Consider the following 57,671-nt stretch of genomic DNA (forward strand, 5'->3'; position numbering starts at 1 on the left):
CCCGCCATGCAGTAGGGCTCCGTACATTTCCCAAACGGAAAAATCAAAGCAGCAGGAATGAAAAAGTGTCCAAACATCTGTAGAGCTAAAGTCAAATAGATTCCTATCATTAAAAAAGAGGCGAATTACATTACGATGTTCGATCATAACCCCTTTAGGCTTGCCTGTGGACCCAGACGTATAAATGATGTAGGCCAGATCGGAAGAATGGTTCACATGCTCAGGATTGCTTATGCTTTCATGAATCAAATCGGGGTCGTTCATAGCAATCACATTTCCTTTAAAGCAGTCAGGTGCCGGAGAATGCTCGTCAAGCAACAAACTCGTTGCTCCGCTATCTTGTAGCATGTACTCAATGCGTTCTTGGGGGTAACTCGGATCAATTGGCATGTAGGCTCCGCCCGCCTTAAGTACAGCCAGAATGCCAGCGATCATGTCCATCGATTTATCAGCCAGTATACCGACGATATGTCCAGGCTGAATGTTATGCTTTCTCAATGAAGCTGCAAGTTGATTTGCCCGTTCATTCAACTGTCCATAAGTAATCTCTTCTCCCTCTGAAACAACAGCAATCTCGTTCCTTCTTTGCTGCACCTGCTGTTCGAAGGCTTTATGAATCGTTAGATCCTTAGGATAATCAGCATCGGTATCATTAAATATCTGCAGTATCTTTTCTCGTTCAGCCGAACTCATAAAATTCAAATCGGTCAAATTCAAAGATCTCACCTCTTCGTTTATTTAGGCTCTATGATAAATGATGCATATTTTGTTTGGTGTTCTGTAATTGTTGATTTATCAGGCGAATTACTTCTGTGGAATGCTCGTTAACAAAAAAATGATTACCCTCGAACTCATGAAATATCGCCTCTTTTGAAGTAAAGGTTGCCCAATCATTTAACTTTTCTCGATGTATGTATGGGTCATCCGCAGCACTAAGTATGACTAAATCGGTATTGATGGGCCTGTCTTTATGATTAAAGCGATAGTTTTCAATCATTGAAAAATCGGCTTTCAAGATCGGAATATATAAATCAAGAAATTCTTTGTTGTTCAGCAATTCCAAATCTATACCACCTAACGAGGTCAAACATTCCATAAACTCATCATCAGGCAGTTCACTCCATTTCTTACTTTTATTATGTATGGGAGGTTGCGTAGCGGAAACAAATACTTTCTCAGGCCTTTTCAAGCCGTTCTGCTCTATTTTCTTCGCCAGCTCATAAGCGATGATTCCACCCATACTGTGTCCAAAAATAGCATAGGAATCCAACTCATGATCTCTCGTCAAAATATTAAATACATCAGCTACTGACTCTTCCATATTTGCATACAATAAATCCCCGAAGCGCCTTCCCCTCCCTGACAATTCAATAGGCACACAGTGGATATGCGAATCAAGCTCACGATTCCAACTTGAAAATATAGTAGAAGAGCCTCCTGCATAAGGCAGACAGAATAGATCCACCAACTAACCTCCTTATACCATTTTTCATATTATTATCTATTAATACATTTAAATATGTATTTTTCAATCTTTTTCTATTATAGTCCAAATAATTGCAAAATCAATTTTAATTTTGTAAATTTTTCTTGGGCTTTTTGATAAATGTCAGTGTATTTTGTCTCCTCCCATGCCCTCAGCCTCCTATCAATCTCGCTTTACCGCATATCCAAAACAAAAAACCCCGCCGATGGCGAGGTAAAGTCGAGCAGCTTCCTGTTACTTTTCACCCATTCGCTATACGATATCAACGAAATAAGTCCTGCGGCTAGTCCCGATATGTCGAATTGTGCTTTGTTTCCTGCAAATTTCGACATCTATCGGCCGCGTTTTGCTTTTCTAGTAACTAGACTATAGGTTTTACCGTACGCTCTGCCGTACCTGACGATCCGTCTGATTATACTTTTATCCCGCAGCAGCGTATACGGGGACACTCCCGGCTTCGAATTCACCTCCAGAATCCACGGCTTCAGATTGCGATCAATCGCATAATCCAAACCGAGCTCTTTAATCCCAGGGGTCACGCGCCACAACTGTCTGACGGTTCGATGAGCCAGACTGTTCATACGACGATACAATTTTCTGCGCTTTGCCGGGCTGGCATACTTGCGCAATACGACATCCGTTGCATAAATCGAGCCGCCTTGGCTTCCATTCGTCACGATTTTACGGGGATGCGCCACTCTTGTGAATGTGCCAGTCGTTGCGAATCCGCCTCGAGGTGCTCTCTGAATCATAAGTCTAATATCGAAGGGACGCCCTTTATGCTTAAGCAGCCAGATTCCCTTTTGCACTATATATCGCTTGCCCTTCATCTCCCTTTGTAAGGAGGCGTAGGCCTGGTGATAGTTAGAAAACGTCCGCTTGCGCTTGCCATGCTGATACACATATTTTCGCTTCCAGCCTCTGCGCTTCTCCACTCTCATAACGCCTCGTCCCTGCGACCCGCGGGCTGGCTTCATATAAACCATCCCATAATGCAAGAGCATACGAAGCAATAGCCTTTTTGTAGCGATCCTTGTCGTCGGCAGATGCTTTCGCAACATCTTTTCTCTCCGCATGATCACGTACTTGCTCCATTTATCCAGCTTACGGTAACCCATTTAATCCCTCCATTTCGCTTTTACTCCTAGCATACGTATGAAATAAAAAAAGGATGTAGGCTGCTGTCGGCACGGGATGAAAGGTTCCGCCATATGCTTAATTGACTAACAGCTGGCAGAGCTGGGTCCATTACTATGTTTAGGAGGCTTAATAGGATATGGCCCTACCCCCATCGCTTCAACAGCATTTGTCCCACATTATTCAATTGCATCCCGCCTATGGCGATCTACTTGCAGAGCAAGGCATCCTGCCTCATGCTGCGGTCTTGTCCGAACTCCCGCTCCTGACCGAGGAACGTCTGAATAAGATCTATTACAAGCAAGAGCCGCGAACAAAGACAGGCCTTACCGTCTATCGCACATCTGGAACCTCAACCGGTATACGGAAATCGATCTATTATTCACCGGAAGATGAAGAGCATTACCGATTGGACAAAATAGCTTGCTACCGTGCGTGGCTTGCATCCAACTCAGAGCAGATACACAGAGCTTTTGCAGATGTTGGCACCGGTCATGCGGCAAGCACAGCTAACACGATTTTTGGCGAGTTGGGCATGCAGACGGAGTCCATCTCCTTCTCCATGCCAATTGAAGAGCATATCTCCCGGATTAATGCGTTCAAGCCCGATCTGCTATATACGATGCCATCTATTCTGGAGGCCATTGCCAGAGCCGCCGGGAATCCTGTGTCACTTGGAATTCGCAAAATCGTCCTCGTCGGAGAAATGGCTACATCCGCTTGGCAGGCCAATATGGCAGCACGATTCGGTATTGAAGCACACGATATTCTCGATACGTACGGCTCCATCGAGGTTGGCGCAATTGCCTCTTATTCTCATCCACATGGCGTCTATCTGTTCGCAGACGGGATTCATGCGGAAACCGTGCCCGCCGAGCAGCTTGATCCTCATTTTGAGCCACTGGAAGAAGGCGAGGGAGTACTCGTACTAACCTCTAGCAGACGCAGCTTATTTCCCGTCATCCGTTACGTCACCTACGATGTTGTGCGAGGCTTCCGTACCGTGGAAATTGATGGAGTCATGCGGCAGGCATTCACCTGCATTTCCAAGCGAATCGGCAGCGAGCTCAAGCATGGCGAGAAAATCAGCTTGTACGACATCGAAAACGTCGTGCATACCTTCGTCAAAGATGCTGAGCTCCGTGTTAGCGTGCGCGACAACAAGTTGACCGTCCACATTCGCAGCAAGTCGCTCAATAACGAGCTGCTCGCCTCCATCCGACATGCCATTGAGCACACGATTGAAGCTATCGGAAAAATGATCGAAGGCCGTATGCTGGATCGCATTGAGGTTATTCGCGTGAAAGAGGATGAGTCTTTTGACCTAGGACAAAGCTCTGTAAAATCCAAAAAACTGTATAACTAGGAGGCGGAATGTCATCCATGACCAAAGATTGGCTTTCTTACATCGGCAACACCCCGCTTGTCCTGCTCTCCCGCCTGTTCGCCAACGATCGTGGCATTAACGTCCATGCCAAGCTTGAATTGCTGAACCCGAACGGAAGCTCTAAGGACCGCCCAGCTGCGCGCATTATTTCGGCAGCACTGGAGCAAGGGTTAATCGGTCCCGGATCGGTCATTATCGAATCCAGCTCGGGTAACATGGCAATCAGCCTGGCTGCCATCTGCTCCCGGCTGGGTATGCGTTTCATTAGTGTTGTCGACCCCAAAACAACAGCCCAAAATATCCGTATCATGCGAGCTTATGGAGCCGATGTCGAGCTTGTGCAGCAGCCTGATCCCGAAACCGGTGAATTCCTTCCCGCCAGACTGAACCGGGTCAGACAGCTCGTTCAGCATATCCCGAACAGCTTCTGGCCCAACCAGTATGAGAATGAAAATAACTACTTATCCCATAAAGACGGGACGATGCGGGAAATTATTGCCGAGCTGGGTCAAGTCGATTATGTCATTGGCGGAGTTAGCACCTGCGGGACGATGCTAGGCTGCGCAACCTTCGTTAAAGAGCAGCAGCTTTCCACAAAAATCGTCGCTGTCGATGCCATCGGCAGCGTTATTCTTGGCGGAACGAAAGGCAAGCGATACTTCCCGGGCCTTGGGGCCGGTATCGCGCCCCCTTTTAGCGAAACGAAATTTATGGACTATGCCCTACAGGTGAACGAAGCGGATATGGTTGCGGGCTGCCGCATGCTTGCGCAGCATGAATCCATTCTCGCCGGACCTTCATCCGGTGCGGTCGTTTATGCTCTTAAAGAGGCTTTGCTCCACAAAATACCCGATGGTTCGGTATGTGCCATTATTCTCCATGATCGCGGCGAGCGTTATATGGATACGGTGTATAACGATGATTGGGTGGCCAGGCATCTAAATGCCGGTTCCGCGTAAAAGCTATGTAAAAAATAGAAAGGGGCAGGCTCATGCTTTATTTGAACAATAACCATCTGCAGACCATCGGGCTGCGCTGGGAGGAGTTGGAGAACTGCATCGTAGAGACGCTACGGCTCCTGGATTCAGGCGATTATGCACAGCCCATCAAGCCTTACCTCCGCTATGTCAATCCGGCTAACCGGATCATTGCAATGCCCGCCTATGTCGGAGGAACGGTACAAGCGGCAGGCCTGAAATGGATCGCCAGTTTTCCCGACAACACGCTAAGCGGACTGCCAAGAGCCCATAGCGTACTATTGCTGAACAAACCAAATACGGGCGTTCCTTACGCCATTATAAATTCGCCGCTGCCCAGCGTGGCCAGGACGGTTGCCGTAAGTGCGGTCATGCTGCGCCATTATTTGCAATTACACCCTGCGGCAAAGCGAATACGGATTGGCATCATTGGTTTTGGACCGATTGGACAACATCATTACGACATGTGCGGGAAGCTGTTCGGAGAATGTACTGACGAGGTACTTATCTACGATATTAGAGGCGCCAAACTGGAGACACCGGTTATCGAGGATGCAGATGCAAGCTATCGCAGCCGCACACGTATAGTAGATAGCTGGCAGGAGCTATATAACACCTGTAATGTCATCATCACATGCACCGTTAGCGATCACCGTTACATCGACCAGCCGCCGCTTGCCGGCAGCCTGCTGCTTCATGTATCGCTGCGCGATTACAAAGCATCCGCTCTGGAGCAAATCCAGACCACCGTAGTTGATGATTGGGATGAAGTGTGCCGTGAAAATACCGATATTGAGCTCCTGCATGTGGAACGGGGACTTACGAAGGAAAATACATGTTCGCTGACCGATGTCGTTTGCCAGGGTGCCCTGGGAAATCTTGCAGCGGATGAGTCCGTTCTATTTTGTCCGATGGGAATGGCCGTGTTCGATATTACTACAGCAGCCTACTGGGTAGAGAAAGCACAGTCGCTAGGGATTGGAATGGATTTAACGAATATATAGCCCCCCTCATATCAATAAATAACATGAAAGCCTAGAATAAAACAGAAAGCCGACTCTCCCCTCCTTCAGGGGGATCGGCTTTTACACATTGAACAACATCAGTTCTTATTATATTTATATAAACTTCCCCCGCATAAACCTGGCATGTAATCTGTTACTTGGATAGTTTCAGGAAGCCTTCCCCAAACACATCGCGTACATCCTGGATGGTAATAAATGCATTCATGTCCTCGGCTCGAATAATTTCTTTGAGTGTAGGTACCTCCTTCTTGCTGATAATGATATACAAAATTTCTTTAGTAGCTTTCGTATAATATCCGTACCCGGACAGCACGGTTACCCCGCGATCCATCCGGTCAACCACATGGCGCGCAATTTGATCCTGCTTGTTGGAAATGATGGTAACCGCCTTCTTGGGATTGAGTCCTTCAATGATAAAATCCATCACTTTGGTAGCGGTAAAGAGCAAAATAATCGTACTCATCAAACCTTTGGCCCCGATAATAAAAACCGACGAGCAAGCTACAATCAAGTCAAAGAACAACAGCCCGTAGCTGATGTTCCAATCAAGATATTTATTAGTGATCCGGGCCAGAATGACGCTCCCCGCCGTTGTGCCGCCGACACGGACAATCAGGCCGATCCCAGCTCCGGCAAATACTCCTCCGAAGATCGTGTTGACCCATAGCTCATTGGAATCAATGCGCCAACCCTCCGTCAAATGCAGAAACATCGAATTGAGCACCACGGCAATAATTGTGTAGCCAATGGTTTTCTTATCCAGAAACTTATAGCCAACAACGAGCAAAATCCCGTTCAGAATCAGATTCATCAACCCTGGCGACCAACCAAACAAATAGTAGAAAATAATGGTCAGCCCCGTAACCCCGCCTTCGCCCAGATCATTGGGGATGACAAATAAATTCACGGCTAGCGCAAAAAGGAAAGCCCCCACGGCTAGTGAGGACATGTCCGTAATTCTTTTTCTCATCAAAAAACACTCCGTCCAATCTCTCTAAGAATCAACCTATGCTGTCTTATCCTATCAACAGGTTGTGCATTTCCTGATTTTATCATGCGCCTCATGAATTGAGTATATGGTAAATCATATTCGCTCTATCCACTTTTGTCGGAAATTGAAATCGGATCGGCGAGCAATGTAAAAGCAACCTGTACACCGTCTCTCAGCCCCTGTATGTATAAGTGCTCATTTTCTACTCCCCGTTTATAGTAGTGCTTGTCCTCCCAATCCATATACCCCGGAATATTCGTTCGATCCATACCAGCAAACATAGTCTCAAAAGCCAAGCCCTCCTCGGAACGAAGCTTGCGCAATTCAGGACGATGTTCGATTCCACTCATAACACGTTCCAGCCTTTCTTGAAGCGCACTTTGAAGCCATAACGGCAAATCCATCGTTTATTCCCCCTCTGATCCTTTCTGAACCAAAACTCTTAGTTCCTATTATGAAGGAGTTTATAATTAACTTTAATGAGTTTTAAGGGTATTATTTCCGGTAGTTTTAAGGGTGTATTCTCTAATATTCCGAAATATTTGGAGGTATTATTTTGAAAAGACTATTTTATACTCTTCTCTTAACAATAGTTTTCTCTAATTTAATCCATCCTACTGCATTTGCAGCCGAAGTCAAATCATCAAGGTATGAACTTATTAATAAGTTTGGTGTTCGAGTATTGCACGATAAAGTAAATGATATGTACCAAATTCCAGATGGACCGAATCGGTTTACCATAATGTAGGGAATCCTGTAGATTGTAGATATTCTGCCCAATTTACATTCTCCAGATGTAACCAAAGCTGCAACTGGAAGGTCACCAATAAAAACTCTGACGGCGATGCTCAAGGAATTTGGACAGTTACGTTGTATTAAAGATTTTTACTAAATTGGAGTGTTGTTTTTGAAAATCTATAACCTTGGAATACTGTTGATAGCATTGGGAGGATTTGAGAAGATAATAATTTTTATATCGCTTGCTGAAACGGTTCACCATGATTATCAAGCTCTTAAAAATCTCACTCCTAGTATTATTTGGAGTATACCTAATTACACAATACTTACTGGAATTGTACTAATTTTAATAAATGTTATTTTGTTTTTGATAAGAAATATCAACAAAATCAATAGTAAATTCAATTCAGATAGAACTCCCCTTTGAATAGACATTAGATATCTAAAGAGTCGATGTCTTCAGGGGAGTTTTTTCAATTGAGCATTTTGCATTAACCTGAGTCCTAGCTAGACAAGGGTTTTTAAACACAAAAAAAGGACTTTACCCCAATACGAAGAAGTTTTCAAGTGTCCAAACCTAAAAAGTGAAGTCACTATGTATATACTCCAAGAAAGCCTATTTTCCTTTGAAAGACTTCAAAAAAACTGGCGGCCTGTTCCTCTTCCAACTATGGAATGGTACGTTAACATTGGTAAAGGAACTAGAACATAAGTTATAGCTACCGGGCGACTTGATACTGCGGATAAAACATCAAATGTCCTAGTTGACTTTGTTAATGCAGCAAACGAGACTGTATGTGTGAAAGCAGGAACATTACCATAAAAGTACTCGTTTTTTCTAGTTAATATAAATTAATATAACAGACTAATAAAATGTTATAAGGGGAAATTCCTTAAGCAATCAATCCATCATCAACGAATATCCCCCTCAGACTTTTCCAAACCAGTAAAGATTGAATCGTAATGATGCATTAAAAGTCGGGGAGGGGCAGTAAGAGCGGAAAAACAGTGCTTACTATAGCTTGTTTCCCGCTCAACAGCTTCTTCAGCTAATAAAGAGTTACCAAAAGGATGTAAACTCTTCCCATCCCCTCTACTCCCCACGCACCACGCGGAAGCCTTGATCCGGACCGAAGCCGCTAGCCTCGAACCTGCCACGGAAGGATATTTCATTGTTCTTGACGTCACCGATCCAACCGCCGCCCTTTACCACCCGAAAAGCACCGTTATCACTTTCCAAATTTTCTTCTCCATACCAGTTCCAGCACCATTCCCTTACATTACCTGACATATCATAAACCCCTAGCTCGTTAGGTTTCTTGCTGCCCACAGAGTGTGTTTTGTTTTTGTTGCTTTCTAAATTAGGCCAGTGCCAATCTCCGGATAGATATTCATCACCTGCATTTCTCCAATACCATGCCACCTCATCTGCATTATTGTTTCCACTATAGGTGTAGTTCTTACTCCTCTGACCTCCACTTGCTGCGTACTCCCACTCGATTTCTGTCGGCAAACGGTAACCATTGGCCCTCTCGTTAATCGTCACTGTCCATTTGATAGGATCGTGTTCGCTCTTATTATTTTGGTCTTTTTTATTCTTATTGATGTTGTAATAAGGTTGCAAGCCCTCTTTAATACTGCGTTGATTACAGTACTCAATAGCGTCATACCAGCTTACCATCTCCACCGGTAAATGATCGCCCTGGAATCCCGAAGGATTGCTTCCCATGACCTCCATCCATTCTTGCTGTGTTACTTCATATTTTCCAATATAAAAACTCGATAGTGTTGCATCTTTTCCATAGTAGTTGGAATTTTTATTTATAAAAGCCCCGCCCTGAATGAACACAAGGTTATCATTCTTTACTGGCATTGCCCTTTGTCCAAGCTTTTCCGGCGAACAAGCGCTGAGCACAAATATGATCACTGTTAAAAAGGTTATGAGTGGTTTTCTCATGGATAGCTCTCCTTTAAACGGACAAAAAAATGATAGCCGATACGGTTTAACAAATCGCTATGCTGAATTTTGTTGAAATATGTAAGGCCGCCGTCTAGAAGAACGACAGGCCTTCACAACATAAATAATCATTGGATTTTCCTAACATTCTAGAAACTGCCTGACGCCCGTAATTTTCCTACTTGATGTAGGCAGTCGCACATTTACCACACCGTTACGTTAGAGCTCCCGCTGCTTTGATATCCCTCTGTCGCTAATACCTGATAGGACCAGTTGCTTCCCAGATGCATTCCGTAATTTCTCCATGCATTCACGTGGTTGCTAAAGGTAATAGCGACGTTGTTTCCAGTTGGTCTTTTCGACTTCCTTACACTCCAGTACTGCTGAAAGGTTTGTGTGCCATCAATGGAAGGGGCATTGTATCGCATCGTCGTATATACATCATAAGTTCCTCCATCGCTAGTCACGGTGCCTTTATATGTTCCAGTTGGTCGATAAGTCCCCCAGTTGTCCACCACGTAGTATTCAATGAGGGCATTTCTCGTCCACCCATAGAGCGTCAAATACCCATTTCCTGACGGTGCCCAGACGCCAGCATTATAGTTAATTACCCTATTCGGCGAACCTGTATTCCAGCCTTTGCCGACAACAAAATTCCCCGTATTATACCATGTCACACTGTAATTTCCCCCGGATCCATTAACCGCATTTACGGTCCCTCCGCCATCCGTCCAGTTTTGCCAATAATCTGTCGCTGCATTTGAGATTGCTGCAAACATGCTGAAACTCATGGAAGCCGCAAGAACAGCTGTCAAGACTTTCCTTTTAAACTTAAACATAATAATACCTCCCAATTTTTAATGGTGATTACCTGCCCGCCCACACTGTTTGTCGCTTACTTCCCTTTGCCGCACCTAGCTTGTCCTAGGTTCAATTTATACCTCTTTTTTTACCTTTCACCTCCTTATTTAGAAAATTATAGGAGATAAATGAGTGCATAACTATTATAAAATTAAAGGTTTATTCTTGTTTTTTTTTACATATTTTAAATTCCTAATTACAGAAATCGAGATTGAAACTTTTAACTTCTGATTAACTCAACTTTCGCACCTAGAAAAATGACTTAAACCCTTGAGTGCGCAAGAAGAATTCAATAGATTTACTCGTATTGACAAAAAAACACCTTGCTTGTTTGGTATCATGGAAGTGTCTAATCAACCATACCAACAAGAAAGGTGTGTAACCCTATGTTACAACAACATTCCCTGTCTGAACAGTCTCACTTTCCCAAAATTTTTGCCAGTCTCCACATCGGAAAAACGTTACGACAAGCGGGTATTTCTAAATCTTTCGGTCTTTCAAGTCTAGCGATTTTCCAAATCGTGTTCTCTTTGGTCTTTGAGGGGAAAAACTGGTTTCGACTCCTGGAAAGTGATCGCGGAGCAGATCTTCCCGGCAAGGATGTTATCTACCGTTTTTTGAATCAGGCTTCTTTTGCTTGGCGGCGCTTTTTGCAGGCTTTGAGTCTTCGAATCGTGCACCATTTCGAATCGCTCATTTCGTCCCACCGGGTACGTGTGTTCATTATTGACGATTCCGTGCTCAGCCGAAATCGTAGCAGAAAAGCGGAACTCTTGGCACGTGTATTTGACCACTCCACAGGCAAATTCACCAAAGGTTACACTATGCTAACGCTAGGCTGGTCAGACGGATTTAGTTTTGCTCCGCTTGATTTTGTCATGCTGTCTTCCGCTAAATTAGCCAACCGTCTGTGCGAAATGGCTTCGAATCTTTCCAAACGCAGTAACGGCTACAAACGCCGGATGGAGGCCTTTTCTCGAAAGCCGGATGCTGTCGTAGCCTTGCTGGAACGAGCCTTACGTGGAGGATTCACCGCTGATTACGTGCTTATGGATAGCTGGTTTACGCAAGCTCCACTGCTTCGCGAGCTCACTGGCCAAGGTCTGCCCGTGATTGGCATGGTTAAAGAAATGAAACAACGCTATCTAGTTCAAGGCAAGCGAATGACACTGCGCGAGGTGTTTCAAAGCCTTCCTGCATCGAATGCCAAAGATATTAAAGGCTCGATCATCGTACACACCGCCTGCGGTCTACCCGTGAAGCTTGTGTTTGTCCGCAACCGGAATAAAAAACGGGAGTGGCTGGCGATTTTAAGTACAGATGTGACGCTTGATGCGACTGAAATCGTACGTATTTACGGTATGCGCTGGAGCATAGAGACCTTTTTCAAAGTCACCAAAAGCTACTTAAAACTGGGAACCGAATTCCAAGGCCGCTCCTTTGATCAGCTGATTAGCCACACCACGATTGTATTCAGCCGATATTTGGCGATGGAATACGAACGACGCCAATCGAGTGATGACCGAACATTGGGAGGACTCTTTTTCCTCTTTGCTGATGAGGTCCGCGATCTAGATTACCAGACTGCACTTCAGCAGCTCATGAGTTTATTTCTCGAAATGTCCCAGGCGAAAACAAAGAAGAACAAAACAGCTGTATTTTGTCAACTACAGGAATGGATCTCCGGTTTACCCAGCTATATTAAGGGTTTGTTTGGAGATTTGAGCTGCGAAAGTTGAGTGATTAAGTTCATAAAACAACCTTTTAAAGACCTTTATTCACTGTTGAAATCGCAAGAACGATACTATAATATTTTTACTTAAGCATTCGCGTTCCCAAGTAGGAAATTTTTTGGATTCCTGTAGAAAGAAGGAGAACTGGATATGGAGTTTGTCTTGTATTTCGTATTAATTTTGTTATTCACCAAAATAGCGGGAGATTTGTCGGTTCGACTCGGACAGCCTGCCGTGCTAGGAAAACTGGTGATCGGCATTGTTTTAGGACCCGCTGTTCTAGGTTGGATCCAGGGCGGAAGTTTTATTGAACAATTTGCAGAAATCGGTGTTCTCCTGCTGATGTTTATTGCAGGTCTTGAAACAGATTTAAATCAACTTAAACAAAACTGGAAGCCTGCCTTCGCAGTTGCTGTCGGCGGGGTTATATTACCGTTTGTAGGCGGTTATGGTGTAGGGGAGCTTTTCGGTCTGAATCACGGGCCAGCATTGTTTATGGGTGTTCTCTTTAGCGCTACTTCGGTTAGTATTTCAGTGCAGGTTCTAAAGGAAATGAACAAGCTAAATACACGTGAAGGCACGACAATACTAGGCGCTGCCGTTGTCGACGATGTCTTAGTTGTTATTCTTCTCGCTGTTCTGACCAGCTTTCTGGGCGCTGGAACTGGAGTTTCTCTAGGCGGATTAATCGGAAAAATGGCATTGTTTTTTGCCATTGTTCTTTTAGCGGGTTGGTCCATCGTTCCTAAAGCACTGCAGTGGCTATCCAAGCTGCGAGTTTCCGAGCCAGTCATAGCAATCGCACTAGTTCTCTGTTTTGCATTCGCTTATTTGGGGGAGCTGCTGGGGATGGCGGGAATTATCGGTTCTTTCGCAGCTGGTATTGCTATTTCTCAAACGCCATTTGGACATGAGGTGGAGAAAAAAGTCGAACCTATCGCTTACGCCGTTTTTGTACCGGTCTTTTTTGTGAGTATTGGTTTGAATGTTTCCTTTAAAGGGGTAGGGGAGCAAATCGGTTTTCTGATCGCCCTGACTTTAATGGCAGTACTAACAAAATTGCTGGGCGGTGCGCTAGGGGCAAAACTTACGGGGTTTAATAATAAGTCTTCACTCATTATCGGATCAGGCATGGTATCCAGGGGTGAAGTAGCCTTGATTATCGCCGCAACCGGCTTACAAACCGGCTTGCTCTTGCCTGAGTACTTTACATCAGTGATTATCGCAATCATTTTAACGACGTTAGTAGCACCACCGTTATTGAAAATTGTATTCAAAGAACCTGAAGCTGGAAAAAGCACATTATAGCTGTAATTTGGCGCTGACATTTCACAGCTGGAGTATTCCGGTACGTTGATCAATGAAAAAATAAGTGACAAGCGCTTGTTAACTGTTACAATGATTAGTATGTCTTTTATTAGCTTAAAATTTGAATTATTGGAGGCAACATCGTTGAACAAACATAATGCAGAATATTATATTTCTAAACTTGGACTGCTTCCTCATCCAGAGGGTGGGTATTATAAAAGAACATTTCAATCCGAAGAACAAACTTCAGATCAAGAATTATCCGTCGAATTTGAAGGGAAAAGAAGGCTTTATACAAGCATTTACTTTTTATTAGGTTCAGATGACGTCTCTCACTTCCATCGTTTGAAATCGGATGAATTATGGTATTACCACGCTGGAAGTCCTTTAACGGTCCATGTTATTGATGAACATGGAGTATATAAAGAATATAAATTAGGGATAGACTTGGAGAACGGAGAAGTCCCTCAAGTACTTGTTCCGAAAAACTCGATCTTTGGTTCATCAGTCAAGGATGAAGATACATTCTCTCTGGTAGGTTGTATGGTTTCACCTGGTTTTGAATTTCAGGATTTTGAATTATTTACACAGGATGAACTTCTGGCTAAATACCCGCAGCATCAAGATATTATCATGAAATTAGCCTACGATTTAATCCCAGTATAGTTGTAGGAGCTCGAGCGTATCCGAGCCCAATTGGAACACCTTCCGCTGAAGTACAGGTATGGTCTACCTGCTCGTTCGTTGGGAGGTGTTTTTTTGTGGGTATTCCTTTCCAAATTTCTAACGGTTGCCACAGTGGTTAATCGGTTGAAAAAGAGAACTTTGATGTTCTAACGGTTGTTATCCACGTTATTCGTGCCGAATTCATCGCAACATACTAATATTGTTGGATTAGCGGCATATACAACCGTTAGATTTCCAAATAGCAAATAATCCGCAAATTAACGATGATGGCAACCGTTAGAACTAAAGGTTTTTCCACTGCGGTCGGTCAACCGGATTAAATGACAGTATGTTGTCCGAAGGAAGTAATATTTGTTTTCTTTTCACAACATCACTACATGCCCCATCCACTAGAACAAAAAAGAAGCGGGATATATCCGCTCCAGAAAATCTAAATGCTAAATGCTGCTTGATCGTATTTCATCTTTGAAGTAAGCGGCAAACAGTCCTGACCCGTTTAGACCCTTAACGAGCCGCGGAACCCTCTTGCACCATAGTAGGATTCTGCTCCATTATGGTACATGAAGACAGTATCATAGCGACGATCGCAAAAAATAGCCCCGCCGAGTTTTCTAATGTGGTCGGGTGTTTTTACCCAGCTCGAAGTTTTCAAATCAAAGTTCCCCAGTTTTTGTAGCTCCCGGTATTGTTCTTCGGTTAAAAGCTCAATCCCCATGTCAGCCGCCATCTCCATCGCGCTATTTTCTGGTTTATGTTGTTTCCTGGACTCCAGCGCTTCACGGTCATAACAAACACTTCTGCGACCTTTGGGACTTTCCGCCGAACAATCGTAAAAAATGTATTCACCCGTATTGTTGTCATAAGCAACAACATCCGGTTCACCGCCAGTTCTCTCCATTTCGTGGAGCGACCACAGCTTTTTAGAATCAGCCTCGAGCTTTACTTGTACGTTGGCCCATTCAAGACCTTGATGACGGTTCACGTTTTTCTCAAAACGGGCTTTCAATATCTGTAGCAGCTCTTCACGCTGTTCCGGCGATAACTCATCGCTATTGCTAGCATTACTTTTCGCCATGTTTATTCCTCCCTTCAAATATACTATAAACAATTTGCATCAGATATACTCTTTAATATTCCCATTTAGAATTTTATCACCCATGACTACGCCCTCTACTGAGAACTTCGCCTTCCTTTCAGATCACGGAACAAGGACTTTCGATGATAATCATTGGATAGTATGCCTTTTAACAAAACTATCTCCAATCTGATCCGCTCATTAACCAATCTTTAATCCTTATCTCTCTATTATCGATAGTCCTATACAGCATTTGGGGTGTCCATTCCCAAAAGTAATTCCCATTAGCCAAAATTAAAGCTTACAGCCACTCCCCAAAACCAACGTCAAATAGCTTGGCTCCGCCTGGTAATTGAATTAATATTTCATTTTCACTATTAATTCTTTTCCTTAATCCCCGACAAATACCACTTCTCTATATCGTCTCTGTATTAAGTGTAAATCCTTCGATGACGGCATCTTCGTCAACCTCAATCAGGATACATCGTCTCCCTTGATAATTCACCTGTTTCACATACTTTAAATCCTGCGGGCTGATCGAAATCGTGGCGACCTTCGTATCGATCTTAATCGATTTTGACGTAAACTTGGGCATGACACTATTTGCCTTCAATTCATAATGCTTATCATCAACAATCGTTTCAAACGCCCGTTCTACTTTTTCCGTCGTTACGTTCTCCACACCACTTACCGTTAATACTTGCTCCACATCTTTATAATCCAGCTTCGCAGGTTCTTCCTGATCCTCATGGGTCTCAATCACCCGGTGGATTTCCTCATACACATGAGCAAGGGTGGTCGCGTCCACTTGTTCGCCAGCCACTTCCTTCACAATATCCTCGAAGATGGCTCTCTCCTCGCGTGCCGTCACAGATCTTTCAGCATTCAAAACCTGTTCGATAAAATGTGGATTCGGTTCATTCGCTTTTCCCGTACAATACAGAATGCGATTTACATCGGAATAACCGTCCGTCACACTGGGATAAAAAAAACCTTGCTCCGGCGTACTCAGCTTAATGATCGGGTCTACATTAACATTGTACTTAAATTCTCTCTCCACATAATCAAACAACAGAGTTTTCCTCTGTTGCTCCGTGGAATTCACACTGCATAAAATGAACGGATGCGCGAACACTTCATTCTTCTCGCTCTCCTCGGTTTCATAATTCCTGTCCTTGGACGGCTGGTAGTATTGTCCACGAACGAACGTGATTACCGTATCCCGTTCATATTTGGTATCCGCCAGCATTTTATCCACTAACAACAGCATAAAATCCTGCCATTCCTCCGGATCACCAGTCACCAGAGCCTGATGAAGCAGCACCCGCGTCGGCTCCTCCACTTCCTCCTCCTGAAACTTCAACTCGAACAACTTCTGATCCAACTCACCCGTCAGCAGTTTCTTAAAATTAGCCATATGCAGCTCCTGCTTCTCTCTGTCCAACAGAGCAAATGGCAGTCGCTCCCAATGATAAATTTCGTTACTTTCCTTCATAATATACACATTAAGAATATCGTAAATACTCAACAAATCGTGATCCAGCTTAAATTGCTTGCGTATATGCGCGATTTCTTTCTTCATCATGGCTCGTTATACCACTCCCTAAGAAGTAAATTGATCTTATCAGTATAAACGAAATAAAAATTCTTCGCTAAGGTCATGACTCCTTTTTGGAGTACTTCAGGGTTACTGGCTGTTTTCAACCTCAGTCCAACTGCCCCCACGGAAAACTCTGTAGTCCCCATATCGTTCCGTATCATATAGATCCTAGCACCATTCCCAAACATCACTAATCATATCATAGAGCCCCCATGGATTAGGAAGCAGTCTTCCAACCTGTTGAGCTGAGCCATTTGAGTTTCCCGATACCATGCAATCTTATCAATTCTTTCATACCGATATCCCTACCATAATCAAGTTTATACTCATTACCAACGCTATCCCTGCTCATATTCAATTTGTCTCTTGATACCAGTGTGCTCATCCCTCTAACTTTTTGTACTTGGAATTATTATAATATACACATCTAAAATTCAATGCATTAACGTTAAAAACACCTAGAAACGGCCTACTGTTCCAACTACCACAGTTGCCTTTTTCGAGGTGTTCTTGAATTTCGTGCCCTCTATATTTAATTCTGAGCACAGATTATTGTTTTCCTGCCATCCATTTATTTCCGCAATTCATACACCCATTTTCAATATCTCTTCTTCCAATAAACCCACATAGTAGAGAAATTGGCAATGAGAAAAAGGTGAATAAGAATATCACACCAGGCATACCGATACTTTCACTTCCAAATAATGAGAATACTATCCCTAAAACGATCCCTATGCCAATAATAGATAATAACACCTTAAACATTAACCCAAAGCTATAACCTCTCTCATTCGCTACAACTTGAGTTGATTTACACTTTCTACATACAACGCTATTTCCACCTTGTTTAAAATGACTGGTTTGATGTGATTGTTTCGCTGTCGTGCTCATGATGACCTCCAAAAGTAGTTTGAAAATTCATTTATAAGATTTGCTCTGATCAAAACCAGAATAACTAATTGGAGGTCAATTTTAACCATTTCGCTGTCCATGTTTCTGCATGCAGCATCTCTTCTGGTCTGCCTTCGAATACAATATGTCCTCCTTGTTTTCCTCCTCCTGGACCCAGTTCGATGACCCAGTCGCTCGCCGCTATAAAGTCTAGATTATGTTCGATGATGATCACGGAGTTGCCTCTGTTTACAAGCGTTTGAAATACGTCTAGCAGTTTTCCATTATCTTTCGTATGCAGTCCTAAGGATGGCTCGTCCAATAGGTAGATTTGGCCTTCTTTTTGCAAGTGGCTGGCGAGTTTTAGACGTTGGATTTCTCCTCCGCTTAACGAGCTTGTCGTCTGGCCTAGGGTTAGGTACCCTAATCCTACGTCTTTTAGCGTGCTCACTCTTTTGATGATCTTGGGCATTTGAAAATAGGTCATCGCCTCATCGATCGTTAAACCTAAAATTTCTACAATATTTTTATCCTGATACCGGTGTGACAGGGCCTCGTCTGAATATCTCGTACCAGCACATGCTTCACAAGGGATCGTCACCGGATCTGCAAATGCAACGTCTGGCGTGATTACTCCTTTTCCTACGCAGACAGAACATGCTCCTAAGGAATTAAAGCTGAACAAACCTGCGGGTTGTCCTGTTTCCTTCGAAAATATGGAGCGAATATCATCCATGATTCCCATATAGGTAGCTAGTGTCGAACGACTAGAAACTCCTATACTGCCTTGCCCTACCATGATCGTTTCTGGATAACTTTCCGCAAATGCTTCCAGCATTAAGGAGCTTTTACCTGATCCAGATACGCCACATATAGCGACCAGGACATTTTTAGGAATGTTTACGCTTATATTTTTTAAGTTATTGTGAGTTGCATTTTTTATAGTAAAATGATCTCTGATATCTCTCGGATTTTTGTTTATGTTGAGGCTGTAGTTGAGGTTGGTTGCAGCAGGAGAGTTGTGTAGTCCTTCTAATTTTCCTTGATAGACTACTTCTCCTCCATGTACTCCTGCTCCTGGCCCCATCTCAATGATTTCATCCGCGGCTTTAATGACGGACAGATCATGTTCAATAACGATGACCGTATTATGTTGTTCTTTTATACTTTGCAGCATCTGTATTAACATATCCACTTCTTCTGGATGAAGTCCTGCACTGGGTTCGTCGAATATGTATGTGATATTGTTCAGACTGCTCCCTAAATGACGAGCGATTTTTACTCTTTGCGCTTCGCCGCCGGACAGAGTCCCCATTTTTCTGGAAAGGCTCAAATAACCTAATCCCATGTCCACGAGTTGTTGGATCAATGGAATCGCTTGGATCGCAATCGATTCCCCCATAGGGCCCTTGATGCTCTTTAGTTCCTCAAGTAATTCTGTCAGCTCCATTTGGTCGTATTCTGCTATATTTACACCGTTTATTCTACATTCCAACACTTTGGGGTTCAGACCCGAACCTTGGCAGGTTGGGCACAATGCATGTGTGGATACAGCCAAGACATCGTCTTGGGATACTTCCTTAAGCTTAGTGACATCTCTATGGATATAGAGCCGCGTAAATCTGGGCAATAGCCCGTCCCATTCATGGGGTTGAGGCCCGTTCTTCGTGTGAAACGGCGCAAAGACTTTTTCACCTTCCGGGGGTCCATACAGCAGCAGGCGACGTTCTTCTTCGGAATAGTCCTTAATGGGTTTATCCGGATCGAATAATCCGCCGGTCATCATCCATCTGCCTTGCCAACCGGACGGTGATAATGGCCTAAATTTCACAGCATAATCTCGAAGCGACTTATCGTAATCGATCATCTTATTTAAGTCGGGTGTAATGACCTCCCCAAATCCACCACATTGCGGACATCTGCCAAAGGAGCTTTGACTTGAAAAATCACTAGCAGAACCTACGGCTGGCTTTCCTATTCTGGAGAACAAAAGTCTAATCAATGGATGAATATCCATAAAGGTGCCGACGGTTGAGCGGGAATTCCCCCCTATAGGCCTTTGTTCCACAACGACAACCGGGCTTAAATTTTGCATCAGATCGGCTTGGGGTCTTTCATACCGTGGCATTTGATTTCTGACATAGAGGGGATAGTTCAAGGTCATTTGTCTTCTGCTTTCCGTTGCTAATGTATCGAATACAACAGAACTTTTGCCCGAGCCTGAAAGACCCGTAAATACGATGATTTTTTCTTTGGGTATGTTTAAATCTATATTTTTCAGATTATTCTCTTTAAGCCCTCTTAAAATGATCTCATCTTTTATTTCTGACATTGTACCATCCCTTCTATGCCGTATATAATTCACAGATGGTCCTTCTGATCAGGATTCACTTCCATACTCTTTTCAAAGTTATCGAGCAGTGCCCGCACTTCATCCGTTGACTTGGTGCTCATCATTTGATGTCTTAATTCACTAGCCCCGCGGAAGCCTTTGACATATACTTTGAAGAAACGCTGAAGCCCTGACATGGCACGCGGTAGCTCTTCGATATATTGATCATGAAGATCAAGGTGCAGCTTTAGAAGGTCCAGATATTCTTTCGAGCTATGCTCTTTTGGGTCTTTTTCAAAAGCAAACGGATTGCTGAATATTCCCCGCCCAATCATAATGCCATCTACACCGTATTGCTCCGCAAGCTTTAGCCCTGTTTCACGATCAGGAATATCTCCGTTAATGGTTAGAAGGGTATTTGGCGCCACTTCATCACGTAATGCTTTAATTTCTGGAATCAGCTCCCAATGCGCATCCACTTGACTCATTTCCTTTCTTGTTCGCAAATGAATAGAAAGGTTCGCAATATCCTGTTTTAATACATGCGTTAGCCACCCCTGCCACTCGTCGATCTCCTCGTATCCAAGTCTTGTTTTTACACTTACAGGAAGTCCTCCCGCTTTTGCGGCTTGGATAATTTCTGCTGCGACATCGGGGCGCAGAATCAGTCCGCTCCCCTTCCCTCTCGATGCCACATTGGGAACAGGGCAGCCCATATTGATATCTATCCCTTTAAATCCGAGCTTTGCCATCCCGATACTCATTTGCCGGAAATATTCAGGTTTATCCCCCCAAATATGGGCAACCATAGGCTGTTCATCTTCTGTAAACATCAAACGTCCACGCACACTTTTGTGCCCATCGGGGTGACAATAACTCTCCGTGTTTGCGAACTCTGTAAAAAATACATCAGGTCTGCCCGCCTTGCTCACCACATGACGAAACACAACATCGGTCACATCTTCCATGGGAGCAAGCACGAAAAAGGGCCTGGGCAGATCACTCCAGAAATTTTTTATCAAATCAAACTCAAATCCTCTCTATATAAATACGAGATCAAACTCTCGTCCATTATTCTTAGTTCAATTGTTCCACATCCCTTACACTTATAACATGTCTCATCACTTATGAGCAACCAAATGTGCTCGGGGATATTAGCTTCATCATGAACCGTGCTACAGCTGGGAATTTGGCTTTTCATATGGTATGTATTTTTTAACATTGACTCGATCTCAACTTATCGTTTATAGTACCTACGTGCTTCAATGCGAAAAAGCCTAAAAGCATAAAAATAAAGGACGGATGGGGACACATATCTTCAACCGAAACCTCATATATAAGGAGCTCCAGCATGATGGAACGACGGCTTAGTTTTTTACAAAGTATGATTCTTATCGTTTTCATTCTTGCATTTCTGTTTGTTTCGATCTTTATATTCAAGGCAGAGCCTCATATCCCGCTTCTGGGTGCAACGATCGGCACTGCCGCCATATTACACTTATACGGAGTTTCCTGGAGGAAGCTTGAATCCTCTATCATTCAAGGCATACAATCCGCGATTATGCCGATCTTGATTCTTTCGCTTATTGGAATATTAATTGCCGTTTGGATGATGAGTGGAACCGTGCCGACCATCCTGTATTATGGACTGGATTATATTGAACCGCATTATTTTGCAGTGAGCGCGTTATATGTCACCATCATTGTATCGATATTCACCGGCAGCTCGTTCACCACAGTCAGCACGGTCGGTGTGGCCTTGATGGGCATTGCCATGACAACGGGAATTTCACTTCCTCTGGCAGCGGGGGCCATTGTCTCAGGCGCCTGTTTTGGGGATAAAATGTCTCCGCTGTCCGATACGACGAATTTTGCACCTGCAGTGGCTGGCATCTCATTATTTACCCATATTCGTAATATGATGTATACAACGGTGCCCGCGTTAATTATCACAACGATATTATTTCTTCTAATCCCGACAACCGGGTCTATTGATTTGAGCTCTATTCAGTCCATCAAGGAATCATTGCAAAATGGGTTTCATCTTCACTGGTTAACGCTGCTGTCACCCCTTGCGGTCATTGTATGTTCCGCAAAGCGTATACCGATCCTTCCCACATTAATTGTAGGCATTGTTACTGGACTTTTGATAACAGCATTTGTTCAACAGCAAGCCTCGATAGGCAGCTGGTTCAGTGTGATGCAGGGCGGTTACAAGAGTGCCATCGTGAATGAGACTGTAGCTGAGATCGTGAACCGGGGCGGCCTGCAATCGATGATGTGGTCGGTGTCCCTGATCCTGATTGCTTTATCATTAGGTGGATTGCTGCAGCACTGTGGAGTCATCGAAGCCTTGTTCCGTAAATGGATTGAGCCGCTAAAACGGCGCAGCAGCATTGTTCTTATGACGGGCGCATCATCGATCGCCGTTAACGGCATGACAGGGGAGCAGTATTTATCTATTCTGCTGCCGGGCCAAATGTTTAAGGATGAGTATACCCGTAGACAAATTCCGGCCAAAACCCTGTCACGAACCTTGGAGGATTGCGGAACACTCGTCAACCCTCTGATTCCATGGGGCGTCAGCGGAGCTTTTTTCGCTGCGACCCTTGGAGTTCCGGTTCTTGAATATGCCCCATTCGCTGCATTCCTATGGTTAAGTCCGATATTCACTTTCGGCTTTGCCTTGATTCCGCGATTACAGCAAAACTCGCTGGGAACAAGTAAGTGATGCCAACAAAACTCCCCCCCTGCTGGAACAGAATAACAAGAAAGAGGGTGCTTGATGACAAGCCCCTCTTTCTTGTTACTGATTTAATTGTCCTTCTGTTCAGGTATTCACTCCCATAATGCCTGATTTAAAGCTCCCTATAGGCTGGCTGCATGAACTCCGGGGTAGAAGATTGATCCACCACCGGGGGTTCAACATATGGCGACTGAACTGACGCTTGGGTTTGATCGTACAATGGCATTGTCGGCTGTGCTTTTTGATAGGGCTCATTTACAAACATGATTCTACGCTGAACTTGCATAAGCCCATTCACGACGCGAAGCGCGATCCAAAAAAGTACAACTCCCACGCCTACGTAAAACATATATTGCTGATTATAGGTCCAATCGATATGAAAATAACTGAACAAACTATGTTCCAAAATATCCAGCTGCATTTCATTCATCAAAATGATATGCACAACGGGAAGGGCAATCAATCCAAGTCCTAGTGAAATCGCAGTAACCATAATAACAAAGAACACGATGCCTGTTACAAATCTCAAGATGACGAGCAGCAGATTTCGGATAAATAGTTCGCCGTCAAAGCCTCTCACCATTCGCATAAACCAGTTCGGCCCAGCAGCGGACTGTTGATTGTTCGTATACGAAGCAGTCATAGCCGGCAAGCCTAAAATTTGTCTAATTATGCTTTGTTCAAATTTCACAATCCCATCCAAAAGCTTAGCTACTCCAAAAAACATGGGTATTCCGATAAATATGGGAGTTAACCCAATGGAAAGAGCGAGCCCCGTTATCGCTACAGTAAAATAAATAATTCCTAACGGGAGAGCTAGCAATAAATAGAGGATCGTTGCATAGGTTTTTGGATTAAAAAGCACCCAATTCACTTTCCCTGTCGGCATTTTGGCATTCACTTCAGTTGCCTTCATATCAAACACTTCCTTTAGATTCATAAGTTCACGTTCTAAATTATGAATCCTATTATAACCGCCTTATTCGCCTGTCATAACCGTCTTAGGGAGTGTCCGAACCTAGTCTTTAGGCTAGGATCTATATCTGATTATTAGAATCGATATCTTTTCATCTGTCTTTGCGAACCGTCAACGCCACTGACTCCACATATGTGGAGTGCTCCGTTAGAATAACCTAAAATGTGGCTGTATTCACCCTTTAAACAAGAACGAAGTAGTCAAAAATAAATATACTTAAACATTACATCGTTTCAACAAATAGGTATGTTATTATAATTTTATACATTTGTAACAGGGAGAGATTTAGAATTGAATAATAACTTGAGTATCGCAAAGGAAGCATTAAATAACTACTCAATAACATGTAGATCAATTGACTTTATTGGACAGAGTGCAAATATTATCTATAAAATAACTGACCTAGAAAACAACTGCTATAGTCTCCGCTTACATCTATCAAACAGCGAAACCATCGAAAGTTATTGGACTAAACAAGAAGTAATTCGCTCAGAAATGGTTTGGCTTCACTCCTTAACTTTGGATACAGATTTAACTCTACCTTCACCAATAAAGAATATTCACGGGGAATTCATTACTGATGTAAACAGCACAAAATGCACTTTACTAAAATGGGTGGAAGGTGAGCAGAAACCATTCATTACTACATTAGATGATGCTGGATACGTAGGCGAGATGATCGGTAAATTACATAGACAATCATCGGATTGGAACCCCCCCAATTTATTTGAACGTCCTACATTTGATGGCTCTCGAATATTGCAATCACTTGAAAAGCTTAAAGAGCAGTCTAATGCAGGATTGCTTAAAGTAGGTGATAATGAGCTACTTCAAAATGCAGGTCAACGTGTAATTAATATGATGAACTCTATCGAGAGAACATCCGGCAATTGGGGCATGATTCATGCGGATTTGATTCCAAGTAATTTTGTATTTCATGGTAAAGAAACGAGACCTATCGATTTTGGTGCTTGTGGCTTTGGCTTTTATTTATTTGATCTTGGCTGGACTTTTTCATATATTCATCCTTCATTCAGAAACCAGTTACTTAAATCATATTCTAAATATTATTTGTTACCAGAAAACCATATTGAACTATTAGAAGGATTTTTTATTGCAGGACAACTTGAAACAATGAATTTTTGGCTGGGGCTACCAGACTCTCATGAATGGTTACCAGACCATATTAGTAAATTAGCCAATAGAGAAATTAATTGCTATGTCAAGAATGAATCGTTTCTTTTCAATGGTATACCTTATTGGGAATAAAATTTTCTTACATTGTTAAACTGTGCTGAAGAATACCCTGATTTATACACTGGATTGCACACAAAAAAGCATCTTCAGCAGCAGTGGCTGTAGATGCAACAATGGCATGGCTATATGGTTCTGGCGGCGAGCGCTGTCGCCGCCTCTTGACGAGGCGCCAAATGAAAATTCATTTACGAAACATAATGAATCAATACAACAAACGATAGGATGGTTAAGAAAATAATCATGGCTGTATCCTTAAAGGAATCCTTAACTCGAATATGTGAAAGGGTGCCGCCTACACCTGTAATAGCAAATATAAGCGCACCTGCCGCTGCAAAAGTTGAAGCCCAATATCCAACAATTAAAAGTGCTGCTCCTGCTAATTCAACAATCCCAGTTACAAATCGAAACCATTGGGGCAATCTCAAATGATTAAATGCTTCCACATGTATTTTGATACCCGTAACTTTTCCAAATCCTGCAAATAGAAACATCATTACAAGGATTCCTTGAAAGATATAAGTTAATATTTCCACGACACGTCTCACTTCCTTCTTCAATTTCGTGTTACTATACGTTACTTAGATAAAGCCCTGCGTACCATTGGTGCTACTTTGTTCGCCAGTAGATCCATTGCTTTTTCCACCCGAGATAATGGCTTACCACCCAGATCGAATTGTCCCATGAAGCGTGAATGCCCGAATAGCTCATGCTGATGCAAGATTTTCTCAGCCAATTCCTCTGCACTACCGACTGCCAAGATTTGTCCTGCTGCTCTCTGAGGCATCAATTCCTCTTCCGTCGTTCGAAATTGTTGGCCACGCTCCTTTAAGAAGTATCCAAAGTATTGATTATAGTGTGAAACAAATTCGGTAATCGCTTGTTCTCCAGTTTCCGCGATATACGAATGCCCCGACACTGAAACTCTTAGCTTGCTTAGATCATGACCTGCTTCTCTTGCAGCTTGCCAATAAAGGTCTACTAATGGCTTGGTGGATTCTGGACGACCGCTTAGCAAGCCAAGTGCCATATTTACTCCAAGTCTTCCTGCGCGAACGGCACTTGCAGGTGTGCCTCCCACCCCAATCCAGAGAGGAAGTTTCTTCTGAACGGGTCGAGGTGCTATTTGTGCATTTTGAAGAGAAGAACGAAACTTTCCTTGCCAGCTAACAACTTCCCGCTCTTGCAATTTCATAAACAGATGCAGCTTTTCATCAAACAATTCATCATAGTCATCTAGACTTTCTCCAAAGAGTGAGAATGATTCTAAAAATGCCCCACGACCTACAATAATTTCAGTTCGTCCGTTAGATAATAAATCAAGCGTTGCAAAATCTTCATAGACACGTACCGGATCCGCTGTGCTAATTACGGATAAGGTACTGGTTAGTTTAATATTTTTCGTCTCGCGTGCAATCGCTGCCAGCAGCATACCATAAGATGATGTTACAAAATCCAGACGATGATGTTCGCCAACACCAAATATATCGAGGCCTGCTTCATCCGCCATTTTTGCCACTTGAATTATAGCCTCGACTCTGGATTGTGCGTTAGGGCTATTTCCACTGGCATCAGGTATTCGTTCTCCTAATGAATATACTCCGAATTCAAATTCGACCATCTTCTTACCTCCTAGTCAATTTAAAAATTGTGCTCCCGAATTAAGATTTTCTCAACCCAACAGCTTTCGCTTATGCAACACTTGTAGTAAAATCAATGTAACAATTTGGATAACTATAAGCAATCAACAGTATTTCAGATCTATCGCTTAACCAACATAATGGTAAAAATGTCAAATAAACAGGTGAGAATATTATGGATAAACAAATCGATCCCCGTATTCTTCGCACTCGTAAGCTCATTATGGACGCATTTATTGAGTTAACTAAGAAAAAAGATTTTAATGACATCACAATCGGGGATATTGCATCTGCTGCAACGGTTAATCGCGCAACATTCTATAATCATTTCATGGATAAATATGACTTGCTTGAAAAAGTGTTAAGTGAAAGCGTGATGAGAGAAGTCCTTCAAGAAGTAAGTATGCATGAGGTCATTAACGAAGAGACGATCATATCGATTTTCACCTCGATTATTAAGTTCCACACATCGGTTGGCAACCAGTGTCAGCGAAGTTATAAAGCTTTTACCCCCCAAATAGAAGCGATCTTTAAAAAGGAGCTTCAAGCCTTTTTTTCAGAGTGGGCGCAAAGACAATGGTCTAACCAAAATCGAATAGAAATCGAGACTTTTGCGGTAATGTTAAGCTGGTCACTTTATGGGGCTGCAATGTATTGGATGCAAAACCGCATGACAAAACCAGAGGATTACGTAAAGCAAGTATTGCATAACATAAAAAGCATCTACAGCAGCGGTGGCTGAAGATGCAATTAAGCTAATGATAATATGGTCTGGTTACAACCTGCAAACATTTAGGGCACTCTATGCCTGTAAATAGCTTGCTCCAAAAAACCATAATTTCCACCACCAATCTCCTCAAGAAAAATACATTCAGGCAAAATTGGCAAAATTTTTTTTAATTCTTTATCGCCTCACACGTTTTTACCTTCACACTAATTTTTGTAATATAATCTTTTTCCTCTTTAGATGCAATCGAGTGCAGTAAATACTCCTCATAAATATCACCATCTAACGCCAACTGCTCCTGTTCTAAATAAGTGAGTAGCGTATGATAGGTCTTTGTCTGTAAGATTTCATCATAAGGTCCTTGATGATAAATGACCGCATAGTGTCCAGCTGGTTTGATTCTCGCTGACGGGTCATCTAGTCGACAAAATAGGTAGCTTAGATCTCCAGACTCCTTATTTAGAAAATCTTCTTTTGAATACACAATACCGTATGCGGCTGTACTTTTAACCCCAAGCTTTTTTAAAAATGGCGTAGATTGCTCGTAAAGTTCCTCCATTGATAACGACCAATCTATTTTATCGTCGCTATACACAACAGGTTCGGCTGGTAACTGCTTTATCAATACTTCTCCAAATGGGACTTCCTCCAGCTCTTTGGTCAGGGCAATCGCTCGGTCCAGGAAAAATTGTATGTCCTGCAATTTGTGGATTTCCCTTGCCACTTTTTCTTGATGTTCCATTGCTAATTGTTGTAAAGCTTGGACGTTAGGCGCGTCAAAATACGTTTTGAGTTCTTTAATCGGTACCTCAACTGCACGAAGCGATTGAATCGCTACAAATTGGTCGAACTGCTCAAATGTGTAGTAGCGATAGCCATTATCAAAAGTACCTGCAGGCTTAAATAAATCGATTTTATCGTAATAAAGCAACGTATCTTTATTGATTTCAAGTAACTTGGCAAATTCGCCTGTCGAATATGTTTTTTTGAATATATTTTTCATTTCTATTCACTTCTTTCTTTACTCTAGAGTTACTCCATACCTTATACTAATCCTTGCGAACATAACACGAAAACATAAATGAGACAAGCAATTACTAAGGTGTTGAACGCACTTATGTGGATGAGGAAGAGTGCCATGGGGTACTTTAATCAGTTTAAGAGAAAGGTTTTTTAGAAATGACAAAACAAAATGAACAAATTACATTAGCCCCTGTACCGCAGGAAGAGCTAGCAATATTTAAGGAAGAATTACAAGAGGCATTTATGAAAGGGTTACAAGATAGTTTTCAAGAAGCAGAGGACCCAACAGAAATGGGACCAATCCCCTCTGATGAAGATTTCGAGCATTCGCTCACTGCAAAAGATTCGGTTGTGCGTCAAATTGTACTAAATGGCGAAAGAATCGGTGGCGTCGTATTAAAAATTAATCCTGACACACAGCGAAACGAAGTGGACTTCCTGTGTATTAAGGCTAGTGCACACGGCAAAGGTCTTGGCACTAAAGCATGGGAAGCGATAGAAGCAGCATTCCCAGAGACGGAGGTTTGGGAGCTGCACACACCGCATTTTGAAAAGCGTAATATTCATTTTTACGTTAATAAATGCGGCTTTAAAATTGTCGAGTTTTATCACCAAGGCAACCCGGAGCCGAATGTTGAAGGCGAAGAGCCGGATTCAGATGAAGAATATGAGTTTTTCCGTTTTGAAAAGGTCATGGCGAAAGTGAGCAGTGAATCATAATGCAAGGGAAAATCCCACAGCTTTGGATTTTGATGAATCGCAGTCGAATGGCGAAGGGGCAATTAGTCCTTTTATTTTTTATAAGTATCGTAGAGGTGGCAGCTGGACTAGCTGTGCCACTACTAACAATGAAGCTTATTAATCAAATTTCAGATACTGGTTTTGTATTCACGTCGCTCTTACCAGTCATTGGCGTTTTAATTGTACAGGCGATGCTGAGTGCCGTTACATTTTATATGATGCGTCGTTTAGGTGAAAAAGTTGTCGCGAATTTACGAACAGAAGTATGGGAGCATATGCTGCATTTACGTATATCATATTACGATGCACATGAATCAGGCGAAACGATGAGTCGCATTACGCAGGATACAAATGTCGTAAAAGAATTTGTGACTGAGCAGTTCGTAGCTTTTGTTTCAGGGATTTTTGCGATTCTCGGTGCCGTCGTTGTTTTACTGTGGATTGATTGGAAAATGACGCTACTACTACTTATTGCTGTCCCACTGACGATTTTTGTGACGTATCCGTTAGGGGAAAAAATGTATGCCATCTCGAAGGACAATCAAGATGAGCTAGCCGGGTTCGGTGGACGCTTAGGGCGTATTTTATCAAACATTCGCCTTGTGAAAGCCTCACAAACCGAGCAGCAAGAGCTAGCAGGCGGAAAAGAACAAATTCACCAACTGTACAAGTACGGGTTAAAAGAAGCGAAAATTGTTGCGATTCTTTCACCACTTATGACGTTGCTCGTGATGGTTGTTCTTATTGCAATTTTTGGCTACGGTGGTTCACAGGTGGCTTCAGGTGCAATTAGTTCTGGCGAGCTTGTGGCAATCATGATTTATTTAGTGCAGATTATAATGCCATTTACACAAATGGCGACGTTCTTCACCGATTTGCAAAAAACACTTGGTGCGACAGAGCGGATTGTTGAAGCACTCAATGAGAAGCGTGAAGTACAAGACGGGAAACCAGTATCGGCCACACCACTACCTATCCACTTCCAAAACGTATCGTTTAAATATAATGAAAAGTACGTACTAAATGACATGACATTTACGTTAGAACCGAATGAAACGACTGCCTTTGTTAGCCGAAGTGGTGGTGGGAAAACAACGATGTTCTCCCTTATTGAACGATTTTATGACGTGACAGCAGGTGCGATACTGTATGGTAACGAAAACATTGAGCAATTTAACTTAACAGAGTGGCGTGGGCTGTTTGGCTATGTAAGTCAAAATGCACCGTTATTAAATGGAACGATTCGTGACAACGTCATGTATGGGACGAATGGAGCAAGTGAACAAGAGGTACTTGCCGCATTAAAAGCAGCCTATTCCTACGATTTTGTCATGCAGCTGGACAAACGCCTCGATACAGAGGTTGGTGAAGGAGGTATTAAGCTTTCAGGGGGTCAAAAACAGCGTATTGCAATTGCTCGCGCGATTTTACGAAATCCGAGAATCTTATTACTTGATGAGGCGACAACGAACTTAGATAACGAATCAGAGCGTGAAGTGCAGCTTGCCCTTCAAGCGTTAACAAAAAACCGGATGACAATCATCATCGCCCATCGATTATCCACAATTACAAGTGCAGACCAAATCCTTGTCTTTGAAGAAGGACGCCTGTCAGGTCAAGGCACACATGAAGCATTACAAAAAACACATCCGTATTATCAACAGCTTTGGCATAATGGTCGTTTGACTGAAGATTAGACTAAAGGATGCAAAAAGGTTTCTAGTAAGTTACTTTCGTGTTCTCTTTGAAAATAAAGACATTAAAATAGCTAATGAACTGGAAGTGGGACAGAACAAAATCCCACTTCCTAAATCTTAATAAATTTACATATTCAATCAGCCTCTAAATGCAACATTCCATAAAAGAATGCTATTCAACAATATGGCTCGGAATCCGTTCTTCGTAATTTATTATACTAACTCCAACAAAGCGACCGCTTCACAATGCACCGTATGCGGGCAACAATCCCTTTATCACGCTTTCTGTTATAGTGACAAGAAACCGCAATAAATAAGGCTTTTTTTTAAACCCTTATGTTTTATTATCATAGATTATCGGCTTTTAACATCAAGTTTCACATCAATTTCACATCAATTAATAAACTTACACTTCGACTTCTTCCTCGTCCATTTCATAGTATGTGATCGTACCATCTTCATATTCAATAGCTCTAAGAATGTAACCTTCTTCACCAACTAGTGGACAAACCAGTTCCCATCCCTCCGATGAAAGTTCATTCAAGACCTCAACTAATGTCGCGTCTTCTCCATAGGTTCTGGTAAGATCAGAACATTCAAATTCCCAACACTTTTCGAATTTCACATCCACGTTATACGTTACAATTCGTATAAGTGTAGCATGCTGCCTATATCTAATTTCATCCACAATCTCTTTCATGCCCATAAATCAATCCCTCGTTTCTACTCATTCAATGTATTTACTCTTCAAAACTATATCCTCATTGCAATTTACGTATTCCCTAGGAAAAAGGGGATAAAGGGGAATTAAAACGAAATCCCTTGCTATATAAGGCTTTACAGGTATTTCTTTTTCCCGTATTTACTTCTGATTAAGTCGGGGATTAAGGATCGGATCTAATTTTGTTTTCGTATGATTATTTTTATTCGTGGCTATCATGTGTAATATCACACATCCAAGGGGCGGCGATGAGTATGAATAAAACACATGAGCCATATAATCCAGGCTTGAGTGAAGAGGCTTGGGAAAAACTACATGCCTTAATGGCTCGTCTCTCCATTAAATATTCAGACCGAGTAAATAAGGACGCTGCACTTGAAGCCTTACCGCGAAAAGAATCGGAAGTAAAGAAAAGCCCACAGACCATATAGGTTAGTGGGCTTTATACGAGCAGATTTACACGAATTAAAAAGAGGCCCGGGTAAGCCCAGTCCCCTTTATTTGTTACCTTAATTATATAACCAGATGGCGCTAAAGTCAATCAGTTTCTTTCTTGATTCGATAATAAGTTAGGTTTGGAAATGCCTTTAATCCATACCCCCAAAAGTCTCCATTTGATCGAGAATAGAACTTCGGTTTTATTTCTATGTAAGATTGATACCCCTTCGCTCTACTTATTATCTTACGAGCTATTGGATACACAATAAGATCAGTAAGTTGATTGCCGTTTTCGTTATTAACCTTTGGAATAAACTCCAAGTCTGTTATACAACTCTTAAACTCTGAACTCGATATATTTTCATTACCAAACTCCATTAATCTTTTGAATACTTTGTACAGTCTTTCGTTATCAGCATCTTCTCTTGATTCAGCTACAAGCAATGCCTTATTTCTACTTCCTTTAAAATAGAAGTAAAGTCGCTCCATAACAAATTCTAAAGTTAATACATAAGGATTTTCAGGAGCTGCATAAGTTCTTAGATGGTCTGATTTATTTATTCCGGCTGCAATTATTTTATAATCAAGACCACTTACGAATCCTGTTACATCATCCAAAAAGCGAATTCTAGTCTCGGGATCCCTTAGTATATTAAATAGCCCTCTCTGTTTTCTTATATCTACTGAATGAAGTATCACATTTCGATGTTTCCAATATTTATACTTAATACCGTCAATTGTAGGGTTAACTATATTGTAATAGTAATCCTTTTCAAAGATAACACCACCTAGAGCAAACACAGGAAACTGACGATCAATATGCTGCATGCTATGGTCTCCAGACTCATCTAAGAACACTAAGTGAGTATGCATCTTGTCACCCCGAAAAAAATGATAGTTCTATCCTACCATATTTTTCATTGTATTAATATAACAATTGGCTGATGCCCGGATCTTATAAAACAAAAAAAGCCCCACCATAAAGGTAAGACATATACTGATAGTCTCAGATTACGAAAGTACGCTAAACCCCAATTTGACGCCATTAATTGCCATGTATAAAATGGCGGGAGTTTGTCTATATTTATAACTTGGAAAAGTGGAGCCAGCTTGCTATTGATGTACCTAATAGTACTTAGGGAAATTTTGGAGCCGGGAGGCCGCGCTATGATTGGGCTCTTGGACAAGCATCTACACCGCTACCCCCCCATTTCTACACTGCTACCCCCCTTTTTTTTGTACCAGATTAAATTTGAGGACACCTCTACACTCTAAGTTTTTCTAAGTTTTGTAGTGATGAAAAGAATACTGTCCGCTTTGTGGACAGCATCGGGAGAGAACTAAGAATATCATGCCTGTTATCAGTCCGCTTACAGTCCGCTTTCGGTTTCAAAATCGTGATAAAGCCCGTAGTTACATACGGTTGTGGTGGTTCGTTTGCAGTCCGTTTCTTTGATAAAGTCAACAAATATGTTATAATATACATAGGAAATTTAGAGGTTTGGCCGCTGTAAACCGTAACGTTCTCCGTTTTGGAGAATTATCAGGAGCAGCGTCTAAACCTCTTTTTATTTCAACGAATCTGTATTTTCGGATGCGTTCCATAGGAAAGGTGCGCGGCATATTCTCACAGTCCAAAATTGGACTCATTTCATCAACCGGCGCAAAATTGCGCTCGTTGGCCAATAGGAGCGTTTCCACCAATCTGCCCCCTTATTGCTCGTGTCTTTGCCCATCACTCTGCCCCTATCCCGATAGACACTATAAGCCGCAATGGTTAGCGGCTTTCCCTTCATTGCCCCTCACATTTTTACTCAGCGCAAAATTGTGCTCAGTGGTGGTCAACTTGTTCATAAGTACGTTCCCTTTTTTCGGATTGTACTCGAACTGTCTTGAATATCCATCTGTAAACTCCACTAACATATCAAGCGATGAAACTCCTAAATCGAACATCGATGTTCGATCTGAAAAACGTTCATACACGCGAATGAATCTATTAACATGTTGAGGACGGTTCGCCACACAGCACCTTTTCCCCGGATTTGGGGAATACTACTAATGACGATAGAGACACGCCACCAGAGCGCCGAGAGCGGCTGTTTTAGCGACTTTGTAGCCGACTTGGTATAAATACATGGTAAGCGAGTGCGAGACCTTAAAACGCGATGTAGAACACCCTATAATAAGGTTGTCATCAAATTGAGGGGAACCTTTGGATCGGATACCCTAGCCTCGTTCGTTGGTATGGGTTGACTGCTCAAAATTGAGCCGTGAAAATTCTTCGCTGCATCAAACCCCAGATTTGGGGAATGATAATTGAGTTTGTTTTGTAAAGCAATGTAGCAACTTGCCAGGGACTTCTTTTCTAACATGGTGGATCGCCATATAAGAAATTATGAGAACGCATTTTTCCGTTTTCAGAATACTTGGCCACAAAGCATCTTTGACGACCTACTTTCAAAGTATATCGTCCTGGTGGTTATTCTGCTGGTTGCGAGCTCCATACGATCCGCATGGTAACTGGCCTTGTTGCTGGTTGTTCTGTTGGTTACCTCGCTGGTTATCACGTTGATAAATCCGTGAACTGGTAAATTTGCCCATACTCATTTTATGCGTACTTCGCCCCCTCTCTCAAACGTCAGTTTTGATCTTACTCAGTTTTGAGTAATAGCCGAGTAAAAAGCCAGTACTGGAGCTGTCGGTCTTTTTTGAACGATAGCGGAGTGTCTTCATGACGTTTATACGGATTTTCAGAGGATCAAGACTTTATTCCGCTTTTGGAAGAAAGACAGAGGGTAGCGCAAGCTGCGCCATCCCGATTAATGTATACATAAACCCTTATTTATTCCGCTGCATGGTGACATAAATGCTCATGTAGTATCCAACCCCCGTCAAGTTGACGGGTACTGAATCCATTTCTGGACTGAGTAAAGCGAATTTTCTGAGGCCTTAAAAAGAACAAAAGGACTGCTCAAAATTGAGTCGTCCAAACTATGGACTGCAACGGATAAGATGTTAGTCAAAAAAAGACTAACTTCAAAGTAGTTACCGACAAACCGTCGAGTACTGACGGATCGTGAATTTCAAGGTTCGTTGTAATTTGCGAGAAATGATTATTAGAACCCTCAAATATGAGTTTTCCGCATCCGCATTCCATACGCAAATTGCGGACGGTGTATGAATGTACTTCCGAAATTCTGAACCACAAAAAGGCATCCCCAACTTACGGATACCCTTATCCTTAATCGTAGCACGTTCCACGGTTCAAGTTATACGAGCTTTGCAACACCCAGCAACCTTTACCGACTTGGTAGGGGTTGCTGAACTTTCAGCGCCCCTTGACTTTACAAGCGTGTAAAAAAGTACAGTTGTAAGATCACAGCTATTAGCCAAAAAAAGACTAACAGCGTCGTTGCTTTCGTCGTTGCTTTCGTCGTTGCCTTCGTCAGCTGCTCGATCCTGGCGCTATGCGTTGTTGACGATGATTCAACCTTTCTTGCTGTTGCTCTCGTCATCGTGGCCATACTCTATTTAGGCGCCGGGCAAACCTCTAATAAAGAGTATTGCTTTACAAATAGAGGGCGCCCCTAAAATGTCCTACCCTCTGAACCGAAAATTCGGCTGAGTGGATCTCGCGTACTAAATTTTCAGTAAGCGCCATTTATATAACCGTAAAACGTTTTGCACTTGTAATACCAATATTTGTTAAACGGAAAATTCCGTTCAGTGTTGTTATACGGTGCTCACTTTATCGCATTAACGCAACCTACATATGTACAAAATTCATATTTTGACTACATATCTGTAATGTCCCTATAGGACAACGAACCCGCACCATTCTAAGGCTCTCCGCAAAATGCGGGGAAGCACCATCTTGTGCTCGCCTCGGTAAAAGCCTCAAAGTTGCACTATTTTGACGTTTCAAGGGCTTTTCCACCTTCAAAATCGACTTTATATTGGTTTCCGAAAAAAGAGAAACCATCCCAGGATCAGATTCACCAAAACGGTAAAACTACCCCGATTATTGGTCAGTCATTTTTGGACAACCAATATTTTGTATACTCACTCGCCCCAAACTTGGGGTTAGTTGCGGACATTTTTGTCTTCTTCTCCGTAAAGGGGTGGGTGCCTCTTTGTAACATTCCGATCCGGAAGGCTAGAGGTTCGGATATGGCGATTCGCCATGTCTGCTACTCGCAACAATTTTGTTGTTAGTGAGGACGTTCCCCCGTTTTGGTATATCTGTTTCTCTTTTTCCCGATTTCAAATCGGAAAATTCAATCTTGCCGAATTCAGCCAAGTCCAAGGAGAAGCCAATATAGACCATCTTTCTTTATATGCGTGTAAATGTTAGTTATTTGCCTATCATACGGTTTTCGTACGAAGCTGCCAAAAAAAGAAAGGAGCCAGGTTCACCGAATTAATCGGCATACCTAGCCCCATGTTCACCTTAACCCTTTCTTCCCTTCCAGTACATCCCCTTACGCTTCAGCGTGGCCATTAATCGGCGATTAAATAGCGAGGGTTGTTCTAGTACGTGATCGGGCAGATCAAACCATATAGCCTTAGCAGGGAGCTCGAGCTCGTCCTGGATGTTGGAAACCATATGCACTACCTTATGAAGCGGAAATGATTCTATTGTTGTCATTCCGCCACCGTGATCAAATCTAACATGGATGTTATAGAATCCATCGGCGTTAGCTTCAGCAACAACATATTTTCCAGCCGGGAACCGCTCAAAGGGGTTATGCTCCTTCAAGTCATATGTGTTAAATGTCGCCGTGCTCATTCGTATATTAACCTCGATCCGCCCGACGCTATTTCTTCTTCTAATCTACTGGCAAGCCTGGCGGCAATTTCATCAATATCAGACTCCTGTCTCACGTGCATGCCCCCCTCAACGGATACAGTAGGTGTTAGGGTTACATAGTTCTGGATCGACTTCATTTCTGCTAGCTCACGCATCGTTTTGAGGTCTTCGCTGCTGATATCCACTTTATCCTCAATCTTGCCTATTTTGTTCACTTTGTCGATGTTCTTTATACCCTCGCCTGGCAACATCCCCGCGCCTCCGAATGCTCCAAGACTATTGGCCATGTTAGCCTGCTTCGCTATCTGGTCTTGCGCTCTCTTGTTGGCACGATCGTTTAGGAATGCCGTTTCCTTCTGGGCTCTTTCCTGGGCTTTGATACCCGCCATTGCATAGGCCGCATCCTTCTGTGCGCCAGCAAATTCAGCGATTTTACCCGCTACATCTTCCATATTGAACTTGGCTTGAATTTCATAGCTAGAGCCAGTCACTTTATTAATAAGTTCTAGCACCGCATTAATCCCAGATATGATGCCATTTATCACAGCATCATAGATTTTTCCGATGCTACCAGCCCACCATTCAAAAGGCTTCATCATCCACTCGACCAACTGCCAGAAATAAGCTGGGATCGTATCAAAGAAATTTAGAATGCCGTTCCACGCTTTGTATAAAGCTACCGCAAACTTATCATTAGTATTCCATAGGTGTATAAGCCACGTTATAAGCCCTATTACAGCCGTTACAACCAGGAATATGACATTAGCCTTCATAACCGCATTCAAGCCAGCCCATGCCACCTTAAGCCCCTGTGTGACCGCTATTTGAGCAAACATAGCTAGCGTCTGTACCGTTGTCGCTGCCGCAGCTGCTCCTTGGGCAATTGCGTTCATCATCACAACGGATTTCATAACTACAAACGCCCCCACCACTCCATACACTATAGGAGCTATATATGGCCAGTTCGTTGAGAAGAAGTTATACACCGCTAGGGAGGCGTCAAACAGCCAAGTAAGCCCCTCTATAGCCTTCTGGATACCTACGGCCAACATATCAAAGTACGGTTGCATTTGTCCTGACTGAAATGCCTGGTTTATCCTTTCGATCGTCGGCACCAGGGATTGTAACGCGCTATTTCCCGCATTGGCCAAATTGAATTTAAAGGTGTTCATAATGGATTGCCATTTTGCGGCTGGTGAATCTAACATCTTCTCAAACGCTTCTTGCGTCATGTTTTGTTGGTCTAGCAACTTATTCATACCAGCAATGAATCCCGTAATATTGCCATCCATACCCGCTAGTCGCGCCTCGCTGTCTTTCAGTAAGGTTCGGGACATGTTGAACCTTTCGGCAATGGATGTGTAATCACCAGACATGAGTTCCTTCAGGGAAAAAGCCGCTCCTTCCAATCCTTCTGCTGGATTCAGCTTCGATAGACGCATTGTCAGCAAATTAAGCTCTCCTAACTGCTTCGGATCCATCGTATTAGACATGAAGGACATTGTCCCTTTTAGTGCTGCATTGACGTCTTGGCCGTATTTTAGCGCCATCTTGGTAGCTTCTCCATAAATTGCTTGGCCTAAATCTTGGTTTCCAGCTCTAGCCGCGAATGCATCGGTCATTTGTTGCTGATTCATTGCACCGCCGACAGTAGAACCAAATAATTGTTTTGCTCCTGATAAGGAGAGGTATGCTGCCGCCATGCCTTTTACACTCCGTAGGAGCCCATTACTCGAATCAACCCCGCGCCTCATAGATTGATTGAATCTTTCTTGTTCTCGAGTAGATTGTTCAATTGATTTTCTTATTTCCGCTTCTGCTGAAACAATCTTGCTTTTAGCTGCTGCTAACTGCTTGTCAATAGCAGTGTTTCTCTCTGTTACACTCTGCATCCTTTGCATAGTGGAAATCATCATATTCATGCTGCTAGTAATGTTTTTCAGCGGTCTACTCATTGCGTCAAACATTTTCAAAGTAGATGCTACAGTTGCCATAGCATTACCTCCTGATCCGTGAGGACGTGAACCTTCTGGACGTTAGCATTAGTTAGCAATTCGTTTTTGATCATATACATTTCCCCTTGTTCGTTTCTGATTTGCACCTTATCATTTACTAGCATTTACTAGCATTTTTTCACCCTTTTTATCCGAACATTTCCGAACATTCTCGCACCCTTTTTATCTGAGTATTTCTTATCATCCTATGACCAATTAGCCATGATCCATAGGCCTATCGGCAGCTCTCTCTCGGGCGGTTTCTCGCATTTCTTCGTTGCAACGTTTTTGCGTTGCGTTGCATCATTGCGTTGCCCCTTTTATGTGAGCATTTGCAAGCATTTCTGCAACGTTTTTATCTGAGTAATTCCGAGTAATTCCGAGTAATCTTTGCGTGCATCTCACAACCGTCAAGTTGACGGGCATGAACCACAGCACCCCTTTTTATGTTAGGGTTTGCTAGGTAGCTTGCACCCCTTTTGTGTGCACCCAGGCATGCCTATTTTCGCAATGGAAACCCGGATTTCCATTTAAACCGCCCCTTTTTATGCAAGCATTTGCAAGCATTGTTTTGTGTGCACTACCTACGCGCGCGAATGTCTAGTTTGATCAAAATCGGAACTTGAATTCCGTTTTCAACAGTGCACTACCTACACGCGCGCGAATGTCTAGTTTTGTTAGGTTCTCTTTTAAGAAAAGGCAGCAAGGTTTCCCCTGCCGCCATCCGTTTAAGCTTCTGGAACGCCGTCACGTTCACCCTCATATTTGTATGCCCAGTCAGGGACTTCGCCACGATAAAATGCTGAGTCGAACTCCGCATAGGTTGGAAGAATACCAATATTCCCTTCGCCATCATGAAGCACTTCGCGAATATCAAAGCTTAGGGATCGGTATGAATTTCTATTTCCGGTTCTCAATTCCGCTCGTTCCAATTCGTTATCAAGCGCCGTAAGCTCCGCATTCACCTCTGTGTGAGCCTTTTTAAGTTGCAACAACATATTAGCCCGGTTTCTACGCATTTCCTCTAGCACGTCATCAATGACGCCCTTAAGCTCGCGTGCTCTTGCCTCTGCGCCTTCTCTGGCCTTTCTCACTAGTGGCGCCAACTGCTCGTTTTTGGACTGTTCAATCCTGGTTACCCGCTCGCTAGTAAATTCAATACCCTTTTCTAGCTCCGCAAGTTCTGTATCAACCTTCTTAAAGTCCGAATAACTGTATTGTTTCGTGCCTTTCGTGTCTTGATCAACCATATCCATGCGTTTTTGTGATAGCTTGTAATGCTGCTCTTTTAGGCTGTGAAGTTCTTCCCTCGCTACTCTTAGCCTATCTTCAAATTCCTTTGCGGCTACTTCATATTCTCTCAGTTCTTTAATCGACATTAGTATCTTCCTTCCCCTAAATATCTACTTTCCTTACCAAAAAAAAGCTCTTGTTTTTGTATTGCTTCAGCTTCTTCTCTAGCTTGTTTGCGCATTTCCTCAAACATTTTTTCTAAATCCATTTTCTTATCTGTGTTGTTCTCCATTAATAAAAACTCCCTTCTTCCCTCGTCTGAAATCTCCTGTAATCGTTATTCCTGCATAGGAGCCTTTTCCATTAGCCCCTGCCAAAAGCTAAAGTCATCCAGCGGCTCCGGTTCATCTAGCTGTCTCCGCTCCTTTTTAGGCTTCCGATCCTCTAGGATGAACTCATACCGCAAATTGATACTTGCCATGAGACTATCTAATTCTTCTGGCTTCTTTCTCTCATATTCGTACATTATGAGTCTGATTAACTTGTCCAGCGTACGAACCCTTGTCCTGTCTGTTTTAATGGTTACTTTGCTGTCGTCCATGCAGATTTCAAAGGTTTTCAGCTTCTTCAAATCAGATCACCCCTAGGGCAAAGTAGATGCTCAAAAAGATCACGTACCTACAATTACTTATACATTTGATAATCATCCAGAATCACCTTATTGCAATGCAACTGCAATGCAAGTGCATACGTTTTGTTGTTCACTTTCCTATATGCCCGCGCGCTAACCATTGCCACACCTCCATTAATCCCCGCCCCTTGCTGTTCGCAGTGCCGTTCTTTATCCGTTCCAGGTTGACGATCCAATGGCTAAAGAATGCTTTTATGTCACGGGTTTACCTTCAATTAGGGGTGTTCTCGGTAGGGCTTATGTGGTGTTCTGAGTTAACACATCAGCCCGTTTAAAATACTGGGTTTTACTAGGATGCACGCACACAATGTGATGGTCGGTGTACGTCGTATGGGTCTCTTTAAGCTTGTGAACTGCTATCTTTCTTTTATATACATTTCAATTTCAACTTTCTTCAACAATTCATCAAAGGTACGGATTTCATACTTTTGGTTATAAAACTCAACTGTCGTCAAAATGGGGACAGCTCAAAGTTGAGCCGCGTGCCCTTCCCATATTCACCACCCCCTTTTCTTCGTAATAAATGCCATGTACTTATTAGCTTGCTGTACTGCAATATCAAAAGGAACTTTATTCACAATGGATCTGATTGAAATAGAATGTCCCTTCCCAGGCTGCCATGTTTCACGCCATGCGCTCCATTTACCACCTTTGATCATGATAAATACATGGCTGTTGCTGTTGTACTGCGCCTCGTACGCCTCACCTGAGATTAGAGGAAGGAACCCGGCCTTTTTTGCCTTCTTATCCATTCTCTCTATCTCGTTCAAACGAATGATTTCATTTGCTGTTGGCATGGTATCCTTCCTCTCGATCATTTATTTGTATTTATCCTCTGAAAAAGGGGATATAGGGGATTAATACCGAAATTCCTTGGCTTGACCAAGTTTATAGGTTTTACTTATTCCAGAAATAAGTTCGGAATAATTCGGGTATTAAATGCTCATGCAATCTCACTTGATTGATTCAGTTCAATTAATCGTTTTGGTCTCCCTCGGCCTGGTATTGTTTTCACAGTAATGAGGCCGTTATCTTGCATTTTCTTTACTGCACTTTGGAGCTCATCACTCTTAACCGTCCCCTTGAATAAATCGTTAATATCAGTAAGGCTTAGCCCCTCTGGTTGCCCCTTCAGCCTAGTCAATATTTTGCTAATTATAGGATCGTTGGTAAGCTCCTGTTCGCCAAAGATGAACACCACCGATTTATAGCAATAATCCCATAATGCTAACGCTGCCCTTAGATGTTCTATCCGGACAATGTTCGATAGGTCTAGTAGGGCGTAGATGCAAGCCAAACGCATCACGTAGGGAATAACCCGACTTGTGGAAGCTCCAATGATACCAGTCGCATCACGCTGTAAAGGTTCATAAATGCGTTCCCATAGCTGATTTGCGGCTTCGTCACGCTCCATAGGAAACGGATCGCCATTATCATCAAGCGGCATTCCATTCATGGCATAGTCACAGGCTTCTTTGATCCTGTTAACGATAGGCTCAACGTCTAACTTGTGGAATTCACCACCGCTGGGTAATGATTTGGATTGCTGAACATACAGCCACAAGAAGCGATTCACAAAGCCGTTATGAATCTCATTCCCTGTTAATAGCTTCCTTAGTTCCTCGGGCGTGATATGACCCAATATGGAGATATGTGACCTTGATGCTTGCATAGGATTTTTAGTTAGCGTCCTAAGCTCTCCGCTTCCGTCCCAGGCATTTCTAATAATCGCCGATAGAGTATTGCCCTCCCGGCGTAATACGTTAAGTACGGATCCAAATTCACTTTCTATGACTAGTAAACGCTTATCTTCAACCCCTGGATCAGTAATTACATCCTCATATTCCCCCGTGGGTCTCTTATCTTTCCCCTTGCCTTCCATAACTGGCCTGGATTCTATTACCTGATCCCTTACTGAATAAATAAGCCCTTCGCCGCTGGACAGCCCTGATTTCTTGCGTATATTGAATTCCACATCTACGGCATTCATAAGCTTTAGTACTGGATCAAGGGACGTTCCCTTTTTCCCCCGGAAAGTAGCCCCGACCAACACGGCAAAGAGTCTCATATGGTGTTTGCCGCCTGATACAACAAAGTGAGCACTGTCACCGATCATGTTTCCGTACATAGTAAGAAAATTAATAAGTACAGCTGCTGGATCAGCTTCTGTATGAGGATCAATGAACCTGACAATTTCACCAGCCAACCCATATAGTGCAGCTTCTCCCAATTTGCCATCAAATTCCGGTCTAGGATTGAAAATAAAGTCGAACTCAGTCTCGTCAAATTCCCCAGGCTGTGGTATATTATTATTAAGCTTTCTACTATTGGACGGATTATTATATTGCACCACAACACCCTCTAAAGCTTTACTTATAGTTCGTTCCCGGTAGTCATCACGGTTCCATTTATCACGCATTAACCCACTGTCCCTGAACAAACGGTCAATTTGTTCGGGATTTTTTGTGTAAAAAGCAAGCATGTTACATAGGGCTTGTTCGGCTTCGCTTTGACTGTTGTATGCACTCCACTTGCCGGAGTATAGTATTTCAAACCTTGCCCCGTTTTTTGCCTTCTTAGCGAGCCTAAGTACCGTTTCATCCTCTAGGTTCGGCTCTTTAACAGGTTCGACTTCATGAAGAGGTGTTTGTGCTGGAAACAGATGATTATATAAGTTAATAAGTTCTGGCTGCCTTTCCTCGATATGTGACGGTGTTCCGTTCACATGGTCTCCTGTAAATACAATGAACCTCAGTTCGTCGTATATTTCTATGTTGCGTGTCCTACTTCGTTCTCCCGGTTTACTACCCCGTATAACGATATGAATGCCTTCACCGCTCTGGCTACGTTCCGTATAGCTATCGAACCTTGAGATAATATCCCTCGCCTCATCATCTAGCCTTCCATTTTTGACACAACCGTCAATGTCAATCACCACAATTGAATGATCAGATTGATTTTTTGTAAGCACAAAACCTATCCCGGAATATGCCTTGTTGTCCCTAAATGCTGTTATTACTTCCTCGAAGGTTGACCAGGTTGACGGATCGTTTACAGAAGCGTGCTGACCTGTTGAAGAGTATGGAACTTTTGTTGGCTTCGCTCCCGGCCTGCGCTGTTCCAGTTTCCACAACACCCATTGGGGGATGTCTTTTAGCTCAGACGGTATCTTTTCAAATAGCATCAAATCACCGCCTAAGCTTGGCTTACTTGCGCATACTCTCCACGCAGCCAAGTCTCGATTACATCCCGATGGAATAGAATCCGCCCCCGAACCCTCGTATGTGGAATTTGCCCCTCTCTTGCCATCGCGTAAACCGTAGTTTGAGATACACCGATCAATTCTGCGGCTTCAGTTACTGTTAATGTGATACGTTTCATTTATTCCACCACCTCACTAATATTTTCAACATTGAACAATGTCTTTTCCTTTGAGCCAAAGTGTTTTATGAGAATTTTTGCTATGACCTTGTGCAAGTCTTCCCATGCTCTATCTGACATGCCAGGAGGCTTTATAGCTGTACGTCCAGCGTCCCTCATGCACTAGTCGCCTCACTTTCCTCTCTGACAGTTTTAAATAGCGTCTGAGTTAATTCACTCGCCTTTTCAGAAGAGCCTCTTAATTCATCTAATACGTGCCGCATTAAATGAGACAATAGCCTTACCTGTCTGTGGTGTTCCCTATAGTAAAATTGTTGTTCCCCCCTAAACACCGCAGTGTCCATGCCTTCGCGCAAGTGCCCAAATTCAATTTCTATATCTGATAAAGTCTCGACGGCCGCCTCAATAAAATTCGCAGTATTATCCAATTCAGAAGCAATTTCTTGCAAGTGATTTTTCATAATCTTTAACCTCCGAAATATTATTTTGTTCTCGAAAGAGATAGAGTTGTTCACTTACGGTCGACAAGCTACATGAAAAGCAAATTTGTCATTCCATAACCCAACAGAACCCCGACTAGGAATACAGCTGAAAACAACACAGCGTCTTTTTGTTCCTTTCTCACAGTGGCCTTCCCCTTCCGTTATTCCTTCTTGCCTAGCGCAACGATCCAAGAGCCAGTTTCGTCTAACCAATGATCCCGGAGAGGATAACCATCTTTGATATGTTTCAGAATCGTATCGAATTGAAGAACCAATTCCACACTGTCATTACATGGATCTAAATGAATCGTTATGCCTTCTTCCCGTTCCCGGATCGTATCAGCTGCCATTTTAATTTTTCCAAGAATATAATGAAACATTTCCATGTCATGGTTGAACAGGTTTGAAAGGATTGTTCCCACAACTGGAGTAAGCTCCTGTTCTACATCAAAATCAGTCATATTACCCTCTTCGGCCTTGTCCAATACTTCAAGACATTCATGGATCGGCAGAACACCTAGGTTCTCCTGTAAGTACTCCGCATAAGTCATTTTTTCCATTATTCATTCCATCCTCTCTTAAATTAATAAATTGAACCCCGGTAAGCATCGGCAGCTTCATTTAGTGTGACAAAATCAAACGATCGGTACATTGCCCTTACGAGCTCTTTGGTTAATGTCTCGTCCCACTTCATCTTCTCGGCTGCAAGGATCGCATAGCCTAAGCAGGATTGATTGTTCCACTCCTGTTCTGCTTGTCCTTCTTGCAGTCCCGCAAGGTATGCGTCTTTAATCATGGTGCCCACTGTGTCCAGAAGCTGGATCATATCCGAAGTCATACCATCGGGAAAGTGCTTCTTCTCTAGTCGGATACGGTTTTCAAGAATTGTGTAGTCTATATTGCTCATTCGTTTCACCTCACTCATATCATTTTGTTTTAAATTCCCACCAAATTGTTCAGTAGTCTGATCAATTTGATAAAACAAAGATACCAAATGATATTGTATATGTCAATACAAACTGTTGAATGTATAGAGCAAATTGTTTATACTTTAAAGCAAAATAACAATATAAGGTGGTAAATAATGATAAAGTGCAATTTGGCAGTTTTGTTAGCTGAAAGAGGAATGAACATTTCTGAATTGTCTGAAAGAACGGGGCTATCTAGAAATACGCTAAGCGCACTTCAAAACAATACGGGGAAAGGAATTCAATTCGATACAATGGATGCGATTTGTAAGCTACTCGATGTTCTCCCAGGTGAATTATTCACATACGCAGATGTGGGCTTTAAATATGTTTTTACCCACCCAAACAAACAACAAATTAAAACAGATGCTAAGGGAACAAGGGTATTATATGCGGTTAAATATTCTGGTTTTTACGAGGTAGAGATTTTTTATAACGAAAAGATAATTACAATGCTAGGTCTATTGAACACTGATGACTATCCTGAACGTACACAAGTTGTTTTTTCGGTTAAAGATAAATCCCGTCTTGAGAAGATTCCCTTGATTTTTAGACAAGAAATTTTTAACAATATCACTGATCTTGCGTTAAACGAAATAAACGTTTCATATGACCTACCGATCAAAATAGATAGAAGTTCTATAGAAATAAAGTTCTTGGATGATGAGTTCATAAGAAAAGAAATTAAAGATTTTATCAATTCTCAAGATGGTGAATTAGACGAATTCCTAGAAAAAATATAATGTCTATAATTAATCCCCGACTTAATCAGAAGTAAATACGGGAAAAAGAAATACCTGTAAAGCCTTATATAGCAAGGGATTTCGTTTTAATTCCCCTTTATCCCCTTTTTCCTAGGGAATACACATTTAAATGAAAAGGAGTGAATGAAATGGCCAATATCCAAAAACGTGGTGAAAACTCATGGTTCTTCACTGTATACACAGGTAAAGGGCCTAATGGAAAGTACGGACGTAAAACAAGGACGATCACGATTACTGATGAAGCATTACTAAAAACTACAAAGAAGCTTCAAAACTATTTAGAAGACGAATACTCCAAGTTTCGCCAAGAAGTTGAAGCCGGGGAATATATCGCACCACAGCGTATGACATTTGTTTCTTGCATAATAAAAGTGCCTAATATTGCAGCGTAAAAATGCCGAACTTTGATGCAAAAAAAGAGACACTTGTCAGCATCCCATTATCATCCTATCGTTATGTTTGCGACAACGTAGCGAGAGGAGAAATGAAAGGATGTTGAAAATGCCTCAACAAGACTATATCAGATTTCTACGCGAAGTAGAAGGCTGTTCTGTAAATGAAATAGCTGAACGTGTGGGGGTTCATTGGCGAACAGCAAAAAAATATGCCGATCAAACTAACTGGAATGTATCTGTGGCCAAACGAAAAAGTAGAAGTCCAGTCATGGGGGCATTTATGGAGATTGTCGATACGTGGTTGGAAGAGGACCGCTTGCTCCCCCGAAAGCAACGTCATACAGGTGTACGCATTTTTCAAAGGTTACGTGACGAACATCAATTTACAGGCGGACAACGTACAGTGCTAGCCTATGTGCAGAAACGAAAGAGTGAAATGGAACTGGAACGTGCCAAAACGTATGAACGACTAGAACATCCGCCTGGAGAGGCTCAAGTCGACTTTACGACCCTTGAGGTAAGCCAAGGGCACCATATGCTTACATATAAACTTCTGGTGATGTCTTTCCCGCATAGCAACGCTGCATTCGTTTATCCGACACCGGCGGAAAATCAGGAATGCTTCTTAGAAGCGATGAAGCAATGCTTCGAACAGATGGGCGGTGTTCCTCAGCGGATATGGTTCGACAACCTGTCTGCCGCCGTCGTGCATATCGAGAAAGGAGGCGAGCGGCAATTAACCGAAGGCTTTCTGCGATTCTGTGCCCATTACCGGTTTGAAGCTGTCTTCTGCAATCCGTATAGCGGTCATGAAAAGGGGCATGTGGAAAATAAATGCGGCTACTCTAAGAGGAACTGGGCCGTCCCCATTCCCATCTATGAAAACCATGAACAACTTGTCGCGTATTTCGCTGAGCAGGCAACTCAAGATCACCAGCGTAAGCATTATGCTCAAAACCGCCGAATCGCTGATCTGTGGGAGGATGACCGACGTAAGCTCCTTACATTGCCGGAGCATGGATTTGATGCTTTTCGCTTGGCTGCTGCGGTAGTCAATAAGTACGGGGAAATTCGGATTGAAGATACGACGATTCCGTTACTAGGAATGGTTGCGCCAGGTAGCGAGGTGCTGATCCAAACGTTCTGGGATCGTCTGGTTATCCTGAACGGTCACCACCAGAAGATTCGGGAGGTGCCTAGACCTTACACGGGACGAACGGCGGACGTTCCGTGGTCGAAAGTATTTAGCGGATGGTTGAGAAAACCGCGCAGTGTTACACATTCGCAGTTCCTTCGCATGCTGCCGGAGACACTGCACGTGTATGTGACGGTGAAGGATCTGGCTGAGCGAAAAGAGCGCCTTCAGGCGCTGTTGCACTGGAGCGATGTGTACACCATAGAACAGATCCAAGAGGCAATCGCTTTGCTAGGCCAGGATGCGGCAGTTTCCCGCGTCACGGGTATCCTTGGTATGAAATATGGAAGCCGAGACTTGCCCATTACGTGGGAGGAGAAGCTGTCGCCCCCGGGAACTCGTTTGGAGGGCTCTCTTGAGCGCTACGACCAGCTTGTGGGGGTGAGCTAACATGCCAACAGAATTAGCCAATTTATGTCGGCAGCTACGATTGGCCCATGTCATGGACTATGTATCGCTTCAACAAAATGAAGAGATTCGAAGCATTGTGGAACAGATTCTAAGTGCGGAACTGGACGGACGCCGCCGTGCCAAGCTGGGAAAGCTCGTCCAGCAGGCAGGATTTCCGCATATTAAGACCTTTGAGGGGTATGCCTATGACCATATCACTTTTCCGAACGGCAGCAGTCCAGAGAAAATTCAGGGATTGGAATGGTTAGAGCGCAAGGAGAATTTACTCTTAATGGGTGCCGTAGGCACAGGCAAGACGCATATGGCAACGGCATTGGGTGTGGAGGCTTGTCGCCGTGGCAATGCGGTGCAGTTCTACCGAGCCTCCGATTTAGTTGCCATGCTTCAGGAGAAATTTACGACGGGAACACTTAACCGATTTCGAGATAAGTTGAGAAAAGTTGACTTGCTCATTCTTGATGAGGTTGGTTACGTCCCATTCAACCAAACCGGTTCTGAACTATTATTTAACGTGATAGCGGATTGCTATGAACAAAAGAGTGTGATCGTTACATCTAACTTAGAGTTTGGTCAATGGACATCGATATTCGGCGATACCAAACTCACGTCAGCACTCGTCGATCGTCTGGTGCACCATGCTCATATTCTTTCCTTCACAGGTGAGAGCTTCCGCTTCAAGCAAGCAATGGAACGAATTCCTATGTAACTTTGATGCTGGCAAGTGGGTTTAGCACTTTTGGCTGCAAAACTAAGCATTTTCTACTTGCAAAACACAGACATTTAGTGCCTTCATTGAGGAATGGCGTACAAAATACGCTGTCAAGCACCTTGAACATAAAACACGTTATGCTTATGAATCACATTTAAAGAAACGAATCATTCCTACTTTTGGTCACATGAAGTTAGAGGACATAAAGCCGATTCATATTGTGGACTTCCTTGAATCACTATCCCAAGATGGAAGCCGTGGAGATAACAAGAGCGGCAGCTTATCTTCGGGAACCGTTCAGATGAACCACAGGGTTTTAAAGAACATCTTTACACGTGCTGTTGAGTGGAAGGTTATAAAGAACAACCCTGTCGCCTCTGTTCAAAAACCTAAGGTAACAAGCAAAGAAATTGTCCCCTACGATGAAAATGAAGTGGCTCAGCTGCTTCAAGCTCTTGAAAAGGAGCCTTTCCACTGGCGTATGATGATTACTTTAGCTCTCACAACTGGAATGAGGCGCGGTGAATTATTAGGCCTTGAATGGAAACACATCGACTGGAAAGCAGGCCATATTGACGTAATGCAAACGTTGGTTCATGCACTTAAAGGTGAAATCATCGTTAAAGAACCTAAAACCAAAAACTCTAGGCGTAAGGTTGCGCTACCTGCTTCTGTACTTGAAGAACTAAGGGAATATTACACCCATAGAGTTAAAGAGAGAGACAAGCTTGGCGATGCGTGGAATGGAAGGGATCGGGAAGGCCGGGAATGGAACTTTGTGTTCTCACACGCTGATGGAAAGCCATTTCACCATGAACGCCCGTATTTGTGGTTCAGACAATTCATAATAAAGAACGGCTTGCGTTACATCCGCTTCCACGATTTACGGCATACATCGGCAACGCTGCTAATTAACCAAGGTGTTCACGCAAAGATTATTTCAGAACGGCTAGGCCACGGAAACATTACAACAACCATGAATATATACGGTCATGCACTTCGATCCGCTGACCAGGCAGCAGCAGATAAGCTCGATTCACTGTTTTCTACACGTAAAGAAAAGCATGGCAAAAAGACACTCGGTTAATTATGCTGAGTGTCTTTGTTTATGTCGAATTATCACCATTTATTGTAGAATCACAGGAAGTTTCACATCAATTTCACATCAATTGTGGATTTTCACATCTGTTACATTGAAGATTAAACATCTGTGTTATCAATAGACCCCTTGATACATAAGGGTTATACAAGCTGTATCACTTCCTAACCAACAATGCTACGTTTTCGATATGTGTTGTATGCGGGAACATATCCACCGGCTGCACCTCCACCGTCCGGTACCCACCATCCTCCAGAATCCGCAGATCCCTTGCCAGCGTTGAAGGATTACAGCTTACATAGACGACTCGCTCTGGCTTCATTTCCAGGATTGTCTCCAGTAAGCGAGGATCGCAGCCTTTGCGCGGAGGATCGACCACAATTACATCTGCTTCGATGCCCTGCTCCTTCCAGCGGGGGATGACCTCCTCCGAAGCTCCCACCTCAAACGTCACATGCCTCATCCCGTTTAACTCGGCATTGCTGCGGGCGTCGTCGATCGCTTCCTTAACGATTTCTACCCCATATACGCGTTCAGCGTGCTGCGCCAGGAACAAGGAAATCGTCCCAATGCCGCAATAGGCGTCGATGACGGTCTCTCTTCCGGTCAACCCCGCATATTCCACCGTCTTGCTGTATAACACTTCCGTTTGCACTGGATTCACTTGATAAAAGGAACGCGCCGAGATCGCAAACTGCACGTCTCCGATATAATCATAAATGACATCACGCCCCCAGAGGACACGGGTTTCGTCACCAAAGATGACGTTGGTCTGCTTCGTGTTAATGTTCTGGCAAATGCTGACCACCTGTGGGAGCTGTTCCCGAATTAGGCCAATCCAGGCCTCAACATGTGGAATATCCTGCCCGTTGGTGACGAGGACAAGCATCACTTCGCCGGTACGGAACCCCACCTTGACGACGACATGGCGTAACAAGCCTTGTCCGCTCTCTTCGTTATAGGCGGTGATGCCGAGTTTGCGCCCGATTGCCTTCACACGCGCGACAACATCGTCGGTGCTCTCGTGCTGGATGAGGCACGTCTCCATATCAACGATGCGGTGGCTGCCACGGGCGTAAAAGCCGCCGACCAAAGCACCGTCGGTGACGCCGACAGGCACCTGGGCCTTGTTGCGATACCGCCAAGGCTCAGCCATGCCTAACGTCGGCAGTACAACGATGCCGTTGTGAGCAGACGGTTCTACCGCCGCAACTAAGCCTTCGCCTTCAAGCTCGTACCCACCAAAACCGACCGTTGTCACTCCAGAACTGTCGTTCGCTGCTACCTTAACCACACCCGTACCTGCGCTCACCTCTGCGGCTCTGTCACCGCTCACCCCATTGCCACCGCGCACTGCTTCCGACACTACAGCACCCGTGCCCGTGCCAGCGCCCGCTCCCTCGCTAGCCCCATCGCCGCCCAGCACCGCCCCAGCATCGCCTGTCTCCGCCACGCGCAGCTTGCCGATGCGCTCCAGCGCATCGATCACATGCTGGCGCTTCCAGGCCAGCTGGCCTGCGTAGCTTAAGTGCTGCAGCTGACAGCCGCCGCACTTATCGTAAATGCTGCAAGGCGCAGCTACGCGATCCGGGCTAACCTCCCGCAGCTCAAGCAGCTTGGCGTAGCCGTACTGCTTCTTGGTCTTCAGCACCTTCACCAGCGCCTTCTCGCCCGGAAGCGCTCCAGCTACAAACAGCGTGTAGCCATCTGCCCGTCCCACGCCCTCTCCGTCGTGATTCATGCCGATGATATCGATAACCACTTCATCGTTTTTGCTGACAGGCAATCCAGCGATTTCTCGCGCCTGCTGCTTCCTAGCGCCACGCAAATTACCAGTACTTCGATTCTTGCTTCGTTTACTAGAGCTGCGGATACCTGTCTCGCGCTCCGCCGACCCATGGGCACGACCAGCCGATTCCTTCCTGCCCACTGTCCCTTTATTTCGCTGCTTCTTCATTGCTGGTACTTCACTTCTTTCATATAAGGTTATTCCTCAAAATCAAGCTAACCTGCTGGCCTACTCGCCAAATTTCAACGCATGGCTGTTTTCCCTAAATACTGCATGACGGCGGTCGATCTACCGCAGCTTTCAGCCACCTTCATGAAGCCGGGGCTGCTCCCCGCATCCTATATGCTTGGGAAACAGCCCCTCTATATTCATCAAAATATTGACTCTCACTATCCTCTTACCCTACAATCCCGCTCAGGTCCGATGGTCCATCTCAGATTGATCGCGAACCCTCGCATCTACGCAAAAATCCGCAAATGCGATGGCAAAATCTCGAACACGCCGGGAAGCTCGCCGCCCAGCTCACCGTCCAGGTTCAGCTGAACCAGACCCGGCGAGGTCACCTCCATCCGCCTCGTCTTGAAGTAGACGACGCGCGGGTCGCTGAAATGATCGCCGCGCAGCGCCATCGTCAGCAGGCGGATGAATTCCGCCAGGTTGCATTTACGCACTGCAATGACATCCAACAGGCCGTCATCAATTCGCGCATCCGGTGCCAACTTCTCAAAACCGCCGACGGAGTTACTGTTCGCGATCAGGAAGAGCATGAACTCGCCCTCCAGAACGCCCAGCCCCTCAGCACGAATAATCAGCTCTGTCGGCGATAGGCTGGCAACCTTCTCAATGCCCTTCATATAATATGCCAGCTGCCCAAGCATCGTTTTAAGCTTGCTGGGCACTTCGTACGTCAATTCCGTGAACGAGCCACCGCCTGCTATATTTATAAAATGGCGGCCATTGACCTTACCGATATCGATCGGCCGCGTCTTGTTCTCGATCACTAAGTCGCAATAGTCTTCCCAACGCTTGGAAATGCCCATTGCACGAGCAAAATCATTCGTTGTTCCCATCGGAAAAATGCCAAGCGGCGGCAAGTTCTCAAACCCGGCCATTCCGTTCACAACTTCATTCAGCGTGCCATCACCGCCAGCAGCGATAATGATATCATAACCGCGCTCTACCGCTTTTGCCGCCTCACGCATGGCATCGCCTTTACCGGTCGTCGCATGGCAAGACGTCTCAATACCGGCAAGATCCAATCGATCCAGTACATCGGGGAGCAAGCGCCGCATTTCCTCCCGTCCGGAGGATGGATTATAGATCAACCTAGCTCTTTTCATGATATGAACGCCACCCATTTATCATAATTTCAATGACCTCATTTCAATGACCTCATTATATGCAATATTTGATCTAACATCCAGTGAGGCAGCAGCGAATGGGGAAGCAGCGCTTCTCCAGAGTAGCGATATGTCAATCCTTCCAGCCTAGAAGGGATTTCCTTCTTAGTAAAATAACCTGCACTAAGGAACAATGGAGCAATCATCACATCATATCCCCGTTCTTGCCAATAACTGACCTTCTTATGCACACTATCAGGATTTAAAAGCGCAAAATCAGCCATAGCCACGCCGCTGATCTCTTTCACCCGTGCAGCCAGCGAGGAGATCCCCCGCTCCCAGCGCTGACGGAAACCGTCATGCCTGCTGCCGTGACCGATCAATAGCAAAGCCTCGCGATCCAGCTCCCGGGACAAAGGCTTTACCTTATCCCAAATCATTTGGGCGACCAAGGGATGGTCGTCCACTGGCTCGCCAAATAACACGCGTGCAGAGAGGCGAAAATGCTCCAAATCCGTCTCCTTCTCCGGCGTGCCCTTTGTTCCAAACGCGTAAGCAATCTCGTCCACATGCGTGCTTCCAGAGGACATGAACAGAGGTATAACAATGATATCGGTGATATCCTGCTGCTCCAATCGGTCAATTCCATCCTGAATCAAGCGGCCTTCCACGATTTCAAGGAAAGAGGCTTCCACTGGAAGCCCCTCCGGTAATTCTGCTTTGACTGCGGCCACTGCGTCATCGACAAGCTTGACCCAGTGGCTGTCCGGAGAACCATGGCTAATAACGAGTACTCCAGGCCGCTGCTGGCTATCCGCCAAAAGCATTTTATCCATACATTTTATTTCATCAGTAACTTGATCTTGTCCTTGACCTAGCTTTTGCGCTTTGCCGAGCCCATGCAGACTATCCAATCCTCGGTTCATCCCTAACGTCCTAGACGATCTAGCGTCATCTTATATCCGTCATTACCATAATTCAAGCAGCGTTTGACGCGGGAAATCGTCGCCGTACTAGCACCGGTCTCAGCCTCAATTTGATTATAGGTGTTGCCTTTGCCCAGCATGCGTGCTACTTCTAAACGCTGTGACAAAGATTGTATTTCATTAACTGTACATAAATCATCGAAAAAAACATAGCATTCCTCGATATTCTTCAAAGTCAGAATGGCTTCAAATAATTGGTCGATCGTTTTATCATTCAACTTCTTCAGTTGCACTGATTAATCATCCCCTACCGTTACTATAAACACATCTTCATTGTACCTGAGCAGTAGCCCCCTTTTCAAGCGTTAACGGTTTCACGCATCACAGAAATAACGCCCAAAATACGCAAAAGCCTATCAACCCGGGACATTCGTCTATACACTCGGTACTCGCGGCACATACAGTATAGTAATACAAACGCCTATCTTTATCCTAAATATTTAAAAAGGACAGTGATATTATGCCTCATTACTATCCCCCTCGCCGTAGCGTAACGTCCACTTCGCCTTATACGAACTATTACCCTGGGGTCAATCCGAATGAGATACCAATTCCCGATACAGCGGAATCTTCCGCGCTAGTTCCTTACTCACCCCAGAACATAGCAAGCGGCAGCACCTCTCCCCAAACTACTGGAGCTGAAGCCACTAAATCAACTGGGGGTTTCTCCCTACCGAATCTTAACGATATTAAAGGAATCGTCGACAGGCTTGGAGGTATCGAAGGAATTTTGGCAACAATCGGTAAAGTGCAAAAGGTGATGCAAACCGTTCAACAATTCGCCCCCATGGCTAAACTCATTACAGGACTCCTTCCCGGAAGTAAAAGTAGCGGAGGCAGCAAGCTGGACGAATACAAGCCGCCCCGTCGGCGTCGAAGCAAAGGGCGAAACAGAAACAGCGCCCGCAAAGGAAGCTCCCGCCGCAACTCGTCGGCACGGGGGAGCGGCAAATCCGGCAAACGTCGCCGCTGAACTAGCAGCGGCGTTTTGCCGACCAGTGAATTTGTGACATTCAAAAAGCCAATCCTTGGCAATATCCCTAAGTGATTGGCTTTTCGGATGAACTCTAGAACAATATAACGTAAATTAATCCGGCCAGAACGGCCACGATTGGAATCGTAATGAACCAGGCGATTACAATTCGGCCAGCAACGCCCCACTTCACCGCCGAGAATCGCTTCGCGGAGCCTACACCCAAAATCGCGGATGTAATTGCATGCGTCGTACTCACTGGTAAGTGGAACAATGTTGCACCAAAAATAACCGAAGCCGCCGATAAATCAGCTGCAAACCCGTTAACCGGTTCAATCTTGAATATTTTTGTACCCATTGTCTTAATAATCTTCCAGCCGCCGACCGATGTTCCGAGCGCCATCGCAGTAGCTGCCGCGACCTTAACCCAAAGAGGTACATCCATAGTATCTTGATAATTGGCTGTTACAAGCGCGAAAGTTATAATCCCCATCGCCTTCTGGGCATCATTCGTACCATGAGTGAAGGCTTGAATTGAAGCCGTTACAACCTGCATCGAACGAAATCCTTTATTCACCGTATGCGGGCTTCGTTTAGCAAATATCCATTTCAGAATATGCATCACGACGAAACCAATAACAAAGGCAATCAATGGAGAGAAGATTAGTCCTTGAATGATCGTGATGAACCCGCCCCAGTTCAAATTCTCGGAGCCCGCACCCACGAACACCGCACCTGCCAGAGCACCGATCAATGCATGCGAGGATGAGGTGGGGATACCGAACCACCAGGTAATTAAATTCCATATAATCGCCGCAAGCAATGTCGCAACCAGGATCGCCAGACCGTTATCCAGCTTGGCTGGGTCGGCTACACTTCCGCCAATCGTCTTCGCGACACCAGTGAACATCATGGCTCCGACGAAGTTCATCACCGCGGCAAGAATAATTGCCGTTCGCGGCTTTAAAGCCCTTGTCGATACCGAGGTAGCTATCGCATTGGCGGTATCATGGAATCCATTAATGAAGTCAAAGGCTAGCGCCAGAAAGATGACAATCAGTATGATGATTAAACTCGTATCCATAGTCCTATTTATTGCACAGATTGCTGTATTTGTATATTATCCGCGCAATTCCAACCTCCCGAAATATTGAATGATGAAGCGAAGTGATGTTTATGAATTGCGCATGATAATGGATTCCAGCATATTGGCAACGTGCTCGCACGCATCTGTCGTCGTTTCGAGACGCTCATAAATTTCCTTCTTCTTAATTAAAACGATTGGATCGTTAATTTTCGCGAACAGCTCTTTAATACAAATACGCAGCAGTTCGTCCCCTTGATTCTCCAAATCGTTAAGGCGAATGGTATGCTCCCGAATTGCAAGCAGCTTCTTCTGGGATAGCAAATGAACCGCTTTTTGAATTTCATAAGCGGATGTACGCAATATTTCAGCGAACTGAACAATATGCTCGTCCGGCTCACTCAAATGATACATAAAAAAACGAGAGGTCGTTGCCTCCAGGCCATCCATTACATCATCCAGCGTCGTAGTCAGGTTCATGATGTCATCTCGTTCAATCGGTGTAATAAACGTTTTGTTCAGCTCGACGATAATGGTGTGCGTGAACCCGTCACATTTCGACTCAAATTCCTTCATTTGCTTGGCAAATTGCTCTACATCCTTTAATTCCGATACCTGCTGGGCGAAATAATCCGCCGAATGCACGATCGTATCCGCCATATTTTCTAATGTTTGGAAAAAGATATCTTTCTTTTTCGCTCGCATCTCTTATCCCCTTTTCTTTATGTGGTTCTTTTACATTCAGATGACATAACCCTGAATATCTTAACACAATTATCGACAACATGAATACTCTTTGTTGGAAACATTTCATGTCTTTCATCTAAAATTTCCCTTTGCGCCACATTTCTATCCCTGATACTGCAAGGAAGGTGCTTTGTCTAAGGGCTTTTACTTATTCAACTGTAAATCGAGTTTCAAAACCCGGTTCATTTGGCACAATGTTTACATATGTAATTCCAGGGTAAAGAGGAATCTCCACATTGTCCTTTACAAACCGAATAATATCGCCGGATTTACGTATCCATTGGCCGCGGATCATTTGACCCCGTTGAAATATTACCGCCTCGCCGCCCATTTCAAGGTTCACGCTTAACCGACCGACTTCATCCAAAACCTTATGATCCGCCCCCATAATAACAACATTCGCAGCCGTCAATTGGCTCCCAGTGTCAAGATCATTGTGCGGCGCATCATTAATGGAGCGTTTATATAGTCT

Annotated in this window: 56 protein-coding genes and 2 pseudogenes (2 of these 58 only partly in view); 19 read left to right on the plus strand and 39 right to left on the minus strand. The window is 43.8% G+C overall.

Annotation, left to right across the window (positions count from 1 at the left end):
- From EIM92_RS22875 to EIM92_RS22885, 3 genes are all read right to left on the minus strand, one after another.
- Positions 1–717, minus strand: the beginning of a protein-coding gene (locus EIM92_RS22875) for a non-ribosomal peptide synthetase (protein WP_125084823.1). Its footprint begins 1,200 nt before the window's first position; only the first 717 of its 1,917 coding nucleotides appear in the window; the start codon lies at positions 715–717; its stop codon lies beyond the left edge, outside the window.
- Positions 718–745: 28 nt separating this feature from the next.
- On the minus strand, positions 746–1,465 hold the full coding sequence (locus tag EIM92_RS22880; protein ID WP_246021472.1) for a thioesterase II family protein: 720 nt from the start codon (positions 1,463–1,465) through the stop codon (positions 746–748).
- 353 nt (positions 1,466–1,818) lie between these two features.
- Positions 1,819–2,604, minus strand: coding sequence for a YheC/YheD family protein (locus tag EIM92_RS22885; RefSeq protein WP_125084825.1), 786 nt, complete (start codon positions 2,602–2,604; stop codon positions 1,819–1,821).
- 158 nt (positions 2,605–2,762) lie between these two features.
- On the opposite strand from EIM92_RS22885, the gene EIM92_RS22890 reads away from it, so the two are divergent.
- The 3 genes from EIM92_RS22890 to EIM92_RS22900 are packed head-to-tail and all read left to right on the plus strand — an operon-like array spanning position 2,763 to position 5,991.
- Positions 2,763–3,989: a phenylacetate--CoA ligase family protein gene (locus tag EIM92_RS22890; protein WP_125084826.1), complete on the plus strand. Its 1,227-nt coding sequence runs from the start codon at positions 2,763–2,765 to the stop codon at positions 3,987–3,989.
- Positions 3,990–4,006: 17 nt separating this feature from the next.
- Positions 4,007–4,969: a 2,3-diaminopropionate biosynthesis protein SbnA gene (sbnA, locus tag EIM92_RS22895; RefSeq protein ID WP_125084827.1), complete on the plus strand. Its 963-nt coding sequence runs from the start codon at positions 4,007–4,009 to the stop codon at positions 4,967–4,969.
- A 32-nt stretch (positions 4,970–5,001) separates the two neighbouring features.
- Complete coding sequence (locus EIM92_RS22900) at positions 5,002–5,991, plus strand: 2,3-diaminopropionate biosynthesis protein SbnB (RefSeq protein WP_125084828.1); 990 nt, start codon at positions 5,002–5,004, stop codon at positions 5,989–5,991.
- A gap of 154 nt (positions 5,992–6,145) precedes the next feature.
- Here the strand turns inward: EIM92_RS22900 and EIM92_RS22905 are convergent, their stop codons facing one another.
- From EIM92_RS22905 to EIM92_RS22920, 4 genes are all read right to left on the minus strand, one after another.
- A complete protein-coding gene (locus EIM92_RS22905) occupies positions 6,146–6,982 on the minus strand; it encodes a YitT family protein (RefSeq protein ID WP_125084829.1) in 837 nt (278 codons plus the stop codon).
- A 125-nt stretch (positions 6,983–7,107) separates the two neighbouring features.
- A complete protein-coding gene (locus EIM92_RS22910) occupies positions 7,108–7,407 on the minus strand; it encodes a hypothetical protein (RefSeq protein WP_125084830.1) in 300 nt (99 codons plus the stop codon).
- 1,427 nt (positions 7,408–8,834) lie between these two features.
- Positions 8,835–9,698 carry a formylglycine-generating enzyme family protein gene (locus EIM92_RS22915; protein ID WP_125084831.1) on the minus strand — a complete coding sequence of 288 codons (864 nt, stop codon included), beginning with the start codon at positions 9,696–9,698 and terminating at the stop codon, positions 8,835–8,837.
- A 203-nt stretch (positions 9,699–9,901) separates the two neighbouring features.
- Entirely contained in the window at positions 9,902–10,537 is a 636-nt protein-coding gene (locus tag EIM92_RS22920) for a glycoside hydrolase family 11 protein (protein ID WP_125084832.1), read from the minus strand.
- Between the two features lie 408 nt (positions 10,538–10,945).
- Between EIM92_RS22920 and EIM92_RS22925 the strand changes: the two genes are divergently transcribed.
- From EIM92_RS22925 to EIM92_RS22935, 3 genes are all read left to right on the plus strand, one after another.
- On the plus strand, positions 10,946–12,298 hold the full coding sequence (locus EIM92_RS22925; protein WP_125081488.1) for an IS4 family transposase: 1,353 nt from the start codon (positions 10,946–10,948) through the stop codon (positions 12,296–12,298).
- Positions 12,299–12,442: 144 nt separating this feature from the next.
- Positions 12,443–13,600: a cation:proton antiporter gene (locus tag EIM92_RS22930; RefSeq protein WP_125084833.1), complete on the plus strand. Its 1,158-nt coding sequence runs from the start codon at positions 12,443–12,445 to the stop codon at positions 13,598–13,600.
- Between the two features lie 144 nt (positions 13,601–13,744).
- Positions 13,745–14,266 carry a cupin domain-containing protein gene (locus EIM92_RS22935; protein WP_125084834.1) on the plus strand — a complete coding sequence of 174 codons (522 nt, stop codon included), beginning with the start codon at positions 13,745–13,747 and terminating at the stop codon, positions 14,264–14,266.
- Between the two features lie 517 nt (positions 14,267–14,783).
- Here EIM92_RS22935 and EIM92_RS22940 read toward each other — a convergent pair.
- The 6 genes and pseudogenes from EIM92_RS22940 to EIM92_RS22965 form a co-directional block, all read right to left on the minus strand.
- Complete coding sequence (locus EIM92_RS22940; RefSeq protein ID WP_125084835.1) at positions 14,784–15,362, minus strand: DUF4256 domain-containing protein; 579 nt, start codon at positions 15,360–15,362, stop codon at positions 14,784–14,786.
- Between the two features lie 415 nt (positions 15,363–15,777).
- A complete protein-coding gene (locus EIM92_RS22945) occupies positions 15,778–16,947 on the minus strand; it encodes a DUF4317 domain-containing protein (RefSeq protein ID WP_125084836.1) in 1,170 nt (389 codons plus the stop codon).
- Between the two features lie 120 nt (positions 16,948–17,067).
- A pseudogene (locus EIM92_RS22950) lies at positions 17,068–17,267 on the minus strand (formylglycine-generating enzyme family protein); the annotation flags it as partial.
- Positions 17,268–17,511: 244 nt separating this feature from the next.
- A complete protein-coding gene (locus EIM92_RS22955) occupies positions 17,512–17,853 on the minus strand; it encodes a hypothetical protein (RefSeq protein WP_125084837.1) in 342 nt (113 codons plus the stop codon).
- 64 nt (positions 17,854–17,917) lie between these two features.
- Positions 17,918–20,185, minus strand: a complete 2,268-nt coding sequence (locus EIM92_RS22960) for an ATP-binding cassette domain-containing protein (protein ID WP_125084838.1) — start codon at positions 20,183–20,185, stop codon at positions 17,918–17,920.
- A 29-nt stretch (positions 20,186–20,214) separates the two neighbouring features.
- Complete coding sequence (locus tag EIM92_RS22965) at positions 20,215–21,207, minus strand: tRNA dihydrouridine synthase (protein ID WP_125084839.1); 993 nt, start codon at positions 21,205–21,207, stop codon at positions 20,215–20,217.
- 332 nt (positions 21,208–21,539) lie between these two features.
- Between EIM92_RS22965 and nhaC the strand changes: the two genes are divergently transcribed.
- Positions 21,540–22,916, plus strand: a complete 1,377-nt coding sequence (gene nhaC, locus EIM92_RS22970; protein WP_125085329.1) for a Na+/H+ antiporter NhaC — start codon at positions 21,540–21,542, stop codon at positions 22,914–22,916.
- A gap of 127 nt (positions 22,917–23,043) precedes the next feature.
- On the opposite strand, the gene EIM92_RS22975 is transcribed toward nhaC, so the two are convergent.
- Positions 23,044–23,847 carry a sensor domain-containing protein gene (locus tag EIM92_RS22975; protein WP_125085330.1) on the minus strand — a complete coding sequence of 268 codons (804 nt, stop codon included), beginning with the start codon at positions 23,845–23,847 and terminating at the stop codon, positions 23,044–23,046.
- A gap of 351 nt (positions 23,848–24,198) precedes the next feature.
- On the opposite strand from EIM92_RS22975, the gene EIM92_RS22980 reads away from it, so the two are divergent.
- Entirely contained in the window at positions 24,199–25,176 is a 978-nt protein-coding gene (locus EIM92_RS22980; RefSeq protein WP_125084840.1) for a phosphotransferase enzyme family protein, read from the plus strand.
- Positions 25,177–25,349: 173 nt separating this feature from the next.
- Here the strand turns inward: EIM92_RS22980 and EIM92_RS22985 are convergent, their stop codons facing one another.
- Positions 25,350–25,697, minus strand: a complete 348-nt coding sequence (locus tag EIM92_RS22985) for a DoxX family protein (protein ID WP_125084841.1) — start codon at positions 25,695–25,697, stop codon at positions 25,350–25,352.
- A gap of 41 nt (positions 25,698–25,738) precedes the next feature.
- Positions 25,739–26,782, minus strand: coding sequence for an LLM class flavin-dependent oxidoreductase (locus tag EIM92_RS22990; protein WP_125084842.1), 1,044 nt, complete (start codon positions 26,780–26,782; stop codon positions 25,739–25,741).
- Positions 26,783–26,976: 194 nt separating this feature from the next.
- On the opposite strand from EIM92_RS22990, the gene EIM92_RS22995 reads away from it, so the two are divergent.
- Positions 26,977–27,543, plus strand: a complete 567-nt coding sequence (locus tag EIM92_RS22995; protein ID WP_125084843.1) for a TetR/AcrR family transcriptional regulator — start codon at positions 26,977–26,979, stop codon at positions 27,541–27,543.
- A gap of 154 nt (positions 27,544–27,697) precedes the next feature.
- Here EIM92_RS22995 and EIM92_RS23000 read toward each other — a convergent pair whose 3' ends face one another.
- Positions 27,698–28,531, minus strand: a complete 834-nt coding sequence (locus EIM92_RS23000; protein WP_125084844.1) for a MerR family transcriptional regulator — start codon at positions 28,529–28,531, stop codon at positions 27,698–27,700.
- 176 nt (positions 28,532–28,707) lie between these two features.
- Here EIM92_RS23000 and EIM92_RS23005 point away from each other — a divergent pair, with 176 nt between their 5' ends.
- A complete protein-coding gene (locus tag EIM92_RS23005; RefSeq protein ID WP_125084845.1) occupies positions 28,708–29,271 on the plus strand; it encodes a GNAT family N-acetyltransferase in 564 nt (187 codons plus the stop codon).
- On the plus strand, positions 29,271–30,989 hold the full coding sequence (locus tag EIM92_RS23010) for an ABC transporter ATP-binding protein (RefSeq protein WP_125084846.1): 1,719 nt from the start codon (positions 29,271–29,273) through the stop codon (positions 30,987–30,989). The genes EIM92_RS23005 and EIM92_RS23010 overlap by 1 nt, the downstream gene beginning before the upstream one ends.
- 406 nt (positions 30,990–31,395) lie before the next feature.
- Here EIM92_RS23010 and EIM92_RS23015 read toward each other — a convergent pair whose 3' ends face one another.
- On the minus strand, positions 31,396–31,695 hold the full coding sequence (locus EIM92_RS23015; RefSeq protein WP_164515196.1) for a hypothetical protein: 300 nt from the start codon (positions 31,693–31,695) through the stop codon (positions 31,396–31,398).
- Between the two features lie 269 nt (positions 31,696–31,964).
- Here EIM92_RS23015 and EIM92_RS23830 point away from each other — a divergent pair, with 269 nt between their 5' ends.
- Complete coding sequence (locus EIM92_RS23830; protein ID WP_164515197.1) at positions 31,965–32,141, plus strand: hypothetical protein; 177 nt, start codon at positions 31,965–31,967, stop codon at positions 32,139–32,141.
- A gap of 106 nt (positions 32,142–32,247) precedes the next feature.
- Here the strand turns inward: EIM92_RS23830 and EIM92_RS23020 are convergent, their stop codons facing one another.
- The 14 genes from EIM92_RS23020 to EIM92_RS23080 all read right to left on the minus strand — a co-directional run bounded on the left by EIM92_RS23020 (position 32,248) and on the right by EIM92_RS23080 (position 45,646).
- Positions 32,248–33,021, minus strand: a complete 774-nt coding sequence (locus tag EIM92_RS23020; protein WP_125084848.1) for a DUF3800 domain-containing protein — start codon at positions 33,019–33,021, stop codon at positions 32,248–32,250.
- 773 nt (positions 33,022–33,794) lie between these two features.
- Positions 33,795–33,944, minus strand: coding sequence for a hypothetical protein (locus tag EIM92_RS23835; protein WP_164515199.1), 150 nt, complete (start codon positions 33,942–33,944; stop codon positions 33,795–33,797).
- Positions 33,945–35,492: 1,548 nt separating this feature from the next.
- On the minus strand, positions 35,493–35,663 hold the full coding sequence (locus EIM92_RS23025) for a hypothetical protein (protein WP_164515200.1): 171 nt from the start codon (positions 35,661–35,663) through the stop codon (positions 35,493–35,495).
- Positions 35,664–36,598: 935 nt separating this feature from the next.
- Positions 36,599–36,937 carry a hypothetical protein gene (locus tag EIM92_RS23030; protein ID WP_125084850.1) on the minus strand — a complete coding sequence of 113 codons (339 nt, stop codon included), beginning with the start codon at positions 36,935–36,937 and terminating at the stop codon, positions 36,599–36,601.
- Positions 36,934–38,952 (minus strand): phage tail family protein, encoded by a 2,019-nt coding sequence (locus EIM92_RS23035; RefSeq protein ID WP_125084851.1) that lies wholly within the window; start codon positions 38,950–38,952, stop codon positions 36,934–36,936. The genes EIM92_RS23030 and EIM92_RS23035 overlap by 4 nt, the downstream gene beginning before the upstream one ends.
- A 728-nt stretch (positions 38,953–39,680) precedes the next feature.
- Positions 39,681–40,331: a hypothetical protein gene (locus EIM92_RS23040; protein WP_125084852.1), complete on the minus strand. Its 651-nt coding sequence runs from the start codon at positions 40,329–40,331 to the stop codon at positions 39,681–39,683.
- The gene (locus EIM92_RS23840) at positions 40,331–40,477 is read right to left on the minus strand and encodes a hypothetical protein (protein WP_164515201.1); all 147 of its coding nucleotides are present in this window, start codon (positions 40,475–40,477) and stop codon (positions 40,331–40,333) included. Before EIM92_RS23840 ends, EIM92_RS23040 begins: the two co-directional genes overlap by 1 nt.
- Positions 40,478–40,522: 45 nt before the next feature.
- Positions 40,523–40,816, minus strand: coding sequence for a hypothetical protein (locus EIM92_RS23045; RefSeq protein ID WP_125084853.1), 294 nt, complete (start codon positions 40,814–40,816; stop codon positions 40,523–40,525).
- Between the two features lie 557 nt (positions 40,817–41,373).
- On the minus strand, positions 41,374–41,673 hold the full coding sequence (locus EIM92_RS23055; protein WP_125084855.1) for a hypothetical protein: 300 nt from the start codon (positions 41,671–41,673) through the stop codon (positions 41,374–41,376).
- Positions 41,674–41,819: 146 nt separating this feature from the next.
- On the minus strand, positions 41,820–44,060 hold the full coding sequence (locus tag EIM92_RS23060) for a phage NrS-1 polymerase family protein (RefSeq protein WP_125084856.1): 2,241 nt from the start codon (positions 44,058–44,060) through the stop codon (positions 41,820–41,822).
- 11 nt (positions 44,061–44,071) lie between these two features.
- Positions 44,072–44,257 (minus strand): helix-turn-helix domain-containing protein, encoded by a 186-nt coding sequence (locus tag EIM92_RS23065; RefSeq protein WP_125084857.1) that lies wholly within the window; start codon positions 44,255–44,257, stop codon positions 44,072–44,074.
- A gap of 155 nt (positions 44,258–44,412) precedes the next feature.
- Positions 44,413–44,718: a hypothetical protein gene (locus EIM92_RS23070; RefSeq protein ID WP_125084858.1), complete on the minus strand. Its 306-nt coding sequence runs from the start codon at positions 44,716–44,718 to the stop codon at positions 44,413–44,415.
- Positions 44,719–44,900: 182 nt separating this feature from the next.
- The gene (locus tag EIM92_RS23075; RefSeq protein WP_125084859.1) at positions 44,901–45,299 is read right to left on the minus strand and encodes a hypothetical protein; all 399 of its coding nucleotides are present in this window, start codon (positions 45,297–45,299) and stop codon (positions 44,901–44,903) included.
- A gap of 23 nt (positions 45,300–45,322) precedes the next feature.
- Positions 45,323–45,646, minus strand: a complete 324-nt coding sequence (locus EIM92_RS23080) for a hypothetical protein (protein ID WP_246021137.1) — start codon at positions 45,644–45,646, stop codon at positions 45,323–45,325.
- 177 nt (positions 45,647–45,823) lie between these two features.
- Here EIM92_RS23080 and EIM92_RS23085 point away from each other — a divergent pair, with 177 nt between their 5' ends.
- The 6 genes and pseudogenes from EIM92_RS23085 (at position 45,824) to EIM92_RS23105 (ending at position 50,268) form a co-directional block, all read left to right on the plus strand.
- Entirely contained in the window at positions 45,824–46,450 is a 627-nt protein-coding gene (locus tag EIM92_RS23085) for a helix-turn-helix domain-containing protein (RefSeq protein ID WP_211344401.1), read from the plus strand.
- 149 nt (positions 46,451–46,599) lie between these two features.
- The gene (locus tag EIM92_RS23090) at positions 46,600–46,863 is read left to right on the plus strand and encodes a hypothetical protein (protein ID WP_125084861.1); all 264 of its coding nucleotides are present in this window, start codon (positions 46,600–46,602) and stop codon (positions 46,861–46,863) included.
- Positions 46,864–46,963: 100 nt separating this feature from the next.
- Positions 46,964–48,451 carry an IS21 family transposase gene (gene istA / locus EIM92_RS23095; RefSeq protein ID WP_125084303.1) on the plus strand — a complete coding sequence of 496 codons (1,488 nt, stop codon included), beginning with the start codon at positions 46,964–46,966 and terminating at the stop codon, positions 48,449–48,451.
- A gap of 1 nt (position 48,452) precedes the next feature.
- The gene (gene istB / locus EIM92_RS23100; protein WP_125081065.1) at positions 48,453–49,178 is read left to right on the plus strand and encodes an IS21-like element helper ATPase IstB; all 726 of its coding nucleotides are present in this window, start codon (positions 48,453–48,455) and stop codon (positions 49,176–49,178) included.
- 82 nt (positions 49,179–49,260) lie between these two features.
- Positions 49,261–49,410: pseudogene (locus EIM92_RS24435) on the plus strand (tyrosine-type recombinase/integrase); the annotation flags it as partial.
- Positions 49,411–49,482: 72 nt separating this feature from the next.
- Positions 49,483–50,268 carry a site-specific integrase gene (locus EIM92_RS23105; protein WP_246021138.1) on the plus strand — a complete coding sequence of 262 codons (786 nt, stop codon included), beginning with the start codon at positions 49,483–49,485 and terminating at the stop codon, positions 50,266–50,268.
- 169 nt (positions 50,269–50,437) lie between these two features.
- On the opposite strand, the gene rlmD is transcribed toward EIM92_RS23105, so the two are convergent.
- From rlmD to EIM92_RS23125, 4 genes are all read right to left on the minus strand, one after another.
- A complete protein-coding gene (gene rlmD / locus EIM92_RS23110; RefSeq protein WP_125084863.1) occupies positions 50,438–52,237 on the minus strand; it encodes a 23S rRNA (uracil(1939)-C(5))-methyltransferase RlmD in 1,800 nt (599 codons plus the stop codon).
- Between the two features lie 290 nt (positions 52,238–52,527).
- Positions 52,528–53,409 (minus strand): diacylglycerol kinase, encoded by an 882-nt coding sequence (locus tag EIM92_RS23115; RefSeq protein ID WP_125084864.1) that lies wholly within the window; start codon positions 53,407–53,409, stop codon positions 52,528–52,530.
- Positions 53,410–53,447: 38 nt separating this feature from the next.
- Complete coding sequence (locus EIM92_RS23120; RefSeq protein ID WP_164515247.1) at positions 53,448–54,236, minus strand: sirohydrochlorin chelatase; 789 nt, start codon at positions 54,234–54,236, stop codon at positions 53,448–53,450.
- A 101-nt stretch (positions 54,237–54,337) separates the two neighbouring features.
- Positions 54,338–54,628, minus strand: a complete 291-nt coding sequence (locus EIM92_RS23125; protein ID WP_125084865.1) for a YerC/YecD family TrpR-related protein — start codon at positions 54,626–54,628, stop codon at positions 54,338–54,340.
- A gap of 227 nt (positions 54,629–54,855) precedes the next feature.
- On the opposite strand from EIM92_RS23125, the gene EIM92_RS23130 reads away from it, so the two are divergent.
- Positions 54,856–55,368, plus strand: a complete 513-nt coding sequence (locus EIM92_RS23130) for a hypothetical protein (protein WP_125084866.1) — start codon at positions 54,856–54,858, stop codon at positions 55,366–55,368.
- A gap of 94 nt (positions 55,369–55,462) precedes the next feature.
- Here EIM92_RS23130 and EIM92_RS23135 read toward each other — a convergent pair whose 3' ends face one another.
- The 3 genes from EIM92_RS23135 to EIM92_RS23145 all read right to left on the minus strand — a co-directional run.
- Positions 55,463–56,452, minus strand: a complete 990-nt coding sequence (locus EIM92_RS23135) for an inorganic phosphate transporter (RefSeq protein ID WP_125084867.1) — start codon at positions 56,450–56,452, stop codon at positions 55,463–55,465.
- Between the two features lie 90 nt (positions 56,453–56,542).
- Positions 56,543–57,157 (minus strand): DUF47 domain-containing protein, encoded by a 615-nt coding sequence (locus tag EIM92_RS23140; protein ID WP_125084868.1) that lies wholly within the window; start codon positions 57,155–57,157, stop codon positions 56,543–56,545.
- 190 nt (positions 57,158–57,347) lie between these two features.
- Positions 57,348–57,671, minus strand: partial view of a DUF3048 domain-containing protein gene (locus EIM92_RS23145; protein WP_246021140.1) — the final stretch only. Its footprint extends 759 nt past the window's final position; the window shows 324 of its 1,083 coding nt (coding positions 760–1,083); its start codon lies beyond the right edge, outside the window; the stop codon is at positions 57,348–57,350.

It is taken from the genome of Paenibacillus lentus (assembly GCF_003931855.1).
GTDB lineage: Bacteria > Bacillota > Bacilli > Paenibacillales > Paenibacillaceae > Fontibacillus > Fontibacillus lentus.

Bases quoted from the DNA above. Each gene is read 5' to 3' on its own strand.
- EIM92_RS22925 (WP_125081488.1), top strand. From the start codon at position 10,946: ATGTTACAACAACATTCCCTGTCTGAACAGTCTCACTTTCCCAAAATT.
- EIM92_RS22905 (WP_125084829.1), bottom strand. From the start codon at position 6,982: ATGAGAAAAAGAATTACGGACATGTCCTCACTAGCCGTGGGGGCTTTC.
- EIM92_RS22960 (WP_125084838.1), bottom strand. From the start codon at position 20,185: ATGTCAGAAATAAAAGATGAGATCATTTTAAGAGGGCTTAAAGAGAAT.
- EIM92_RS22975 (WP_125085330.1), bottom strand. From the start codon at position 23,847: ATGAAGGCAACTGAAGTGAATGCCAAAATGCCGACAGGGAAAGTGAAT.
- nhaC (WP_125085329.1), top strand. From the start codon at position 21,540: ATGGAACGACGGCTTAGTTTTTTACAAAGTATGATTCTTATCGTTTTC.
- EIM92_RS23085 (WP_211344401.1), top strand. From the start codon at position 45,824: ATGATAAAGTGCAATTTGGCAGTTTTGTTAGCTGAAAGAGGAATGAAC.
- EIM92_RS23135 (WP_125084867.1), bottom strand. From the start codon at position 56,452: ATGGATACGAGTTTAATCATCATACTGATTGTCATCTTTCTGGCGCTA.
- EIM92_RS23055 (WP_125084855.1), bottom strand. From the start codon at position 41,673: ATGCCAACAGCAAATGAAATCATTCGTTTGAACGAGATAGAGAGAATG.
- EIM92_RS22915 (WP_125084831.1), bottom strand. From the start codon at position 9,698: ATGAGAAAACCACTCATAACCTTTTTAACAGTGATCATATTTGTGCTC.
- EIM92_RS23070 (WP_125084858.1), bottom strand. From the start codon at position 44,718: ATGAAAAATCACTTGCAAGAAATTGCTTCTGAATTGGATAATACTGCG.
- EIM92_RS23120 (WP_164515247.1), bottom strand. From the start codon at position 54,236: ATGCTTTTGGCGGATAGCCAGCAGCGGCCTGGAGTACTCGTTATTAGC.
- EIM92_RS23010 (WP_125084846.1), top strand. From the start codon at position 29,271: ATGCAAGGGAAAATCCCACAGCTTTGGATTTTGATGAATCGCAGTCGA.
- EIM92_RS23030 (WP_125084850.1), bottom strand. From the start codon at position 36,937: ATGAGCACGGCGACATTTAACACATATGACTTGAAGGAGCATAACCCC.
- istA (WP_125084303.1), top strand. From the start codon at position 46,964: ATGTTGAAAATGCCTCAACAAGACTATATCAGATTTCTACGCGAAGTA.
- EIM92_RS23130 (WP_125084866.1), top strand. From the start codon at position 54,856: ATGCCTCATTACTATCCCCCTCGCCGTAGCGTAACGTCCACTTCGCCT.
- EIM92_RS23065 (WP_125084857.1), bottom strand. From the start codon at position 44,257: ATGAAACGTATCACATTAACAGTAACTGAAGCCGCAGAATTGATCGGT.
- EIM92_RS22890 (WP_125084826.1), top strand. From the start codon at position 2,763: ATGGCCCTACCCCCATCGCTTCAACAGCATTTGTCCCACATTATTCAA.
- EIM92_RS23040 (WP_125084852.1), bottom strand. From the start codon at position 40,331: ATGTCGATTAAAGAACTGAGAGAATATGAAGTAGCCGCAAAGGAATTT.
- EIM92_RS23830 (WP_164515197.1), top strand. From the start codon at position 31,965: ATGAATAAAACACATGAGCCATATAATCCAGGCTTGAGTGAAGAGGCT.
- EIM92_RS23105 (WP_246021138.1), top strand. From the start codon at position 49,483: ATGAACCACAGGGTTTTAAAGAACATCTTTACACGTGCTGTTGAGTGG.
- EIM92_RS23140 (WP_125084868.1), bottom strand. From the start codon at position 57,157: ATGCGAGCGAAAAAGAAAGATATCTTTTTCCAAACATTAGAAAATATG.
- EIM92_RS22945 (WP_125084836.1), bottom strand. From the start codon at position 16,947: ATGATGAAGAAAGAAATCGCGCATATACGCAAGCAATTTAAGCTGGAT.
- EIM92_RS22940 (WP_125084835.1), bottom strand. From the start codon at position 15,362: ATGGCGAAAAGTAATGCTAGCAATAGCGATGAGTTATCGCCGGAACAG.
- EIM92_RS23035 (WP_125084851.1), bottom strand. From the start codon at position 38,952: ATGGCAACTGTAGCATCTACTTTGAAAATGTTTGACGCAATGAGTAGA.
- EIM92_RS23005 (WP_125084845.1), top strand. From the start codon at position 28,708: ATGACAAAACAAAATGAACAAATTACATTAGCCCCTGTACCGCAGGAA.
- EIM92_RS23090 (WP_125084861.1), top strand. From the start codon at position 46,600: ATGGCCAATATCCAAAAACGTGGTGAAAACTCATGGTTCTTCACTGTA.
- EIM92_RS23835 (WP_164515199.1), bottom strand. From the start codon at position 33,944: ATGAAGGGAAAGCCGCTAACCATTGCGGCTTATAGTGTCTATCGGGAT.
- EIM92_RS23080 (WP_246021137.1), bottom strand. From the start codon at position 45,646: ATGAGCAATATAGACTACACAATTCTTGAAAACCGTATCCGACTAGAG.
- EIM92_RS23115 (WP_125084864.1), bottom strand. From the start codon at position 53,409: ATGAAAAGAGCTAGGTTGATCTATAATCCATCCTCCGGACGGGAGGAA.
- EIM92_RS22900 (WP_125084828.1), top strand. From the start codon at position 5,002: ATGCTTTATTTGAACAATAACCATCTGCAGACCATCGGGCTGCGCTGG.
- rlmD (WP_125084863.1), bottom strand. From the start codon at position 52,237: ATGAAGAAGCAGCGAAATAAAGGGACAGTGGGCAGGAAGGAATCGGCT.
- EIM92_RS22990 (WP_125084842.1), bottom strand. From the start codon at position 26,782: ATGGTCGAATTTGAATTCGGAGTATATTCATTAGGAGAACGAATACCT.
- EIM92_RS22955 (WP_125084837.1), bottom strand. From the start codon at position 17,853: ATGAGCACGACAGCGAAACAATCACATCAAACCAGTCATTTTAAACAA.
- EIM92_RS23020 (WP_125084848.1), bottom strand. From the start codon at position 33,021: ATGCATACTCACTTAGTGTTCTTAGATGAGTCTGGAGACCATAGCATG.
- EIM92_RS23060 (WP_125084856.1), bottom strand. From the start codon at position 44,060: ATGCTATTTGAAAAGATACCGTCTGAGCTAAAAGACATCCCCCAATGG.
- istB (WP_125081065.1), top strand. From the start codon at position 48,453: ATGCCAACAGAATTAGCCAATTTATGTCGGCAGCTACGATTGGCCCAT.
- EIM92_RS22930 (WP_125084833.1), top strand. From the start codon at position 12,443: ATGGAGTTTGTCTTGTATTTCGTATTAATTTTGTTATTCACCAAAATA.
- EIM92_RS22995 (WP_125084843.1), top strand. From the start codon at position 26,977: ATGGATAAACAAATCGATCCCCGTATTCTTCGCACTCGTAAGCTCATT.
- EIM92_RS22910 (WP_125084830.1), bottom strand. From the start codon at position 7,407: ATGGATTTGCCGTTATGGCTTCAAAGTGCGCTTCAAGAAAGGCTGGAA.
- EIM92_RS22885 (WP_125084825.1), bottom strand. From the start codon at position 2,604: ATGGGTTACCGTAAGCTGGATAAATGGAGCAAGTACGTGATCATGCGG.
- EIM92_RS23840 (WP_164515201.1), bottom strand. From the start codon at position 40,477: ATGGAGAACAACACAGATAAGAAAATGGATTTAGAAAAAATGTTTGAG.
- sbnA (WP_125084827.1), top strand. From the start codon at position 4,007: ATGACCAAAGATTGGCTTTCTTACATCGGCAACACCCCGCTTGTCCTG.
- EIM92_RS23075 (WP_125084859.1), bottom strand. From the start codon at position 45,299: ATGGAAAAAATGACTTATGCGGAGTACTTACAGGAGAACCTAGGTGTT.
- EIM92_RS23000 (WP_125084844.1), bottom strand. From the start codon at position 28,531: ATGAAAAATATATTCAAAAAAACATATTCGACAGGCGAATTTGCCAAG.
- EIM92_RS22920 (WP_125084832.1), bottom strand. From the start codon at position 10,537: ATGTTTAAGTTTAAAAGGAAAGTCTTGACAGCTGTTCTTGCGGCTTCC.
- EIM92_RS23015 (WP_164515196.1), bottom strand. From the start codon at position 31,695: ATGGGCATGAAAGAGATTGTGGATGAAATTAGATATAGGCAGCATGCT.
- EIM92_RS23025 (WP_164515200.1), bottom strand. From the start codon at position 35,663: ATGACGAGAGCAACAGCAAGAAAGGTTGAATCATCGTCAACAACGCAT.